The following is a 55155-nucleotide window of genomic DNA, read 5'->3' as shown; positions in this document are numbered from 1 at the left end:
CCCGAACCAGATCGCCGCGGCGGCGCGCGGGCAATATGGCAATGCGCAGATCACCATGCCGCGCCGCGCGGTGCTGAGCGCGCAGGAAGAGGGCGGGTGGAGCCTCGCGCCGACCCAGATCGGCTTCGGCGGCGGCTTTGCGATTGCTGAAGGGCGCTTCGGCGGCGGCACGACCGGGCTAAACCTCCAGCTATCGAAGATGCCGCTGCGCCTGCTCGACCTGGCGGGCGCGGACCTCGGCCTCGGCGGACGGCTCACCGGCATCATCGACTATAGCCAGACGGGCCGCGAAGCGCCTACGGCGCGCGCGCGCGGGCGGATCGAGCGCTTCAGCCGGGCGGGGCTGGTGCTCTCGTCAAAGCCCGTCAATGTGCTCGCCGTGGTCGACCTTCGCGCCGACCGCTTGACCGCCGCCGCACGCATGTTCGAGGGCGAGGAGCGGCGCGGCGACGTCTCGCTCGCGGTGCTCGGCCTTGCCCCGGACGGCGCGCTGGCCGACCGCGTGATGCGCGGGCGATTGGGCGCACGGCTCGCCTTCGACGGCGCGGCCGAGACGCTGTGGCGCCTCGCCGCGATCGAGGCCTTCGATCTTGCGGGGCCCGTGCGGATCGATGCCCGCGCCACCGGCACGCTCGCCGACCCGCGCATTATCGGCACCGTCGCGAGCGACGACATGACCGTGCAGAGCGCGCTCACCGGCACCCGCATCACCGCCGTCAAGGCGCGCGGGCGGTTCGCCGGATCGCGGCTCGAACTGGCGAGCTTTGCCGGGCAGACGGCCGGCGGCGGCACGGTCACCGGCAGCGGCACGGTCGATCTTGCGCAAATGAGCCGGGTGCGCGGGCCCGTGCTTGATCTGCGCGCGGCGGTGAAGAACGCCCGGCTGCTCGATGCCAACGGGCTCGAGGCGACCATCACCGGGCCGCTGCGCATCGTCTCGAACGGCGTCGGCGGCACCATCGCGGGCCGCGTGAGCGTCGACCGTGCGCGCTGGGCGCTCGGCAACGCCGCAGAGGACCGCGCGCTGCCACGCATCGCCACGCGCGAGATCAACGGCGAGGACGGGCGCGCGCGGGCGCAGGCCTCGGGCCGCGACGCCGTCTGGCGCTACCTCGTCAATGCCTCCGCGCCCGGCCGCGTGACGGTCGAGGGGCTGGGGCTGGAAAGCGAATGGGGCATCGACATCGCGCTGCGCGGCACGGTCGCCGACCCGCGCATCGGTGGCACCGCGCGGCTGGTGCGCGGCGATTACACCTTCGCCGGCACCCGCTTCGATCTCACCCGGGGGCGGATCCTGTTCGACGTGAACGAGGCGATCAACCCGCGGCTCGATATCCTTGCCGAGACCGCCAAGAACGGCACCAATGTCGACATCGCCATCACCGGCAATGCGCAGGCGCCCTCGATTGCCTTCTCGTCCGATCCCTCGCTGCCCGAGGAGGAGATCCTCGCGCGGCTGCTGTTCGGCGGGTCGGTGACGTCCTTGTCGGCGACCGACGCGGTGCAGCTCGCCGCGGCGCTGGCGGCCTTGCAGGGCGGGGGCGGGGGGCTCGATCCGATCGGGTCATTGCGCCGCACCATCGGGCTCGACCAGCTGCGCATCGTCAGCGCCGACCCGCTGACCGGGCGGCAGACCGGCATCGCGATCGGCAAGAACATCACCCGGCAGATCTATGTCGAGCTGATCACCGACGGGCGCGGCTACAGCGCCACCCAGGTCGAATACCGCATCACCAGCTGGCTGGCGCTGCTCGGCACGGTGTCGACCATCGGGCGCGATTCGGTGCTGGTGCAGGTTTCCCGCGATTATTGAGGAAGTTGTGCGCCGGGCGGCGTGAGTGCGATCAACCTTCGCTCATATACAATTCCGCTTCCGCCGCGCGGCGCCTGACCAGCCCCTGCAACACGCGCCCGCCCGCGCGGGTCCAGCGCGAGAATTCGTGCGTCGCCCCGGCATAGTCGCCCGCGATATGCCGCTTGGTCAGCGTCGCCGTGCGGATTGCGCCGGTGTTGTAGTGGAAGCTGACCAGCGCATCGAACTGGCTCTGGGTGGTGAGCGCGCTGCCGATCGCGGCGGCGACTTCGGCGGCGTAGCGGGCGAGATCCTCGGCAAGGCGGGCATCACACTGGGCCTGGGTCCAGCAGGTGCCTTTCCCGATACTGCCGCCGCCGAAGCGGTCTTCGCCGGTGGCGCCCCAGCCGATCGTCCAGGGCTCGGCGCCGGTGCCGGGGTCGGGATAGGCCTCGATCAACCCGTCGCGCCGCTGGCGCGCGCAGCCCTCGAAGCGTTTCACGAGGGCGATACCGGCCGCGCTGATCTGGCGGGGAGCGGCGCTGCCCCCGGGGCGCAGCGCGGCAAGCGAAACGGGCTCGCGCGCTACCGGAGGAAGGCTGGCAAGCCGCCGCATCAAGGCGAGCAGCGGGGTCGAGAGCTGGTAGGGCATGGGGGCCTCCTGTCAGGCGTGAGGCCCCGCGATTCAGCACGTTTTGCGCGAGTAGGAAAACGGTTTCGTGCGACCCGCCGCATGGGGTGACAAGAGCTCTTGACTGACAAGAGCTCTTGTCTGTAAAGAGCTCTTGTCAGGCAGCGGGGTGATTCGCGATAAGCGAAACTCCGGAGCCGGGCAGTCCATCAACCAAATGCTGTCGGAAGCTAACGTGGAAAACCGTTTGAAGCACTACCGCGACGTCAATGGCTGGAGCCAGGGCGAACTCGCCCGCAGGCTCGGCGTTTCGCGGCAGACGATCAACGCCGTCGAGACCGACAAGTATGATCCCTCGCTCCCGCTGGCGCTGCGCATGGCGCGCCTGTTCGGGGTGGCGGTGCCGGATCTGTTCATCGATCACTGGGAGCCCGAAAATGATGATTGAAGACAAGTCGCCCGGCGCCACGAGGGGGCTGCGCAGCATTCTGTTTCGCATGGCCATCGGGGGCGTGGTTGGGTACTGCGCCGCCTTCGGGATGTTGCACTTGATCCAGGGACCGCTGGGTGGCCTCGGAGAATCCGCGACGGCCGCTGCGCTCGTGGGCGTGCTCTACCTTGTCATCGGCCTCGGCGTTGGGCTGGGCACGGCGAGCCCGCAGGTCGGCGCGCGTTTCCTCAATGTCGAGGACGCGGACGAGCTGCGCGAACAGAAGAAGGTCCTGACCTTGTCGGGCGCGGCGATGGTGCTGTGGGGCGGGGCGCTGATCGCGCTTGCCCTGGCCGCCCCCGATGGTCCGCTGCCGCAGGCCGCCGCACTAGCGCTGGGTGCGGGCGGGCTGGTGATCGGCACACTGATCTCCATCCCCGCCTATCGCCTGAGCGACGAGTTGATGGTCGCGGTCAACCTCGAAGCCGGTGCGATCAGCTACGGGCTCATGCTTCTGTTCGCAGGCGGCTGGGCGATGCTTGCGCATCTCGGCTATGCCGCCGCCCCGGCGCCGCTCGATCTGCTGACGATGTTCTATGTGGTTGTGCTGCTGGCGAGCTTCATTGCGATCGGCCGCCGCGGGATGCTGACGCCGCGCTGATCGCGGCGCGTCCTTTGGGGCGCACAAGCAAAAGGGGCGCCCGCCGGCTGGCGAGCGCCCCTTTTTCAATGCCCGTGACCGGGTGTCAGAACCGCCAGGTCAGGTTGCCCCGGACGACCTGGGTGTCGGCATCGCTGCGCGCGATGGTCGTGTCGAAGGCGATGCCGGCCTGCACCGGACCGCTGCCGAAGGTCGCGCTGACCCCGGCCTCACCCCAGGTCCGGTCAGCCGTGCCGATCGCGAACGCCGCATTCGGACCGGTGCCGTTGACGAAGTTCGCACCCAGCAGACGCGAGCCCTGCTCGAGCTCGCGCACGACCTGGGCGGTGGCGTTGAGCTGGACGTTCTTGCCCTGCTTCTGCCAGTCGAACCCGCCGCGCAGCTGCGTGCTCTTGTAGGTGTCGCGATCGATGCTCAGCGCCAGCGCACCGCCGGTTTCCTGCACGCGGCCGAAGTCGATGCTGGCATAGCGCGCCTCGATCCCCGGCGAGATCGTGCCGACCGAAGTCTTGAGGTCGTAGGAGACCCCGAGCGCACCCGAGAACAGCAGGTTGTCCGTGCTCGATTCGAGCGTCTGGAAGGCGTTCAGGAAGGTCACCCGCCGGGTCGTATCGAAGCCGGTGCTGCCCAGAGTGACCTGGCCATCGACCACCACGCCGCTGTCGAAGCGCTGACGCATGTAGAGCGAGGCGGCGTAGGTCGTGTTACGGACTTCCTGCGCCAGCGGCACATCTGCATCGATGTCGCTGTAGTGGCCCGAAAGCCCGATCATCGTGTTGTCACCCGGGTAGAACTCGATCCCGCCGGCCAGATACCAGCCCGCGTAATCCATCGGATCGAGCTGGTACTGGAAGAAGGGCTGCGTGCCGGGCTCGTAGCCGGGAAGCGAAGCGCCTTCGCCGACGACGAAGCCGCCCGCGAGGAAGATGCCGACGTTGTCCGGCAGGTTCGCCTCGCGCATTTCGGTCTCGCCTGCGCCTTCCTGCGCGCCCATCACCGCGCCGCCGAGCGGCTGCATGGCCGGCGAGAGGCTCATCTGCGCAAGATCGAGCGGGCGCCCGGTGATCGCTACCTTGCCCCCGGCGCGATCCTTGTCCGCTTCGCGCAGGCGCGCATCGTTGAAGTTCTGCAGCAGGTTGATCGTTTGCGCCGAGAGCGAGCGGACCGCCTGCTCGTTGACCGGCGCGAGCCGCGTGAAGGTGTCGCGGATCGTGTCGGTCGAGGCGAAGTCGAGCGCGTAGATCGAGCTCAGTGCGCCGTTGGCACGGTTCTGGTCGAACAGGCGGGCATAGGCCACTTGCACCGGATCAGCCGAATTGATCACCGTGTTGTAGCTTGCTGCGGTCACCTGCACCTGCACGGCGTTCTGCTGGTAGGTGAACGACTGGCGCAGGATCGGCGAGAGCGTGAGCGCCGAGAAGGCGCCCGTCACGCCGCCCGTGGCCGAGACGATGGTGAACTGGCGGCCGAGCCCGTTGACCTGCCCGGTGAGGCCGTTGAGCATGACGGTGCCGCCCAGGTTGGCCGCACCGGTGACCGCGATCCGGTCGGAATTGGCGCCGGCCACGTCGATCACCGTCACCGTGCCCGAAGCGAGCACGAGGTTGCCGGTGAAGTTCAGCGTGCCCACCGTGCCCATGGTGCCGGGCGAGATCGTGCCGGCGACGCTGGTGGTGAAGGGCGCGATGATCGTCCCGGTGCCCTGCAGCATCCCTGCGAGCAGCGCGAAATCGCCGACCGAGGAGAGCGTGCCGTTGACGTTGACCGTGCCGCCCGCCTGGGTGACGTCGATCAGCGAGTTGAGGCGCGCGCCGGTGTTGATCGTCAGGCCAGCGGTGTTGCGCACCGTCAGGCGGTCGATCGTCACGGTGCTGCCGAGCGTGGTGGTGCCCGCATTGCTGAGCGTCACGTCGAAGTAGCGCGGCAGCACGCCGTTGAGGCGGTTGCCGGGCGTGTTGTTCGGCACGAAGTTCGTCGCACCGGGCAGGCCGTTGGCGATAGTCGGCGCCGGCAGCGGCTGCGCGGCAGCCTGCGCCTCGGGCTGGGCCAGCTCGCGGTCGATCTGCATCGTCGCCGGCTGGTTGGTCGCCGTGCCGTCGGGCGAGATGTTGGCGCTGCCCATGTTGTTGTTGGAGCCGCCCACGACTTCGCTGCCCTCGGTGCCGATGCCGCCGGGGGTGTTGATCAGATTGCCGGTCGCAACGTCACGGCACACGTTGTTGCCGATTGCGCCGATGGTGTTGCCCTGAATGCAGACCTGGCCGAACTTGCCGGCGGTGCCCGTGTTCTGCTCACCCGTCATGGTCGGCACGCCGTTGATCGGCTGGCCGTTGGGTCCGAGGATGAAGTAGTTGGGATCGGTCAGCGAGACCCAGCGGGTAGGGTCTTCCCAATTGCCGTTGCCGGCATTGGCGCCGACATAGCGGTAGGGATTGTTGGCCGCGATCCAGTCCCAGTAGAGATAGAGCGGCTGGTAGAAACTGACGGTTCCATAGCCGTTGGCAGGCTGGTCGGCAAAGAAGCGGGTGTAGCCGCCCGAAAGCACGCCGATGACCAGCTGGCGGGTGAAGGCCTGGCTGAGGATCAGCGGACCGCCCGAATCGCCGCCGGCCGTGGTGCCCTCGTTGGGCAGCGCATTGTCGCGGAAGGCGTTGAAATCACGCCGTGCGGCAGCCGGCGTCCCGCGAGCGGGATCGTCGAAGTCGATGAAATAGAGGTTCTGGATGAGGTTGGCGCTCGATCCGGCGCCGAACACGGCACCTTCGAAATCGGCGAGCGAGGCGAGCGCGCCCAGCCAGTTTTCAGCGACGCGGCGGCGGAAGTCGATGGCGAAGGTGCCGCTGGTGCCGGTGCCGTTGCCGCCGTAGCCCGCGAGCGCGACACGGTAGCCGGTGCCGGTCGCAGCGGTGATCGTCCCGGGGGCCGGGAGCGGCGAAAGCAGGATCGACCAGGTCGGGATGCCCACTGCAGGCGTGTCGAGCGCAGCGATCGCGACATCGCCATACAGGAACCGGCGCGCGTCCGGTTCGAGCGAGAGCGGATTATAGGCGACCGAGTCGACGGTGTAGAACGCCTGCGCCGTGTTGGTCTGGTAGCGACCGGTCGCATCCGGACCGGACCCGAAGATCCAGCGCACCAGTTCGTCGACCTGACCGGGGCCGTTGGCGCGAAGGTTGGTCTCGAACCCGAAGCCGATCGGAACGCCGCCCGAGTTCGAGCCATAGGCGGTCGCGGCGCGGCTGTTGATGCAGTGCGCGGCGAACAGCACGGTGCGCGGATTGATCAGGGAGCCGGTGCACAGGCCCAGCGAGCCGGTGCCGGGAACGCCGTTTTCGACGATCATCTGGCCAACGCCGGTGATGTTGACCGGATCGCGCGCGGTGGTCGGCGAGCCGGGAAGGGCGATCAGGATGTTGGGATCGATCTCGGCCTCGTCGGGGCGAAGGATCGTCTGCTGTTGATAGGTGAACGCGTTCTGGCGCAGCGCCGCGGCCTCGGCGGCGTCGGCAAGCAGGCGAGCGGTCTGATCGCTGTCGCCCGAGTGCGCTTCCGGCGCGACAGGGGTGAGGACCGCGGTTTCGGCAACGGCGAGCTCTTCAGCCTGTGCGCCGCTCGCACCCGCGACCAGACCCAGCATGGCCACACCCGTCAACAGCGCCGGGCGACCCCGGCGATCATGCTTGCTCATGATTTCTCTACCCTGTTCAAAAATGGAAAATTTCTGACGCGAGAATCCGCGATGTGCGACACTCTAACGCGAGATTTTTGCGACACAATCGCGACTTAACATTTCGTTGAGGCGTGGCTTTCTTACATCACGGCAGGGTGCCGCCCAGCCGCGAGCGCAATTGTTTGTGCCGCGTATGTTCAAATCTTCGCGAATACTTTGATGTGATCCGCCGGCGCGAGGTCCAGGAATTCGGCGACCAGCCGGTTGAAGTCTTCGGGCTGCTCGAAATAGGGCGAATGCCCGGCATCGGGGATGATCTCCATGCGCCCGTCGGCGAAATGCGGCAGGATCCCGGCGATTGCGGCTGGCGGCCAGATCGGATCGCGCTCCCCGGCAATCATCAGCACCGGAGCGGTAATCCTGCCGAGCGCGGCGGGTGGGACCAGGATTTCGGGCGTGAACAGCCGTGCGGCCACCGCCGGGTCGGCGGGCGGATTGAAGGCGCCCAGTTGCCGATAGATCGATGCCTTCAGCGGGTTTGCCCTGATGAAATCGCTGGTGAGCCCCAGCGCCGCCGGGCCGCGCGTCCCCATCTGCTTGCGGGCTTCGGCGAAAGAGGAAAGGCCCGGGAGGTGGGCGATCCCGCCGAGCGTGCAACACAGCACCAGCCGTTCGACCAGATCGGGCCGCACGAGCGCGAGCCGTACCCCCGTCCACCCGCCGAGCGACTGGCACACCACTTTCGCGCGGGTTGCACCGGCCGCGGCCAGCACACCGACTGCGGCGTCCACCGCCTGCGCGATCAGCCGCTCCGGGTCCGAAGCATCGGATTCGCCGAAGCCGGGCAGGTCATAGGCAATCACGTGATGAGCGGTGCCAAAGGCAGCGAATTGCTGCCACCAGGCCGCCCGGTTGGCGCCCGCGCCATGGATGAACAGCAGGCTCGCCTCGCCGTCTTTCGGCTGCCCCTGCGCCGACCAGCGAACACCGCCCGCAATCCCTTCCATGACACCCTCTCCCCTCGCGCCGCCGACCCGGACAAAGCCAAAATGCGTAGCAATTGCTACACGATTCTTCGCGCGCGGCAAGCCCATGCGAAAGGGGCGGAAGGATCGCTCCTCCCGCCCCCGCAATTACCGACAAAACTGCCGTGCTGTTACATCGAGTAGTACATGTCGAATTCGACCGGGCACGGGGTGGTTTCGGTGCGGATCACCTCTTCCCACTTCAATTCCATGTAGGCCTCGATCTGGTCCTTGGTGAACACGTCGCCCTTGAGCAGGAACTCGTGGTCGGCGGCCAGGCTGTCGAGCGCCTCGCGGAGCGAACCGCATACGGTCGGCACTTCGGCGAGCTCGGCCGGGGGCAGATCGTAGAGGTTCTTGTCCATCGCCTCGCCCGGGTGGATCTTGTTCTCGATCCCGTCGAGACCCGCCATCAGCAGCGCCGAATAGGCAAGGTAGGGGTTGGCGAGCGCATCGGGGAAGCGGAACTCGACGCGCTTGGCCTTCTCGCCCGCACCATAGGGGATGCGGCACGAAGCCGAGCGGTTGCGCGCCGAATAGGCGAGCAGCACCGGCGCCTCGAAGCCCGGCACCAGACGCTTGTAGCTGTTGGTGGTCGGGTTGGTGAAGGCATTGAGCGCCTTGGCGTGCTTGATGACGCCGCCGATGTAGTAGAGGCACATTTCCGAAAGGCCCGCATATTCGTTGCCGGCGAACAGCGGCTTGCCGTCCTTCCAGATCGACATGTGGGTGTGCATCCCCGAGCCGTTATCCTGCTTGATCGGCTTGGGCATGAAGGTCGCGGTCTTGCCGTAGGCGTGGGCGACCTGATGCACGACATACTTGTAGATCTGCATGCGGTCGGCGGTCTGCACCAGCGTGCCGAAGGTCAGGCCGAGCTCATGCTGCGCGGCGGCGACTTCGTGGTGGTGCTTGTCGCAGGGCAGGCCCATTTCGAGCATGGTCGATACCATCTCGGCGCGGATGTCCACGGCGCTGTCGACCGGCGCGACCGGGAAGTAGCCGCCCTTCGCGCGCGGACGGTGGGCGAGGTTGCCCGCCTCGTATTCCTTGGCGGTGTTGGTCGGCAGTTCGATATCGTCGATCGAGAAGCCCGAGCCGGCATAGCCGTCCTCAAAGCGCACGTCGTCGAACATGAAGAACTCGGCTTCGGGGCCGACATAGACCGTGTCGCCGAGGCCGGTCGACTTCAGGTAGGCTTCGGCGCGCTTGGCGGTGGTGCGCGGGTCACGGCTGTACCAGTCACCGGTCGAAGGCTCGACGATGTCGCAGTTGATGATCAGCATCGGGGTGGCGCTGAAGGGATCGACCCAGGTCTCGGTGAGATCGGGCTTCAGGATCATGTCGGATTCGTTGATCGCCTTCCAGCCCGCGATCGACGAGCCGTCGAACATCAGCCCGTCCTCAAGCTCGTCCTCGCCCATCACGCCCGCGACCATAGTGAGGTGCTGCCACTTGCCCTTGGGATCGGTGAAGCGCAGATCGACCCACTCGATTTCCTCGTCCTTGATCTTCTTCAGGACGTCTTTTGCCTTTGACATTTTGGTATTGCCTCCAAGTATTTGGTGCCGGCCCGCCCCCGTGGCAGGCTGGAGAGGAAAGGGATCAGATCGCGTCGTCGTTGGTCTCGCCGGTGCGGATGCGCAGCGCGCTTTCGATCGCGGTGACGAAGATCTTGCCGTCGCCGATGCGGCCGGTCTGGGCAGCGCTGGCGATGGCCTCGACCACGCGTTCGGCCTGATCGTCCGCGACGACCACTTCGAGCTTCACCTTGGGCAGGAAGTCGACGACATATTCGGCGCCGCGGTAGAGTTCGGTATGGCCCTTCTGGCGGCCGAAACCCTTGGCTTCGGTGACGGTGATGCCGGACACGCCGATTTCGTGCAGCGCCTCCTTCACCTCGTCGAGCTTGAAGGGTTTGATGATCGCTTCGATCTTTTTCACGTAGTCCCCGTCCGGTTGGGCCCATCAGCGCCTGGCCGATTGCTGACCGATTCTTAACAAGAACCGTGCCAAGCTGTAAGGTGGTGGCTGCGAACATTCCTTGCCGCTTGAAGACTCAAGGAAGCGGATGTCTTTCACCGTTGACGGGCGGTTAGCAACATAATGGTGCAACGCGCAATGGTGCACAGCATCTGATCGCGCCGTGCCTAAATTTTAAGCAAAACCTGGCGGGGTTACAGACGAAGTCCCGTAGTCTCGGGCAGGCCGCACATGATGTTGAGGTTCTGGATCGCGGCCCCCGAAGCGCCCTTGCCGAGGTTGTCGAGACGGGCGATGAGACGGGCCTGGGTGTAATCCTCGTCACAATAGATCGAAAGCTCGATCCCGTCCCATGCGGGCGCATCCTTGCGGATCAGAAACTCGCTCTCAAAGCCCCGGCGCCATGTCATGAGTTGCGATTGCCCGGTGACCTTCGCGAGCTCCTCCTCGAAGTCGGCAGCCCCGGCGACACCCATCGCCTTGAAAGGGATCGGCACATCCACGATCATGCCCCGAAACGCGGGAACGACCGCGGGCGAGAACACCGGTGCGTGCGCGAGGCCCGCATATTTCTGCATTTCGGGCAGGTGCTTGTGACCCATTTGCAGGCCGTAGGCGCGGAAGGCGATGTCAGTATCCTGCTCGAACCGATCGATCAGCGCATTGCCCCCGCCCGAATAGCCGCTCACCGCGTTGACCGTGTAGGGCCAGTCGACGGGCAGCAGCCCGGCGCGCACCAGCGGGGCGACAAGCGCGAGGAAGCCGGTGGGGTAGCACCCCGGATTGCTCACCAGCCGCGCATTGGCGATGGTCTCCTGCCCGATCAGCTCGGGGAAACCATAGGTCCACCCTTCCGCCACGCGGTGCGCGCTCGAGGCGTCGATGATGCGGGTGCCCGATCCTTCCGCCAGCTTCACCGCCTCTTTCGCCGCCTCGTCCGGCAGGCACAGGATCGCGATGTCGGCGGCGTGGAGCGCGTCGCGGCGGGCGGCCTCGTCCTTGCGCTGGGCATCGTCCAGCACCAGCAGGTCGAACTCGCCGCGCCCCTGCAAACGCTCGCGGATTTCGAGGCCCGTCGTTCCGGCTGCGCCGTCGATGAACAGGCGGATCGCCACCGGCTCAGCCTTCCGCCGGAGCGAGTTCGCTCGTCCGGCACCAGCCGGATGGGCCCTGCGGTCCGGGGCAGCCCCAGGCCCATTCGCCCGCGACGTCGAGCAGCTCGAAGCGGCTGCCGGGAGCGAGCGTCGCGAAGACCTCGGCATCGGCGCGCGGGGTGAGCCTGAGGCCGGCGCCCGCGCTGCCCACCGCATGGACGTGGGGGATGACATAGTGCGCGGCAAGGTGCGTGCCCGCCAGCGCCATGTGCGCCAGATCGCCGCGCAGCGGCAGGCTGCCGGGCGCGGGCTTCTCGACCGGGCCGTTCAGACCCAGCACGCCGGCCGGCACTGCATAATCACTGTCCTTGCGCGTCGCGCCGCTCATCTGCGTTCCGTTGCCCGATTATCGTTATGCTGCGGCCTCTCCCCAAGCCTGAGCAGCGTGGCAGGGCCGTTAGCGGCAAGCGGCCCCCGGGGCAAGCTTAGGCGGCGTAACGGTTGCGGATGGCGTGCCACGCGGCGCGCAGCCCGAGCCCCCGCCCGCCGCGCGCGCGGCCGGGCTTGGGGGCGGGGGTCCAGGCGAAGGTGTCGAAGTGCACCCAGTCCAGCCCCTCGCCCACGAAGCGGTCGAGGAACAGCCCCGCCACGCTCGCCCCGGCAAAGGGATTGGGTGCCGAGTTCGCCATGTCGGCCACGTCCGAGGCGAGGTATTCGCGGTAGGCATCATGCAAGGGCAGGCGCCAGGCCGGATCGTCATGCGCCTTGCCGGCGGCGAGGAAGGCCTCGGCCGTCTCGTCGCGGCGGGCGAAGAGCGCAGGCAGGTCCGGTCCCAGCGCCACCCGCGCCGCGCCGGTCAGCGTGGCGAAATCGACGATCAGGTCGGGGTTCTCCTCCGAAGCGCGGGTCAGCGCATCGCCGAGGATCAGGCGCCCCTCGGCATCGGTGTTGTCGATTTCCACCGTCAGGCCCTTGCGCGTTTTGAGGATGTCGCCCGGGCGGAAGGCATTGCCCGAAATGGCGTTCTCGACCGCGGGGATCAGCAGGTGCAGCCGCACCTTCAGCCGCGCGCCCATGACGAGCCCCGCCAGCGCCAGCGCATGCGCCGCGCCGCCCATGTCCTTTTTCATTAGCCGCATGCCCGCAGGCGGCTTGATGTCGAGCCCGCCGCTGTCGAAGCACACCCCCTTGCCGACCACCGCGAGCACCGGATGCGCCGGGTCGCCCCAGACGAGGTGCATCAGCCGCGGCGCATGATGCCGCGCCGCCGCGCGCCCGACGGCGTGGACCATCGGATAGTCCTGCTCGAGGCTCTCGCCGCGCACCACCGTCAACTCGGCCTTGTGCGCCTTGGCGAGCCTTTCGCACTCGGCCTCGAGTGCGGCTGGTCCCATGTCCTCAGGGGGCGCGTTGACTAGGTCGCGCAGCAAGATTTCCGTCTCTGCTTCAGATACATAGCCGTCAATCTGCCCAACCTGCCCGGTCAGCAGCACGCGTGGGCCCTGGCTCTTGTCCTCGCTCTTGTAGCGACCGAAGCGATATTGCCCGGTGATCCAGCCGAACATCGCCGCCCCGGCTTCGGCATTGGCGAGGCGATAGGTGCCCTCGGGCAGTTCCTCGGCGAGTTTGGCGAGGCACCATGCGCTCAGGCTCTCGGGATTGGCGACGCCGCCCACCGCGAGCCAACCGTCGCCATCGGGCAAAATCGCGGTCTGATAGCCGCCGCCCTCGAACTTCTGCGCGGCAAGGCTGGCGCGCTGGACGGGGGAAAGCGCCTTGGCGAAGGCCTCGAAGCCGTCCTTGTTCACGAGGTGAATGGCAATTGCGGGCTCGGCGCGGTCGGGACGGATCAGGGCTTTGGCTTCGCTCATGGAGCGTCCATAATCGCAAGGCTAGCAATGTCACCAGCGGATTCGCGCAGCGGGGGAGGGATAGGCTGAATGAATGTTCCCGATATGTTTCACGTGAAACACTGGTCAGGCGGCACGGCCGTGGCGGCGTTTTCGCTGGCTGCGCTGGCGGCATGCTCCTCGCCCGACGAGATCGTCGCCAAGACCGGGACCGCCACCGCCGAGGCACCCCCCACGCTCCCGACACCGCCTGCCCCCGCGCCCGGCAAGGTCGCCTTCGAGGACAACGCCAAGAAGGGCGAGGCCACCCGCGACTTCGCCTATAGCTGGCCCGCCGAGGTCAGCGCGATCCCCGAACTCGCCGCGCGCCTCACCGCCGAGCGCGACAGGTTGCTCGCCGAGCAGAAGGCCGACTGGGAGGAATCCCTGCGCGAATTCGCCGACAGCGACTGCGCCGGCTGCGTCAACCGCGACTACGCGATGCAATGGGACGTGGTTGCCAATCTGCCGCGCTTCCTTTCGCTCTCGGGCGCGTGGAACGTCTACAGCGGCGGGGCGCACGGGAGTTATGCGTGGGAGGCGCTGGTGTGGGACCGCGAGACGAACAAGGCCTTCGATCCCAAGACGATGTTCACCTCGCCCGCCGCCTTGCAGGGCGCGCTCGGGGACGCATGGTGCAAGGCGCTCAAGGTCGAGCGGGTCAAGAAGGGCATGGCGCCCGAGGACGACGACGGCATTTTCCCCTGCCCGCCGATCGCCGATCTCACCGTGCTTGTAGGATCCTCCGACCGCAAATCCTTCAACCGCATCGGGCTGATCGCCGCGCCTTACGTGGCGGGCTCCTATGCCGAGGGGGAATACGAGGTGACGCTGCCGGTGACGCCCAAGGTGCTGGCTGCGGTCAAACCCGCATACCGGGCGGCATTCGCGCTCGGGAAGTAGTATTTCGGGGCAGGGCGCGCTATGTAGGGGCCATGCACGATTATCAACTCGTTGACGGCGATACGACCGTCTACCGCGATGGCTCCATCAAGCTCCACACGGCCGCAGGGTTCGAGGGGATGCGCAAGGCCGGGCGCCTCGCCGCCGAGATCCTCGACGCCTGCGTGGAGCTGGTGAAGCCGGGCGTCACCACCGGCAGCATCGACGATGCGATCCGCGGCATGATGCTCGATGCGGGCGCGGTGCCTGCGACCTTGGGCTACCGCGGCTATGCGCATTCGAGCTGCATCTCGATCAACCACGTGATCTGCCACGGGATTCCGGGCGACAAGCTGCTGAAGGATGGCGATATCCTCAACATCGATGTCACACCCCTGGTCGACTGCTGGCACGGCGATACCAGCCGCATGTTCTACGCCGGTGAGCCGTCTCTGAAGGCGAGGAAGCTGGTCGAGGTGACCTATGAATGCATGATGCTCGGCATCGCGGCGGCCAAGCCCGGCGCGCGGCTCGGCGATATCGGCGCGGCGATCGAGGCTCACGCCAACCAGTTCCGCTACGGCGTGGTGCGCGAGTTCTGCGGCCATGGCTTGGGGCGCCTGTTCCACGACGCCCCCGAGGTGGTCCACGCCGCCCGTGCGGGGACGGGGCCGGAATTGAAGCCGGGGATGTTCTTCACCATCGAGCCGATGATCAACCTCGGCAAGCCATGGGCCAAGGTGCTCGGCGACGGCTGGACCGCGGTGACGCGCGACAAATCGCTCTCGGCACAGTTCGAACATTCGATCGCGATCACCGAGACGGGCAACGAGATCTTCACGAAGAGCCCGACCGGGCGGGATTGCCCGCCTTACGTGTGATGGCTGCTTCGCAGTCGCATCTGGCAAGTCGGATGGCCGAACAGTTCGGCCTCGATCTGATCCGGTTCCCTCATGCAGATTGCGTGCGCCTTGGCGAAGGCGAGATCCTCAAGCTGCTCATCCCCCGCTCCAAGCGTGTGATGATGGGGCAGCCGCAGGACAGGATCATCATCGGTACCTTGATGTTCATTCCCCGCCGCAAGCTGGTCCCGCTGCGAGCGCCTTCGAAGAAATTTGATTGGCCCGAGCATTGTGCCGCTTGTGACATCGCCAATTTCCCTTGGCTGGTTCCGTTTGGCCGACTCTCGGACAAGCCAATCGATGGCCGCTTCCTTGGCGGGCTCCAGTCATTGATCGCGACACTTCCGAACGACGAACGTGGCTGGCAGGAGCGGTTTGGCGAAGATGTCTTCGAGACACCGGGTCTTGAAACGGTCCGCCCGCTCGTTGAGTTCCTGCGAAAAGCTGTTACGCCTCCCCGGGCTTGACCCGGGGCCCCGCTTCTTCTTTCCTCAGGGCATGGATCGCGAACAAAAGGGCGGCTGGGTCTACATCATGGCCGACCGTTACCGTGGCACCATGTATGTTGGATCAACCGCCGATATTGCGGCCCGCGTCTTCCAGCACCGCGAAGGACAAGGCTCGACGTTCTGCGCTGAATATGGCCTCACACGATTGGTCTGGACTGAGCTTTTCCCGACCATGCAGGAGGCCATGGATCAGGAAAAGCGAATCAAGCGCTGGCGGCGGGAATGGAAGTTTGCGCTGATCGAGAAGGCCAATCCGGATTGGCGTGATCTCTTCAACGAAATCTTGGCATGAAGAAGCGAGCCCCCGGCTCAAGGCCGGGGAGACGGTAAGGTCAAAGGAACAGCACCGCCAGCACCGCACTCATCACCACCACCAGCCCGACTGAAAACCCCAGCATCGCCAGCACTGGCCGTGTCACCCGCCCGTGCAGCACCCAGTCGTAGCCCGCCGAGACCAGCACCGTGATCGGCACCTGCACCGCGATCGCGACCGGATCGGGCAGTCCGATGACCTGCACCACGCGGGCATAGGCGGGGGTCATCAGCGCCAGCGTTGCGTTCAGCATCGCTTGCCGGTGCGCGGCGATGTCGCGGGCCTGCGCATACCGCAGCGCGAGGAAGTAGAGCGGCACGAAGGTCGCGAAGGCGGCGAGGTTGACCACCGTCACCTCGGGGCGGCCGAGCTCCAGCCCGATCCGCCACGAGATCACCCCGCCGCTCACCAGCATCGCCGCGACGAGCGCCAACGAGGCGCGCCCGGTCGCGCGGTGGGCCGAGAGGCGGTATTTGGCCGCAAGGAAGCTCTGGCTCGCGAGCAGGATCAGCCAGGCGATCATGCTCCCGGCGTGGAACACCACGATCGGGGTATAGCGCGCCTGCACCTGCGGATGCGCCACGGCTTTCAAAGCGAAGGCGAACAGCGTGAAGGCCAGCAGCCCGAGCGCGATCCGTCCCATCAGCAGGTTGGCGCGGGTGTGGCTCTCGGGTGCTCTCACTACTGCTCCCTCGCGGCGCGGATCGCGGCCCCGGCGGCGAAGGGCGCGATCGCGACCAGCCCGAGGCTTATCGCTCCAACGAAGCCGAGGCTGACGGGATCCAGCCGCGCGAGCGCACCCGCGCCGAAAATCAGGATCGGCAGCGCGAGCGGGATCAGCAGCAGCCCCGAAAGCGCCGCGCCTGCCCTCAACGAGGCGGTCAGCGCGGCGATCATCAACCCGATGGCCGCGAGCCCCGGCGTGCCCGCCAGCAGGCCTAGCAGCAGGATCGAAAAGCTCTCGCCCTCGATCTTGAGCAGCGCCGCCGCGGGAAAGGTCGCCAGCAGCAGCGGCGGGCCGAAGCTCAGCCAGTGGGCGAGCAGGCGCACCGCCATCATCGCCTCCTCCGCCAGCCCGCGCAGCTTCAGCTGGTCGAAGACGCCGAGCGTAATGTCCCGCGCCACCAGCTTCTCCAATGGCAGGATCGCCGCCAGCAGCGCCGCGATCCACACCACCCCGCCACCGGTCCGCGCGAGCAGGTTCACGTCCGGCCCGACCGCGAACGGAAACAGCATGGCGACCGCGACGAAGAACACCACGGGAAGCGCCGCCCCGCTGCCGGCGAACGGAAAGAACTGCGCCAGATCGCGGCGGAGCAGATTGAGGATCATGCGTAATCCTCCGTCTCGGCCGGGGCGTAATCCTCGATCGCGAAGCTCGTCATCCCCGGCACATTGAGCGGCTGGTGCGAGGCGATCAGCGCGATCCCGCCGCCGCCGACATGCAGCTGGATCAGCGCGACCACCTTGGCAATCGTGTCGGCGTCGAGCCCGGACAACGGCTCGTCGAGCAGCCAGATCGGCACGGCGCGATTGAGCAAGGCCGCCAGCGCCGCGCGCTTCTTCTGCCCGGTCGAAAGGAACCGCACCGGCACCTCGAGCAGCGGCGCGAGCCCGAGGATCGTGATGGCGCCGTCGGGGCTGGTGCAGCCGTCGACGCTTTCCCAGAACGCCAGCGCGCGGCCCAGCGGCAGGTCGGGATCGAGGCCCGTGCGCTCGTCGAGCAAGCCCAGCGCGCCCTCGCGCGTCACGCTCCCGGCATAGGGCGTCGTCAGCCCGGCGAGCGCGCGGATCAGCGTCGTCTTGCCCGCCCCGTTGGCCCCCGTCACATGGCACGCCGCCCCCGCCTCGAGCCGGAACGACAGCTTGCGGAACAGCAGCCGCTCGCCCCGCCTACAGGCGAGGTTTTCGGCCGCGAGGAAGGGGGAGAGCGCTTGCATTGCGCGGCAGCGTTAGGGAAAAGGCACGGGCCAAACAAGCGATCCCTCATGCCGGAGTGCCTCATGTCCGTCCCCGAACTCACCCCCGACGAAGCCGCCGCGCTGCTGGCGGCCCACCCCGAATGGGCGAGCGCGCGCGAGGGCAAGGCGATCGCGCGGAGCTTCCGCTTCCGGGACTTCTCCGAGGCCTGGGGCTTCATGAACCGCGTCGCCCTGCTGGCCGAGGCGCAGGATCACCACCCCGAATGGTTCAACGTCTACAACCGTGTCGAGGTGACGCTGACGACCCATGACGCGGGGACAAGCGGCGGCCTTTCGGCACGCGATGCGCGGATGGCGGCGGCGATCGATGCCTTACTGGCCTAGGGGGCGCAGGCTGTTTTTCAGCTGCTTCCTCACCCGTCCCGGCATCCAGCGCTTGGCGAAGGCCATGCGCTTGGCGGTCGCGCCGATGTAGTAATCGAGCTTGTCGCCGTGCACCGCGTCCCAGATCGCCTGCGCGACGTGCTCCACGGGGGTGATCTCCAGCCCCGCCGCCTGCACCCGCGCGCGGATCGGCTCGTTCGACTTGCGGTTGCCGGTGCCGTTCAGGAGCGGGGTCTCGATAAAGCCCGGGCAGACCGAGGCGACCGTGATCCCGTCCGCCACCCACTCGGCATCGAGGCTTTCGCTCACCGCGCGCACGCCGAACTTGGTCGCACAATAGACGCTCATCCCCGCGCTGCCGACGATCCCGGCGGCGCTGGCGATGTTGATGCAGGCCGAACCCGGGCCGCTCTTCTGCAGGTAGGGATAGGCCGCCTGCGCGCCGTAGAGCACGCCCTTCAAGTTGATGTCGAGGCAGCGGTCGATCTCCTCGGGGTCGAGCTCGCTCAGCGATCCGCCGGTGCCGATCCCGGCATTGTTGACCAGCACATCGATCCGGCCTCCCGCCGCGGCGGCGAATTCCGCCAGCGCCTCGTCCCAGCGCGCCCGGTCGCGCACGTCGAGGCGGCCCGCCCACTTGGCGTCTCCGGCGATGAGGGCGAGGGTCTCGGCCATCCCGGTCTCGGAGATGTCGGCGACGCCCACGAACCAGCCCCGCGCGGCGAAATGCAGCGCGGTGGCGCGACCGATGCCGGAGCCGCCGCCAGTGATGAAGATGCTGCGCCGCGAACTGCCTGCCGTCATTGAGATCCCCTCAGATTGCTGTTTGAAACCTGTCTAGTGCGGACTGACACGCTTGTCAGCAGGCAGAGTGCGCGGGAGGCGCAGGGGCAGGGCGGAGTTGATCCGCTTCGCCTTGTTTTCCTTGACTTTCGGCCCGATCATGCCATCAACCAATCTGGTTCTGTACAAGGCTTGTGCTGCCAATCAGCGTGTCGCAGGCCCCGAGCAGGATCGACTGGCACACGCTGCAATGTACCGATCTGTGGCTGCAAAGGGAGGACGAGAATGACGAAGACCGAGATGAGCAAACCGTCGGCCCGCCCCTACACCGCACCCCGGCTGATCCGCCCCGATGGCATGGGGCTGTCGCCTGAAGCAAAGGCAGATTTCGCCTCGCTTGAACTTTTGGCGGATTACGGTCCATCCTGACCAGCTTTGCGCGGTCCATCGTCAGCGCTGCGCAGGGCCTCTTGCCAGGGGGCAAGACCGGGATTCTCCCGATCGAATCCACCGGTCCCACAGACACCTCTTACGGACCATACTGATGGTGCCGGAACACAACGCCGGGCTCTGACAGAATCTCCAAGGCTTCCGGCGGCTTATGCGCTCCGCTTTGGTCCATTCTGGTTTTGAATGCGCCTTGTTCGGGCGTCAGGAATGATGCAGCGATCAGGCTCGGATCACCCAAGCGCGTCGCAAGGGGGTGATCGGCGTCTGGTGGAGAACGAGCAATGACGAAATCCCGGTTGCCTGCACTTTCGGGTCGCCCCTACACGCCGCCCAGGCTGATCCGCCCTGACGCGGAAGAACTGTCGCCACAAGGGAAGTCGGCTATCTCGGCTGTTGAGAGCGGTAGCCTCGTCGGGCCATCCTGATCGGGCTGATGCGCGGCACCGGGTTCTGACCCGATGTCCGGCGGCCCGCCTGCACGAGAAAAGCGCCCGCAAGCACTCCGGCTTTGAACGGGCCCCGGCTCGGCACTTTGCGTCATGCCTCCGCTTCGGCTATGTCTATCATGTACGCCCGATCGTGATGATTGGCGCCAACGGAAGAGCGGATATGACGACAGCCCGATTGCCTGAGGCACCGAAGCGCCCCTACACCGTGCCCCGCCTGATCCGCCCCGCTGCGCAGGGATTGTGTCCCGAAGGCAAGCTGGTTCGCGCCTATAGCGAGCACCCCGGGTCGCCCCCTGACTATTCCACCGCACCATCCTGATGGGATTGTCGATCCGCATCTGGATCTGACCCCTTCCCCGGTGCTCCGTCTTCGCGGCGAAAGTGCGGGCCGGCATTCCGCGTCGTCTCGGCACGTGGAGTCATGCGCCCGTTGTGGCTATGTATGCCTGACCCGCCATAGCCTGAGTCGGATGGACATGACGCAAGCCCCGTTGCCCGAACTGTCGGCCCGCCACTATACCCCGCCCCGCCTGATCCGCCCCCAAGCCGAAAGGCTCTCACCGGAAGGAAAAGCAGGGATGTATCCCGCTGAGGCAATCTATACCCAGGAATATGGCCCCTCCTGATCCTCGTTATCGGCTGGCGCATTTGCGATGGCGATGATAGCCGAGGCACAGTGAACTGTCGCACGGCACGTGCAGACGATGACTATGGGGGCAACCATATGACTGAAGCGGCAAAGCGCTCTTACACCACTCCCCGGCTGATCCGCCCTGGAGCGGAAAGATTGTGTCCTGAGGGCAAGAAAAATGTCGCTGCCACCGAATTCTATTCGGCTTCGCCTTATCCAACCACCGGCCCGTCCTGATCTTGCTACTTCCCATCGACCGGGCCTCGTTCCGGTGCTGTCGTCCCATTCGTGCAGGCTCGTCCATCAACCGGAGGTGACGTAAATGACCAAGGTTCAGATACCCGAGCGGGCGACCCGCCCCTACACTGCACCCCGGCTGATCCGCCCGGAGGCCGAACGGCTTTCGCCCGAGGGAAAGAGTAATAATTCCAGAGAGACGACAAGCGTTGGTGTTGATTACGGGCCGTCCTGACCGTTGCGCAACACGCTAACGCTGCCATCGCCGCAGCGCCGCTGCGGCAGTGAAGCGGGCGCGCAGGATGATATCAAGCCCCGCAAGATTGCGGTAATGCGCCGCCACCGACCAGTTCCAGTTCGGCTCCACCAGCACCGGCCCCATGCCGCGCCCCTCCTGATCCCCGCTGCCGGCTGGCGCAGTTGCGATGGCAAAGCTACGTTCGCACGCGTTGAGCTTCCGCCAGACTTTCGCGGGCCATGAACACGGAGCAAGCCCATATGCATGAAATGTCAAAGCGCCCCTACACCGCGCCCCGGCTGATCCGCCCCGACGCCGAGGGGCTTTCGCCAGAGGGGAAGAAGGCGATCTCCATCTTCGAGGACTCGACGTCGAGCTTCGGGCCGTCCTGATCGCTGCGCACCTTGCGCCCGCTGCGATCAGCGGCGCGCGGCTGCGGCGGCAAAGCGCGGACTGAGGCTGAGGTCGAGCCCGGCAAGATTGCGGTAATGCGCCGCCACCGACCAGTTCCAGTTGGGCTCCACCAGCACCGGCCCTTCCTCGGCCAGAGCCACGTCCCAGCCGATCATCGGCGGTAGCGGCTCGGGCGCAGCGGCGATGATCCGGCGGTGCGCCTCGCAGGCCAGTTCGGCCAGCGCGGCGGCCTGCGGCACTACCCGTCCGGCAAGCCCCGCCGCACGGTCCCGGGGCGCCGGGGGCAGGGCGGACAGCGCGGCATCATCGAGCGGGGCCAGCTGGCCGGTCCGCGGATCGACGGCGATGATGCACCAGCCCTTGGGGAGCGGCCGCTCCTCCCCGCAGGGAATTTCCGCCAGCATCGACAGCACCTGCACCGCGCCATCTTGCCCTCGCGCCGTGATGGTGCGGAAGGTCGCCAGCGTCGCGCCTGCCCATGCGGCAAGCTCCGGGTGGTTCGCGAGCAGCGGTTGCATCACCAACGCGCCCGCCTTGCGATGACCGCGAATGACGGCGGCAAGCTTCCCTTCGTGGACCCCCGCAGCATCGGTCAGCCGCCAGGCCTGCGCCCCGGTGCGCTCCAACAGCGCGCTGCCCTTGCCGCCGCTGCCGGTGGCGGGCTTGACGAAGGCGCAGTCACCCGCGCTCGCCGCAAAGGCGCGCTCCCATTCGGCAGCATCCGCCGCGCTCACTCTGACGGTCGGAATGGCGGCGAGGCCCGCGTCGCGGCAGAACACGGCGAAGGCGGCCTTGTCGGCCAGTCCCGCCCGGGCCAGCGCTTGCGCATAAGGCGCAAGGGCGCATTGGTGCTCGAACTGGAGATAGAGCCGGGATCGCTCGGCCCGCACGCGGGGCAGATCGGCTTTCAGCAGCCGCGCTTCATGAGGCCACAGGCGGTCGCGCAGCAAGGCGGAGGCATGGGCGACCAACAGCCGCCCGCCGCGCACCGGATGCCCTCGCAGGCAAGCGCGCAGGGCAGGGCGCACAGCCATTCGGAGCAGCAGGCTGAACAGGACGCGCGCGCGGACGGCTCGCATCAAGGGACTCAGCCGCGCGGATCGAGGTAGGACGCGAAAACGTTATAGCGCGACGCCTGCGGGAAGCCCGTCACTCTGGCCTCGCCCGCGACGAGCCAGGCGTGGGTCCCCACCGCGCTCATCGGCTTGCCTTGCTCGACCCCGAAGAACATCACGCTGGGCAGGCCGCGGTTGCGCAGCATCCGCCGCCCGACCAGCGCCTGCGGCAGGCACACCACGTCGAACGGCAACAGCGCCTCCGCGCGCACGATCGCCTTGCCGATCCGCCGCGCCATGCGCTCCTGCTCCGGGCCAAGATCAAAGGCGGCGTTGGCGGCAGCCCCCACCTCCGGCCGGTTGGCCCGCCCGTAGAGCCGCGGCTGGCGCTCGGCGCCATAGGCCAGCAGGAACAGTTTCAACCCGGTCAGCCGGATCAGCGCTTCGGCGACCAGCATCCACCAGGCGATCCGGCGCCGCCAAGACCCGCTGCGGTCCAGGGCCGGGCGCGGCGGCATGTCAGCCGTCCACGGCACAAATGATGCCTTCTTGCGCCATGTCCGCCAGCCAGGCCTCGGTGTCTCCAAGCGCCTGCGCCTCGGTGACGGCGAACTCGGCCGCGAGACTGGCGGCAAGGTCGGGCGCGGCGCGGGGATGATCGAGCTGCTGCCACAGAAACGCCCCCGTCTCGTTGAGCGACCGGAACGCGCCGGTCTCCGAGCACATCAGCAGCATTTCGTCCTGCACGGCGGCATCGAGCCAGTTTTCGCTTTTCCGGTACTTCACGCGTCCTCCTCTATCCGTTGCTGGCCGCGACCGGCTGTAGCGATGCCGCAGCATAGCCAAGCCGTGCCATCATGTCTGCGTGGTCGCTTTCGATGCGCGCGACCTGATCTGCGCTGAGCTCGCTCTGCCAGCCCCCGGCCTTGCCCTGGCGGAAGAAGGTGCGGCCCGGCGGGGCCTCGCGAAACCCCGCTTCGGCTTCCATCGCCTGCAGACGGTCGAACCGCGCCAGATCGACCGCCCGTTCGAGCGCCTCGCGCGACGCAGGCCGTCCCGCGAAGGCGAGCGCAGCGCCGATCGTCGCCACGGGATCGGCCTGCATGTCCTCGTAACGGACGAGATGCACCGGAATATCCCTCTGATCGAGCCAGCTGGCGTGCCAGGCGCTCCAGCTCTGGAGCTGCTGGCGCAGCTGGTTGGGCTGGGCATTGGGGCCCGCGCAGAAGGCGAAGCCGGGGTTTGCCATGTCGGCAATCGCCCGGTCGATGTCGCGTGCCGAATGGTTGGCGAGCGAGGGGGCGACATCGCGCGGATCGCGCACGATCACGATCGCGCCGCCTGCCGCCGCGGCCCCGCCCATCACCGGCTCCCCCCTGTCGGTCAGGGTGTAGCTGTCATGGACCTTGACCAGCCCGACCTTCGCGTCGAGGCGGTCCTCCTCTTCGCGGGCCTGCAGCGGGTCGGCGAAGTCGCTGTCGTCCTCCTGCGCCATGAAACGGTGCAGCATCGGGCGCATGCGATCGACCTCGTCATGGGTCAGCAGGCCGGATTCCACCAGCAGGATGTTGTCGAACGGCTGCCGGGCGCTGGCGATCCCGCCGCGTTCGGGCAGGTTGTTGATGTCTGCCGGGGTGTCCTGCGGGCCGTGGAGGTTGGCCACCACCAGGCGAAACCAGGTGTTGCCCGATTTGGGATAGGAGGCGAGCCAGAAGGGGCGCGGCATCAGGTGTCGCCTTCCCCGACCGCCCAGTCGCTCTCGAGCAGGTCGAGGCCGTGGTCGAGGCTGGCGAAATCGAACGGCCGGCGAAAGCGGGCAATGCGCGCCTGCGCGTAAAGCTGCGCCGCCACGCGGAAGTAATCGGTCTTCTGTTCGAGCTGCCACATCATGCGCGGCCGGAAGGCGTTCTGCCGCACCGTGATCGCCGCATCGGCGAGCGCCAGCGGCTCGATCCCCGGCGCCTGGCCGTTGCGCTGCTCGACCAGCTGGTAAAGCCGGGCGACCGGCGCCGCGTCCGCGTGGATGGCCTGCGGGCTGACGTAGAACTTGTTGATCTGGTGGCGCACGCCGGCACCCTTACGCTCCTCGAGATCGAGGCTGCGCACCGAACGTTCCCACAGCTTGTGCTGGCGGCCATCGCTTTCGACCCACAGGCGTCCGTCGGGACGCGGCGCGAGCACGCACAGGTCATCGCTCAGCATCGGGTAACCGCGCTTGCCGAGCGCGGCGCTCAGGGTCGACTTGCCGGCACCCGACGCGCCGCAGAACAGCACCGCCTGTTCGCCGACCAGCACGGCGCTGGCATGGAGCACGACCGATTGCCGTAGGTGCAACAGGATCCCAAGCACGCTGCCGGTGAGAAAGGCGGTCAGGTCGTCCGCCGCGATGCCCTCGTCCGGTTGGTAGGTGATCGCATCGCGGCCGTTGATCAGGAACCGGGCAAGCCCCGGGATCGTGAGCAGGAAGGCATCTGCACCGCGCTGCCAGTTCGGGCCGGCCTTGAGGATCGGCGCGTCGAGGTTGGCGGAAACTGCGCCGCGCGTGATGCTGACGGGCGCGTCATCGGTGCCGGGCGCGGCGGGACGAAGGCCGGGCAGGGCAATGTCGCTGCGGATGGCAAGGCCGCAGGCCCTGTAGGTGTAGCCGGTCGAAGCCGGCGTGGTGCGTTCGTCTGTCGTGACGCTTGTCATTGCGGGACGCCCTTCATGGTTTGCTTGCCAGCCATTGGTTCACTTCCCCCAGCGCACGCAACGATTGGCGCGTCCCAGCGCCAGGCGCCGAGACGTTCCGGACGAGGTTGTCCATCTTCTCGCGGTCGACAAGGTCCTGCACCATCGGCTCGAGGCCGGTCCAGTCCGGCAAACTGCCTGCCCGTTCGCTGTGCGCCTCAACCGCCGGTCGATGCAGGGGCTCGACAATGGTGCCGAGATATTTGCTTGGGGCGAGGCGGCGTTCGTCCGGGACGATGCCGGCCACCGCGCGCCGGTGGAGGGCGCGCCCCATGCCATCGCGGAAAAAGCTGGTCGGCGGGGCCCTGAGAAAGCAGGCCAGCAGCCGCCGATCGAGCAGCGGCCAGGCATATTCGACCCCGTTGTTCGCCGCGATCAGCGAACAGCTTTCGGTGCGCGTCGAGACGAAGGGGCGCGACAGCATGTGGGCGCTGAAGGCCTTCACCGTCGCAAAAGGCGCATCGTATTGCGCGTCGCTCTGGATCCGATCGTCGATCGCAAGCCGCGCGATGGCGTCACGGGTAAGGGGCAGTAGCGCGACGCGCTGGCGGGCGGCTTCGCTCAATCTGCGCGAATAGAAACTGCCCGAGCCCCGCCGCAGCACCGCGCGCACGAACTTCGCGGTGCGCAGCACGGGATTGGCGGCGAGCGCCTTCCACAGCGTGAGATAAGCCTGCCGGTCCAGCATCTCGCGGGGGAAATTGGGCGCGTAATTGGTGACCCCTTCATCGCCGCCAAAGCCCGAAAGCAAGCCTGTCACGCCAAGCTGCTGTGCCAATGTGTAGATCGGCCAGTGGTGGGTGGCCGATCCATGCTCTGCCGGATGGCCGAGGATCGACCACACGCGGTCGCGCGGGATCGGGTCCGTCTCGGCCGCAAGCAGGTGATTATGCGCAAGACCCAGCCGCTGGCTGACGCCGATCACCGCTGGCCCCTCCAGATCGTGCCGCGTCCAGCCGAAGCCGTGGATCCGCCGTCCCGCGCTTTCCTGATGGCGCAGGGCCAGAGCAAGAACAGTCGAGGAATCGAGCCCGCCGCTGATCTCGATCCCGAGGCCGCCGTGCCCTGCCATGCGTGCCGATACCGCCTTGTCGAGCAGATCGCGATAGCGTTCGAGCAAAGCCGCCTCACTCTCGGTGGGCTCTCCGATCTCATCGGCGAGGTCGTGGTAGCGCGAAAGGCGCGCGCCGTCGGCAGTGAGGCGCAGGCTGTGCCCGCGCGGCACCTTGGAGATTCCGGGAAAGGGGGTCGCCTCGCACGACATCGATGCGCCGGCGATGAACCGGGCGACCCAGTCCGGATCGATGCCGTGCAATCGGCCCGCTGCCTGTCGCAGGGCGGGGATCGAAGTGGCGCAGGCCCCGGCCGCGCCCGACTGGCCCTCTATCCAGTAGAGCGGCCGGATCCCCAGGGCGTCGCGCGCGGCGAAGATTGTACCGGTCGCGGGATCATGGATGGCGAAGGCAAAATCGCCCTCGAGGTGGCGCGGCGCCTCCTCGCCCCACTTCCTGTAGGCGGCGATGATGAGGCGCGGCGCTTCTGCGGCGAGCGCGAATGATTCATCGCCGAGCGCGCGGGCAAGATCGCGGGCGTTGTCGATCCGGGCCCAGGCGCAGGCCACCAGGCCATCCTCCTCGCATACCTGCATTTCGCGGCGTGCCGCCCCCCAAGCTGTGGGTGTGACCGAGACGGCATGGCACCCGTGGCCGGTGTGGGTTTCGATGCGTCCTTCGGCATGGGGCAGCAAAGCCTCGGCGATGCCGCGCGCGCTAGGCTCGCGGCCCACGCCTATGCCAAGGTAGAACATTGACATCTCATGTCTGGCGACGCCCCGGCCCGGTAATCGGACAAAAAACCTTCTGCGCCCTTATCGAATGCAGGGCCTAGCAGGCTGAATAACGGGGGTTTCCGCCCCCGTCCAGCGGCCTGTCGAAGGGGCAGGATTACAGCGCCGGATTGGCGTAGTAGTGCCAGGTGAAGATCGCCATGCTCCCTCGCTGGGGGGACCACGGCGCGGCGATGGCCCGGGTGGCTTTTTCAGCCGGGCGTTCTTCGAGGCCGAGCAGCCGCTTCACCCCCTCCTGCACCGCAAGGTCGCCCGCGGGCCAGATATCGGGGCGCCCTTCGGCGAACAGCAGGTAGATCTCCGCCGACCAGCGGCCGATGCCCTTGATCCGGGTCAGGAGCGCGATCGCTTCCTCGTCGTCCGCCGGAAGCCCCCCGAAATCGAGCTCGCCTGCCTCCACCAGCTCGCACAGCGAGCGCGCATAGCCCTGCTTCTGGCGCGAGAGCCCGCAGGCACGCAGCGTGTCGAAATCGCGCTTCAGGAGGCAGCCGGGCGTGAAGCCTTCGCCCAGTTCGCCCTCGAGCTTTCTCCACATCGAAGCCGCCGCCGCGACCGAGACCTGCTGGCCGACGATGGTGCGCAGCATCGTCACGAAGCCGCGGTCGCGCAGGCGCGGCTCGGGATAGCCGATGCGCTGCAATTCTGCCGCCAGCCGCGGCTCGCGCGCCGCCAAGGCATCGAGGTCTTCACGCAATTTTTCGGCTGACAGGCCCACTCGCACTTTCCTTAACTTGCACTGGTCGCCAGACTATCTTAGCAGCGCGGGCGAACCTCTCACAGCGCGCTTTCTTGCGCCCGATCTTCGAAAAGGAACTCAGGTCCATGCCCAGACTGGTCGTCACCAACCGCGAAGGCGCCACCAGCGAGATCGAGGTCGCCGATGGCCTCACCGTGATGGAAGCGATCCGCGACAACGGGTTCGACGAGCTGCTGGCGCTGTGCGGCGGGTGCTGTTCCTGCGCGACCTGCCACGTGGTGGTTGATCCGGCTTTCGCCGACAAGCTGCCCAAGATCAGCGAAGACGAGGACGACCTGCTCGAATCCTCTGATCACCGCGCGCCGACCTCGCGCCTGTCGTGCCAGATCCCGTTCACGGCAGAACTGGACGGGCTCCACGTCACCATCGCTCCGGAAGATTGATCGCGCGAGGCGAGGCGGTGGACGCTGACCTCGCCCGTTTCCTGCGCGACGAATTGGGCGTCGTGCCGGAGGGCTCCGGTGCCGGGCCCTGGGCCGTTAGCGGGGGCGTGTGGCTGTGGCAGGGTGCGGACGGCGCACCCGCCAAGGGCTCGTGGTATTTCCTCGTGATCGACGGCGAGACGGCGGGTGCGATCCGGGCGTCTGCCAGCAAGGCCGACGCCTGGGGCTCGGTGCGGATCGAGGCCACGATCGGCGGCACCACATGGCGCACCTCGTTGTTCCCTTCCAAGGCCCACGGCGGCTGGCTGCTGCCGCTCAAGGCCGCGGTGCGCAAGGCCGAGAAGATCGCCGAGGGCACGGTGGTCGAGGCGGTGCTGACGCTCGCCTGATCGCCTTCGCCGTTGCGGCGGCCGCTGCGAACGCCTAACTCATATCCCATGAACATCACCCGCCCCTTCGGCGACACGCTCGCCCTGATCGGCAATACTCCCCTCGTCCGCCTCGCCGGGCCCAGCGCGGCGGCTGGCTGCGACATTTACGGCAAGTGCGAATTCGCCAACCCCGGCTCCTCGGTGAAGGACCGCGCGGCCTTGTGGATGATCCGCGATGCGGAGAGCCGCGGCGAGCTCAAGCCCGGCGGCACGGTGATCGAGGGGACGGCAGGCAACACCGGCATCGGTATTGCGCTGGTCGCCAATGCGCTGGGCTACAAGACGATCATCGTCATGCCCGACAACCAGTCCAAGGAGAAGATGGACACCTTGCGCGCGCTGGGTGCGCAGTTGGTGCTGGTGCCGCCTACCAAATATTCCGATCCCGGCCACTTCCAGCACGTCTCGCGCCGGATGGCCGAGGAGACGCCGGGCGCGGTCTGGGCCGGGCAGTTCGACAATGTCGCCAACCGCAAGGCGCATATCGAGGGCACCTCGCAGGAGATCTGGGAGCAGACCGAAGGCCGCGTCGACGGCTTCACCTGCGCGGCGGGCACCGGCGGGACCATCGCCGGGGTCGGCATGGGGCTGAAGGAGAAGAACCCCGATATCCGCATCGCGCTCACCGACCCGCACGGCGCGGCGCTCTACAACTACTACGCCAAGGGCGAATTGCTGGCCGAGGGGTCCTCGGTCGCCGAGGGGATCGGGCAGGGGCGGATCACCGCCAACCTCGAAGGCGCGCCGATCGACACGCAATACCGCATCTCCGACGAGGAGGGCCTCCAATGGGTCGCGCGGCTGCTGCGCGAGGAGGGCCTGTGCCTTGGCCTTTCCTCGGGCATCAATGTCGCGGGCGCGGTGGCGCTGGGCCGCGAGCTGGTCGCCGAGGGACGCGCAAACCCGCAGATCGTCACCATCCTGTGCGACACCGGCTTCCGCTATCTCTCGACGCTCTACAACCCCGAATGGCTGGCCTCCAAGGGGCTGCCGGCGTTCGACTGGCTCAAGCAGGGAGCCGCAGCATGAGCGGGCTTTCGTGGCGCGAACGGATGCGGCGGATGAACCAGCGCAGCCTGTTCCGCCCCTCCGCCGCGCCGAGCGAGGTGCCCGGCACGCCCGACGATCTCCCGCCGCCCGCCACCGTCCGCGCCGAGGCGATGCAGCGGCTGCAGGTCGGGGTGTTCGGGATCGGGTCGATGGTGCTGCTGGTGGGACTTGCCAGCATCATCGGCGGCCAGGCCGAGCGCAACGACAAGCTCGCCCCGCCCGAGGCCGCGCCCACAACCGAACCGAGCGCGGCGCCCGCACAGGCCAATCCGCTGGCGGACGCGGGCGTGGTGCCCGATATCGCCGCCGAGCCGAGTCCTTCGCCGAGCGTCAAGCCGCTCGACCTGCCGCCCCCGCCGGGCCAGCGCGCTCCGGGCAATGCCGCGCCGTCGCAATAGCGCGCTCGCCGCGGCGCTGCTCGCGCTGCTGGCGAGCGGGTGTGATCGAGCGCCCGCCGCGCCTGCTGCGCCGGAAAGTCCCGCCCCGCGCGAAAGGCTCGGGCTGATGACCAGCCTGCCGCTCTACTGGCCGCTCGGCGCCGGCGTGGAGGAGATCGCCGCGGGCCGCGCCCCGCCGCCGTGGCAGCGCGTGGCGCTGGAGGCGGCCTATGCAATCGAGCCGCTCGACAGCCTCGCGCCCGTCCCCGGCCTCACGCCCGATGCCCCGGCGACCGACCCGCTTGCCGGGCTGACCCGGCTGGCGGTGATCCAGCCGCGCGGGCTTTCGCCGGCCGACAATGTCGCACTCGACAATTGGGTGCGGGGCGGGGGGCATGTGCTGCTGGTGCTCGATCCCTTCCTCACCGGGGAGTACGATCTGCCGCTCGGCGATCCGCGCCGCCCCGCCGATACGGCGCTGATCCCGCCGGTGGTGGCGCGCTGGGGGATGGAGATCAGCTACGGCGCCCACGAGACCGAGGAAGCCTACTACGGCACCCGCGATCTACCGGGCGGGATCGTGCTGCCCTTCGCGCACCCCGGCCTCGTCAGAATCCTGCCTGATGGCGCGAAGCAATGCGCGCTGGCAGGCGGTAGCAGCATCATGGCGACCTGCCGGATCGGCAAGGGCAAGGTCACGCTGCTCGCCGATGCCGCGATCTTCGAACATGAAGAACAGGCAGGCGAGGGCGGGGCAGGCTTGCGCGCACTGGTCGCCGGGGTGCTGGGATGAGCGGCTTGGGGAATATGCGGGAAGAATCCACTCGGAGTCGCGGGCGGGAACGGGAAAGCACGGGAAAACCACGGGAAGGACATGGTTTGTTCCGCGAAAATCAGGTGTTTGGCGGCAGGTGCGCTTATGTCGAATGACCTAGGGGTGAAGTTGAAAAGTATATAATTCAAAGATTTAACTAGTTTTCCCGTAAAATCCCCGAAAAATCCCTTCCATCCCCATGCCTTCCCCGATATGACCGGGGTCCATCAGACATGCCTGTATGTCTCGCGTCCGCCCGGTGGGGGCCGGACGACCCGCTCGCGTGCGCGCGGTCGGGGACGGGAGAGGCGTGTCCGGGGGAATTTGAGCGCGTCATTGGCGCGGGCGGGCCGCAAGGCCGCGTCCGCTTGGGGTGAGAGGGGAACGCAGGCCCGTGTCTGCTTTTTTGGGATATAGTGGCCAAGCCTGGTCGCCTGCGGGCGACAAGGGCCGCTTTGTCCTGCCTCCGGCCTTCCGCAAGGCGGTCAAGGAAAGCTCGGGCGGGGCGAAGACCCTCTGCCTTGCCGCCCATGCCAGATATGACTGCCTGATGGGCTTTGGCCTGTCGCGCATCGAGGAACTCCACCGCGAGCTTGACGAGGAAGCCGCCGCCGCGCGCGACCTGAAGAACACCGAATTCGACCGCGACGTCCGCGCCGCGCAGCTGTTCGGCTTCGAGCAGCTGCCCTTCGACGAGAGCGGCCGCTTCGTCATGCCTGAATATCTGCGCGATCTCGGTAAGGTCGAAAGCGGGCTCTACTTCCAGGGCTCAGGCAAGTTCTTCTTCGTCTGGGCGCCCGAGCAGCTCCGCCAGATGGGCCCCGAGTGGAAGAGCGCGCAGGCGGCCTGCGCGCGCCTGATGGCAGCTGCAAAGAAGGGGGGCGGCGAATGAGCGCGCCTGCGCCCCACATCCCCGTGCTGCTCGACGAGGTCGTCGCGGCCATCCAGCCGCGCCCGGGCATGACTATCGTCGATGCGACCTTCGGTGCGGGCGGCTACACCACCGCCCTGCTCGATGCGGGCGCGAGCGTCCACGCCTTCGACCGCGATCCCGATGCCATCGCCGCCGGGCAGGCGCTCGTCGCCCGTTACGAGGGCCGCCTCGCGCTGCACCCCGCGCGCTTCTCCGCGATGCGCGCCGAACTTGCTGCCATCGGCATTGCCCGGGTCGATGCGGTGGTGATGGACATCGGCGTCTCCTCGATGCAGCTCGACCAGGGCGAGCGCGGGTTCGCCTTCATGCACGACGGCCCGCTCGACATGCGCATGAGCCAGGACGGGGAAAGCGCCGCAGATTTCCTCAACACGGCGGACGAGGAAGCGATCGCGGACGTGCTCTACCAATATGGCGAGGAGCGCCAGTCGCGCCGCGTCGCCCGCGCGATCGTCGCCGCACGCCCGCTCGCGACCACCGGCGAGCTTGCCCGCGTGGTGCGCCGCGCGCTGGGCCACAAGCCGCATGACAAGACGGACCCCGCCACCCGCACCTTCCAGGCGGTGCGCATCCATGTGAACGACGAGCTCGGCGAGCTCGAGGCCGGCCTTGCCGCCGCCGAGGCGCTGCTCGCCGAGGGCGGGATCCTCGCCGTGGTCAGCTTCCACAGCCTCGAGGACCGCATCGTCAAGCAGTTCCTCAAGGCGGCGAGCGGCGCGGGCCGTGCGGTTTCGCGCCACCTGCCCGGGGAAATCCCGGGGCCGCCGCCCACCTTCGCGCAGCTTTCCAAGGCTATCCGTCCTTCAGAGGTCGAGATCGCCCGCAACCCGCGCGCCCGTTCGTCCACCCTGCGCCATGCCACCCGCACCGGCGCGCCGCCGAGGAGTCTCGCCGCATGATGACCAGCACTCAGGCCCGTTCGCTCGGCTGGGCCGCCGTCCTTGCGATCTGCTTCGCGGCTGTGGTGGTGCTGAGCTTCAAGGTGCACGCGGTCCGCAGCGAGGTGCTGCTCGCCGAACGCCAACTGATCGCCTTGCAGCGCGAGACCGTGCTGCTCGAAACCGAGTTCGAGACCCGCGCCAGCCAGCGCCAGCTGGCGGAGTGGAACGCGGTCGAATTCGGCTACGAGGCCCCACGCGCCGGGCAGTTCCTCGAGGGCGAGCGCCAGCTGGCGAGCCTAGGCGAAGTGCGCGGGCCCGATGCGCCCTCGCCGATCCGTCTGGCCAGCGCCGATGCGGCCGATGTTGCCGCCGCCGACGCCCCGATGCGCTCGCCGGTCTCGGGCGAGAAGGTGACGCTCGCTTCGGCAGCTGCCGAGAAGGATGCCGGCGCGGTGTTCGCCGATGCCTTCGGGGATTTCCTGATCGAGGCCTCGCCGATCCGCCCTGCGCGCGCCGAAACCCCGCCGCGCGGCGGCAAGCCTGCCGCGGCTGCCAAGGGGGTCGGCGAATGAACGCGCTGACGGCCCGCATGGCCGTCTCGCTCGGCACCGTCCACGCCGCGACCCCGGTCATTCCCGCCGGCCGCCTGCCGAGCGCGGGCCTGCGCGCGCAGATGCTGTGGTCGGCGCGGCTGCGCGTGTTGTGGCTGCTCGGCGGGTTCGGCGCGATTGCCCTCATCGCGCTGCTGCGGATCGCCACGCTCGGGCTCGGCGGGCAGGCCCCGCAGCGCACCAGTCTGGAAGAGGCGCTGCTCCCCCCGCGCGGCGAGATCACCGATCGCAACGGCGCCCCGCTGGCGCGTGCCTTTCCCGCCTATTCCTTGTGGTTCGATCCCGAGGCAATGGGTGACAAGGGCTCGCCGCTGGTGCGCTCGCCGCAGGAAGTCGCGCGCGCGCTCAAGGAAATCTTCCCCGATATCGACGAGGCCCGCATGGCCAAGCGCCTCGCCTCGGGCAAGCCCGGCTACCTGCGACGCCGCCTGCTGCCCGAAGAGGCCAACCGCGTCTTCGCGCTGGGCGAAATCGCGCTCGAGATCCCGCGCGAGACCGATCGCTACTACCCGCAAGGCACGCTCGCCGCGCATATCCTCGGCTATGTGGTCGAGGGCAAGGGCGGGCAGACCGGGATGGAGCAGGTGCTCGACAAGCAGCTCAGCAACCCCGATCTGCGCAACGCACCGGTGGCGCTGTCGATCGACGTGCGGGTGCAGGGCGCGCTCGAGGACGAGCTGCGCCGCGGGATGCTGGCGACCAATGCGCTGGGCGCAGCGGGGCTGGTGCTCGATGTCGACACCGGCGAGGTCATGGCGATGGCGTCCTTGCCCGAATTCGATCCCAACACCGCAGGCGCGAGCGGCGCGGTCAATGTCTTCAACCGCGCCACCAACGGGGTTTACGAGCTCGGCTCGACCTTCAAGCCGCTGACCGTGGCCGCCGCGATCGATGCGGGCGTGGTGCGCGATCTGGCGCGCCCGTGGAATGCGGCGCCCGTGCCGGTGGGCAGCCGCACGATCAAGGATTCGCACGACATGGGCGCAAGCCTCAACGTGCCGCAGGCGCTGGTTCATTCCTCCAACACCGTCACCGCGCGGGTCGCCGATGAAATGGGCGCGGAACGCCTGCGCCGTTCCATGATTGATCTGGGCATGGACCGCCGTCCGTTCATCGAACTGCCCGCCCGGGGCATGCCGCTCTGGCGCAAGGGCAACTGGGACCGCGCGACGACCATGACGGTCGGCTTCGGTCATGGCCTTGCGGTGACCCCGCTGCATCTGGCGAGCGCCTATGCGGCGATGGTCAATGGCGGGATCTGGCGCCCGGCGACGCTGATGAAGCTCGCGCCGGCCGATGTGCCGCGCGGGCGGCGGGTGTTCAAGGAATCGACCTCCTCGCGCATGCGCCAGCTGCTGCGGATGATCTCGCTCTACGGCACCGGCAAGAGCGCCGATGCGCCCGGTTACCGCGTGGGCGGCAAGACCGGCTCGGCCGAGAAGGCTGGCGTGGGCGGATACAACAAGACCGCGCTGGTCTCATCTTTTGCCGCCGCCTTCCCTATGGAAGCGCCGCGCTATGTCGTGGTGGTCGTCGTCGACGAGCCCAAGGGCACCATGGCCTCGAGCTTCCAGCGCACCGCTGCCTTCACCTCGGCGCCGATCGTCGGCAAGCTGGTGCCGCGCATCGGCCCGATGCTGGGCGTCCAGCCCGACGACAGCCGCGATGTCGACATCTCGGACCTGCGCTACCTGGTGGGAGGCGAGACGCAATGAGGCTCGGCGATCTGCTGGCGCAGGCGGGGCTTGCGGGGGACGGCGATCAGGCCGTCACCGGCTTTGCCATCGACCACCGCAAGGTCGCCCCCGGAACCATCTTCGGTGCCTTCGAAGGCGCCACCGTCAATGGCGAGGATTTCATCCCCGCCGCAATTCGTGCGGGCGCGATTGCCGTCGTTGCCCGTCCGCAAGCCCGCGTCGAGGGAGCGCTCCACCTTACCGACGTCAACCCCCGACGTGCCTTCGCGCGCCTCGCCGCGGGCTTTTTTTCTCCTTATCCGAGCGTCATCGTCGCGGTGACGGGGACCAACGGCAAGACCTCGAGTGTCGAAATGACCCGCCAGATCTGGCGCATGGCGGGCGAGCGCGCGGCGAGCATCGGGACGCTCGGCGTCACCACCCCTGACGGGAGCGTGTCGACCGGACTCACCACGCCCGACATCGTCACCTTCCTCGCCAACATGGCCGGGCTCGCGCGCGAGGGCGTGAGCCACGTCGCTTACGAGGCTTCCAGCCACGGCCTCGACCAGTACCGGGGCGAGGGGCCGACGGTCTCGGCCGCCGCCTTCACCAATTTCAGCCGCGACCATCTCGATTATCACGGCACGATGGAGGCCTATTTCGCGGCCAAGATGCGGCTGTTCACCGAGGTCGTCGCGCCGGGCTCGCCCGTGGTGATCCATGATGCGGGCGACGAGTCGGAGTGGACCGCCAAGGCGATCGCGCAAGGCCAGGCGCGGGGCCTCAAGGTGCTGACCGTGGGCGAGGGCGGGGACTTCCTGCGCCTCGCCGCGCGCGAGCCCGGGCAGTTGGGGCAGCTTCTTCACATCGAACATCAAGGCGAGACGCGGAAGGTCAATCTGCCGCTGATCGGGGCCTATCAGGCGGCGAACGCGCTCGTTGCGGCGGGGCTCGCGCTCGCGACGGGCGTGCCGGCCTCCGCGACCTTCGATGCGCTGACCCGGCTCCAGCCGGTGCGCGGGCGGCTGGAGCGCGCCGCACTCAATGCGCAAGGGGCGCCCGCCTATGTCGACTACGCTCACACCCCCGATGCGCTCGAGGCCGCCATTGCCGCGCTGCGCCCGCATGTCGCTCCGGGCGGCCGCCTGATCGTGGTGTTCGGCGCGGGCGGGGATCGTGACGCGGGCAAGCGCCCGCAAATGGGCGAAGTCGCCGCGCGCGCCGCCGACCTCGCCATCGTCACCGATGACAACCCGCGCTCCGAAGACCCCGCAGCCATCCGCGCAGAGATTCTGGCGGGTGCAGGGAGCAACACTCGCGAAATCGGTGACCGCCGCGCTGCCATCGCCGCCGCGATTGGGGAAGCCGGGGCAAGCGACATTGTGCTCATCGCCGGGAAAGGCCACGAGCAGGGACAAATATTCGGGTCTGGAGAAAACATGCGGATCGAGGCTTTCGACGATGTCGAAGTGGCGCGCGAATGCGCCGGGGGAGCTTGCTGAATGAACATGCCGCTCGCTCACCCGATGCTGCACCAGTGGCCCGTCACGGCGCGCGATGCGCTGCCGATGGCGCTGTGGACCGCCCCCGAAATCGCCGCGGCTACAGGCGGCACCGCCAGCGCCGATTTCCAGGCGAGCGGCGTCGAGATGGATTCGCGCGACGTGAAGCCCGGCGATGTCTTCGTGGCGCTGAAGGGCGAGGCGATGGACGGCCATCGCTTCATCGAGGCCGCTTTTGCCAAGGGCGCTGTTGCGGCCATCGTCGACCGTCCGGTGGATTTCCCCCACGTGCTGGTCGCCGACACCACGCAGGCGCTCCACGATCTCGCCCGCGCCGCGCGCGACCGTGCTGTGGAGGCCGTGCGGATCGGAATCACCGGATCGGTCGGCAAGACCGGGATGAAAGAGGCGATCTTCGCCTGTCTCGACCGCGCCAGCCGGGGCGCCGCGCATCGCAGCGTGCGCAGCTACAACAACCATGTCGGCGTGCCGCTCAGCCTCGCGCGGCTGCCCGCCCGAGCGAAGTTCGGCGTGTTCGAGATGGGTATGAACCACGCGGGCGAAATCGCGCCGCTCGCCGCCCATGCCCGCCCCCATGTCGCGCTCATCACCACCATCGCGCCCGCGCATATCGAAAACCTCGGCAGTCTCGAGGCCATCGCCGACGAGAAGTCGCAGATCTTCACCGGCCTGGTCGAAGGGGGCGTCGCGATCATCCCTGCCGACAGCGAATGGGCCGAGCGGATGATCAGTCACGCGCTCGCCTGCGGGGCCAAGGTCGTGACCTTCGGCCGCGCCAAGACCGCCGACGTGCGGCTGCTCGATGCGATCCCGGCGGCGGGCGGCGGGTCGCTGGTGACCGCCGACCTGGGCGACCGGCGCATCTGCTACACCATCGCCGAGCCGGGCGAGCACTGGATCGTCAACTCGCTGGGCGTCATGGCGGCAGTCCGCGCGGCAGGCGGCGACCTTGCCAGCGCCGGCCTTGCGCTCGCCGAGATGGGCGGCCTCAAGGGGCGCGGCGCGCGGCACACCATTGCAGCCCGGGGCGGACCTGCGCTGCTGATCGACGAGAGCTACAATGCCAACCCCGCCTCGATGCGCGCGACGCTAAAGGCGCTGGCTGCCACGCCCGCCACGCGGCGGCTCGCGGTGCTGGGCAGCATGAAGGAACTGGGCGACTTTTCCGACGCCTTCCACCGCCAGCTCGCCGAACCCATTGCCGAGGCGGGCGTCACCCATGCGATCCTCGTCGGCGCCGAGATGCGCGCGCTGGCCGAGGAACTGGGGAAATTCGCCGGGACGCCGCTTGGCAAGGCCCCGAGCTTCGCCCATTGCGAGGGGCCTGCCGAGGCGATTGCGCTGCTCGGGCAGTTCGGCCTCGCTCATGGGGATGCGGTGCTGGTCAAGGGGTCCAATTCGGTGGGGCTCGGCAGGCTGGTGTCACATTTTATCGAGAATGCCCGCGCGTAAGGCGCATCCGGAGGCTCAGGCCCGGCCACAGGCACCAAAGGACGACTGAATGCTATACCTGCTTGCCGAGTGGCTTGGCTTCGAAGGCATCCTCAATCTGGTGCGATACCAGAGCTTCCGTGCGGGCGCGACGCTGATGACAGCGCTGGTCATCGGCCTTTTGATCGGCCCGCGCTTCATCAACCTGTTGCGCGTGCGTCAGGGCAAGGGCCAGCCGATCCGGCTCGACGGCCCGCAATCGCACCTCGCCAAGCGCGGCACGCCGACGATGGGCGGGCTGATGATCCTTGTGGCACTGTCGCTTTCGCTGCTGATCTGGATGGACCTCAGCAGCCCCTTCGTCTGGGCCTGCCTTGCGGTGACGATCGGCTTCGGGGTGATCGGCTTTCTCGACGATTACGACAAGGTCGCCAAGAACAGCCATGCGGGCGTCCCCGCACGTGTGCGGCTGCTAGGCGAATTCGTGGTCGCGGGGGTGGCGAGCTGGCTGATCGTCAGCCAGATCAACACCAACCTCTACCTGCCCTTCCTCACCGGGGTCTCGATCCCGCTCGGGCCGGCCTATTACGTTTTCGCCGCCTTCGTGATCGTGGGCGCGGGCAATGCGGTGAACCTCACCGACGGGCTCGATGGCCTCGCCATCATGCCCGTCATCATCGCCGCCGGCACCTTCGCGATCATCGCCTATCTGGCGGGGCGGGCGGACTTCTCGGCCTATCTCGGCATCCCGCACGTTCCCGGCGCGGGCGAGCTGGCGATCTTCTGCGCGGCGATCATGGGAGCGGGGCTCGCCTTCCTTTGGTTCAACGCGCCGCCCGCGGCGGTGTTCATGGGCGACACCGGCTCGCTGGCCCTTGGCGGCGCGCTGGGCGCGATTGCGGTCGCCTCGCACCATGAAGTCGTGCTCGCCATCGTCGGCGGGCTGTTCGTGCTCGAGGCGGTGAGCGTCATCGTGCAGGTCTTCTGGTTCAAGCGCACCGGCCGCCGGGTCTTCAAGATGGCGCCGATCCACCACCACTTCGAACAGCTTGGCTGGAGCGAGAGCAAGGTCGTGATCCGGTTCTGGATCATCGCCATCGTGCTCGCGCTGATCGGGCTGTCGACGCTGAAGCTGCGGTAGGTGCACGCCCGGTGATCACCTCCCCCGCCTTCAAGGGTAAGCGCTACGCGGTGCTCGGCCTCGCCCGCTCGGGCGCGGCGGCGGCCGAGGCGCTGATCGCGAGCGGGGCGGAGGTGATCGCCTGGGACCGCCAGCCCCATGCGCGCGAGCCGTTCGAGGGCCGCTGCCGGCTGATCGACCCGCTCGAGCTCGACCTCACCGGCTTTGCGGGCGTGGTGGTCTCGCCCGGGGTGCCGCTGAACTCGCATCCCATCGGGCCGCACACCTGGCAATATGGCCTGCCGGTGATCGGCGATATCGAGCTGTTCGCGCAGGCGCGCGCCAGCCTGCCGCCGCACAAGGTGGTCGGCATCACCGGCACCAACGGCAAGTCGACCACCACCGCGCTGGTCCACCACATTCTCAAGCAGGCAGGCGTGCCCACGGTGATGGGCGGAAACATCGGCGACCCGATCCTCGGCGAGGATCCGCTCCCCGCAGGCGGGGTCTATGTTCTGGAACTGTCCAGCTTCCAGATCGACCTCACCTTCACGCTCGATTGCGACGTCGCGGCGATCACCAACATTACCCCCGATCATCTGGATCGCTACGCCGATTTCGCCGCCTATGCCGCCGCCAAGGAACGCCTGTTCCAGATGCAGGCGAGCGGCACCGCGATCATCTGCGACGAGGACGCGCCGACCACCGCCATCGCCGAGCGGCTGGCAGCAAGCGGCCGCGCGCCGGTGCGGGTCAAGACTGCCGATCTTGACGCGGCGGGGCTTGCCGAGGGGCGCTCGCCCTCGCTGGCGGGCCCTCACAATGCCCAGAACGCTGCGGTCGCGGTGGCGATCTGCCGCCAGCTCGGCCTTGCCGATGCGCAGATCGCGCAGGGTCTCGCCTCCTACCGCGGCCTCCCCCACCGCATGGAGCGCGTCTGCGAGGTCAAGGGTGTCGTCTACATCAACGACAGCAAGGCGACCAACGCCGCCTCCGCCGCCCCTGCGCTCGCTGCCTTTCCGCCCGATCCCGCGATCAACGCAGGCGCCCCGCGCATCCACTGGATCGTCGGCGGCCTGCCCAAGGAGGACGGGCTCGGCTCCTGCGCCGACCATCTCGCCAACATCGCCGCCGCCTACACCGTGGGCGAGGCCGGGCCGATGTTTGCGGGCCTCCTCGAAGGTCAGGTCAAGGTCGAGCGCTGCGAGCTCATCAGCGAGGCGGTGCGCCGCGCCGAAGAGTCTGCGCGTCCGGGCGAGGTGGTGCTGCTGAGCCCCGCCTGCGCCTCCTACGACCAGTTCCGCGATTACGAGAAGCGCGGCCACCACTTCCGCCAGATGGTCGGCGCGATCACCGGCTGCGAGACCTGCGGCGAAACGGGCGGCCCGGGCACGGACGGGAGCAACCCGGCATGAGCGCGCCCGTCTTCTCCGCCTCCCCCGCGCGCGGGCCGGGCGCCTATCTGCCCCCCGTGCCAGTCCGCCGCCAATGGCGCGATGGCTTGCGCATCTGGTGGCGCGAGATCGACAAGCTGCTGCTGCTGCTGATCTGCCTGCTGATGGCGGTCGGCATCGTCGCGGTCGCCGCCGCCTCGCCCGCCAGCGCCGATATGCTCTCGACCGCCAAGACGCGGGTGCCGGATTTCATGTTCTTCCAGCGCCACATCGTGTTCCAGGCGCTGGGTCTGGCGCTGATGATCGGCCTCAGTTTCCTCGACCGCGACCAGGCGCGCAGGCTCGGCATCCTCGTGGGTGCGGTGATGCTGGCGCTGCTCTTCGTGGTACCCTTCATCGGCGAGGAGAAGAACGGCGCGCGGCGCTGGATCAATATCGGCATGAGCCTGCAGCCGTCGGAGTTCCTCAAGCCCGGCTTCGCGATCATCTGCGCGTGGATCCTGAGCTGGCGGCTGCGCGATCCGGGCCTGCCGGTGATTGCCTTCGTCACCGGTTTCTTCGCGCTGATCGCCGCGCTGCTGATGCTTCAGCCCAACCTTGGCGATGCGATCCTGTTCGGCGGGATCTGGCTGGTGATGGTGCTGCTCGCGGGGCTTCCCTGGCAGCGCATCGCCGGGCTCGGCGGGATTGGGGTGGTGGGGCTGACGCTGGCCTACTTCTTCTATGACAACGCCCGCCACCGGATCGACTCCTTCCTTGGCGACGGCACCGCTTTCGACCAGGTCGATCTCGCCCAGCGCACCATCACCGCCGGGGGATGGACCGGCACCGGCCTGTGGCTCGGCATCCGCAAGATGAACCTGCCCGAAGCGCACACCGACTACATCTTCTCGGTGATCGGCGAGGAATTCGGCCTTGTGATGTGCGGAGTGATCGTGCTGCTCTACTGCGCGCTAGTGATGCGCGCGCTGATCCGGCTGACGGGCGAGGACAATCTCTTCGCGCTGTTTGCCGCGGCGGGCCTCGTCACCCAGTTCGGCGGGCAGGCCTTCATCAACATCCTCGTCAACCTCAAGCTGTTCCCCTCCAAAGGCATGACCCTGCCGCTGATTTCCTACGGCGGTTCATCGACACTGGCGGTGTGCTTCACGCTTGGGCTATTGCTGGCGATCACGCGGCGCAACCCGTTCCTCGCGCGCGAGGGATGGAGCTTGCGCGACCTGATCGAACGCAAGGACCAGAGCGCATGACCCATCAGACGCCCAGCGGCGCCACCCGCCACTTCGTGCTTGCCGCAGGCGGCACCGGGGGCCACCTCATCCCCGCCTTCGCGCTGGCGACCGAGTTGCACCAGCGGGGCCACCACGTCGCCCTGATCACCGACGAGCGCGGGGCGAATATCCCGGGCAAGCCCGATTTCCTCACCGCCCATGTTCTGCCCGCAGGCCGCTTCGGCAAGAACCCGCTCGGCTGGCCCGCGGGCATCCGCGCGGTGCTCGAAGGGCGGGCGATGGCGCTCCGACTGTTCGACCACTTCCAGCCCTCGGCGATCGTCGGCTTCGGCGGCTATCCCGCGCTGCCTGCGCTGCTCGCCGCCACGGCGGTGAAGCTGCCGAGCATCGTCCACGAACAGAACGCCGTTCTCGGCCGCGTCAACCGGCTGCTCGCGGGGCGGGTCAATGCAATCGCGACTTCCTACGAGAAGGTCGACCGCCTGAACCCGAAGCATGCGCACAAGGTCCACCTCGTCGGCAATCCGGTGCGCGCCGAGGTGCTTGCCCTTCGCGAGCAGGACTTCCCTGCCTTCACCGAAGAAAGCCTGCTGCGCATCCTCGTCACCGGCGGCAGCCAAGGCGCGAGCATCCTGTCGCAGGTCGTGCCCGATGGCCTCGCCATGCTGCCCCCGGCGCTGCGCCAGCGCCTGCAGGTGACGCAGCAGTGCCGCGCCGAAGACCTCGAGGCGGTGCGCCGGCGCTATGCCGAGCATGACATCCCGGCCGAACTCGGCACCTATTTCGAGGACATGCACGAGCGGCTGGCGGGTGCGCACCTGTTCATCGGCCGTGCGGGCGCCTCGACGATTGCCGAACTCACCGCGGTGGGACGTCCGGCAATCCTGATCCCGCTGCCCATCGCGACCGACGATCACCAGGCGGCGAACACCCGCGAGATCGTCAAAGCGGGCGGCGCGCGGATGGTGCGGCAGGACGCCTTCCAGCCCAAGGAGCTCGCCAAGCAGATCCAGGCCATGGCGATGCACCCGCAGAGCCTCGCCAACGCCGCGCATTGCGCGTTCAACTGCGGGCGGCCCGATGCGGCGAAGGACTTGGCCGACCTCGTCGAAAGCATGAGCGGGATCGACCTGATGGACGTGATCCGCGTGGGCGAGGCCGCCCCGCGCGCCGCGCAGGCCGCAGCCCGTCCCCAGCCTTCCACCAGCAAGGCCGCCAAGGACAAGGTTGAGCAATGAAGGGCGTCGGCACCGATATCGGCATCATCCACTTCGTCGGCATCGGCGGGATCGGCATGTCGGGCATCGCCGAGGTGATGCACAACCTCGGCTACAGCGTGCAGGGCTCGGACATCGCGGAAGGCGCGAGCGTCGAGCGACTGCGCGCGCGCGGGATCACCGTGCATGTCGGGCACCGGGCCGAGAACGTCGAGGGCGTGGCGGTGGTCGTCACCTCCACCGCCGTGCGCCGCACCAACCCCGAAGTCGCCGCCGCCCTGGAGGCCCGCGTCCCCGTGGTGCGCCGCGCGGAGATGCTTGCCGAGCTGATGCGCCTCAAGTCCACCGTCGCGGTGGCGGGCACCCACGGCAAGACCACCACCACCTCGATGATCGCGACCCTTCTTGATGCGGGCGGGATCGACCCCACCGTCATCAACGGCGGGATCATCGAGCAATATGGCTCCAACGCCCGCCTCGGTGACAGCGACTGGATGGTGGTCGAGGCCGACGAAAGCGATGGCTCTTTCCTGCGCCTCGACGGCACCATCGCGGTGGTCACCAATATCGACCCCGAGCACCTCGACCACTACGGCGATTTTGAAGGCGTGAAGCGGGCCTTCGTCGAGTTCATTCACAACGTCCCCTTCTACGGCGCGGCGGTGCTGTGCGTCGATCATCCCGTGGTGCAGGCGGTGATCGGCGAAGTGCGCGACCGCAAGGTCGTGACCTATGGCTTCTCGCTTCAGGCCGACATCTGCGGGGTCAACATCGCCTCGGAGGACGGGGGCAACCGCTTCGACGTGATCGTGCGCCAGCGCGGCGAGCATGATCGCCGGATCGAGGGCGTGCACCTGCCCATGCCGGGCCGCCACAACGTCCAGAACGCGCTCGCCGCCATCGCGGTGGCGATCGAGATGGGCTGCTCGGACGAAGTGATCCGCACCGGCTTTGCCCGCTTCGGCGGAGTGCGGCGGCGGTTCACCAAGGTCGGCACGGTCGATCTGGCGGGCGGCGCTGTCACCGTGATTGACGATTACGCCCACCACCCGGTCGAAATCCGCGCCGTGCTGTCCGCAGCGCGCGAGGCGGTGAGCGCGGGAGGCCGCGTGATCGCGGTCGCCCAGCCGCACCGCTACACCCGCCTCAAGGACCTGATGAACGACTTCCAGTCGTGCTTCGACGATGCCGACATCGCCTATGTCGCCCCGGTCTATCCGGCGGGCGAGGAACCGATCGAGGGGGTCGACCACGCCGCGCTCGTCGCGGGGATGAAGGCGCGCGGGCACCGCGCCGCGCGCGAGATCGCGGGGGCCGAGGCTCTGGCCGAGACGCTCGCGGGCGAAGTCCAGCCGGGCGACCTCGTGGTCTGCCTCGGTGCGGGCGATATCACCAAGTGGGCCGCAGGGCTGGCTCCGGCGATCACGGCGAAGCGGGGCGTTCCTGCATGAACCAGCCGGGCGACACCTATCATTCCGACGACGGCAGCGCGCCCACCTGCGCGGTCGAGGGTGCCGTCGCCGCGCCCGTGCCGCTCGACGGCATCCGCGGCAAGCTCACCTGCAAGGCCCCGCTCGCGCCCTATACCTGGTTCAAGACAGGCGGCCCTGCCGACTGGCTGTTCGAGCCTGCCGACATGGACGACCTCAAGACCTTCCTCGAACGGCTCGATGGCGAGATCCCGGTGATGGCCTTGGGCCTCGGCTCGAACATGATCGTGCGCGATGGCGGGGTGCCCGGCGTGGTGGTGCGGCTCGGCAAGGCCTTTGCAGGCGTTGCGCACACCGACGAAATGGAACTCACCTGCGGCGGCGGGGCTAGCGGCATTCTGGTGGCTTCCACCGCGCGCGACCTTGGGATTGCGGGGCTCGAATTCCTGCGCGGCATCCCCGGCACGGTCGGCGGCTTCGTGCGCATGAACGGCGGCGCCTATGGCCGCGAGGTCGCCGACGTGCTGCTCGACTGCGCGGTGATCCTGCATGACGGCAGCTTCATCACGCTGACGGGCGAGGAGCTCGACTATTCCTACCGCCACTCGGCCTTGCCCGAGGGCGCGATCGTCGTCTCGGCCCGCTTCCGCGGCCACCCGGGCGAGCCTGCCGCGATCGGCGCGGAAATGGACCGCATCGCCGCCGCGCGCGAGGCCTCGCAGCCGCTGCGCACCAAGACCGGCGGATCGACCTTCAAGAACCCCGAGGGCCACAAGGCCTGGGAGTTGGTCGACCGCGCCGGTTGCCGCGGCCTCACCTTGGGCGGCGCGCAGGTCAGCGAGAAGCACACCAACTTCCTCATCAACACCGGCACCGCCACCAGCGCCGACATCGAAGGCCTCGGCGAAATGGTGCGCGACAAGGTCTACGCGCAGACGGGCGTGAGCCTCGAGTGGGAAATTCAGCGGGTGGGGCGGCCATGAGCGGGCTCACCGAGTTCGAACGGGAGATCATCTCCAACGTCGAGAAGCATGGCTGTCACATCATGGGTGTCTTCGACCCTGAAGGTGCCGAACCGAACTTTGCCTATTCGGTCGGCTTTACCCGCACCCTCGAGAAAGTTGGCAAGCCAGACTGCCCGGAAGTGATCTTGTTTGGCTTGCCCCGCGCTGTCGTCGGACCTGCGATCAATTCGCTGCTGGCGATGTGCGCTGCCGGACAGGCGCTGAGGGATGGCGAGCGGCTTGATTCGTTCTTCGAGGCGTACGACGCGGTCGTCCGCATGGTTCACGAAACGCGGATCGAGGAGAAGTATCTCAACTCGGCCATGTGGTATCATCGGACGCAGATGGGTCGGTCCTTGAGCAAGGTGGCCATGATCGTCTGGCCTGACCAAAACAGTGTCTTCCCGTGGGAAGAAGGATGCGAGGAGTGGGTCAGGCGTGACCAGCCCGCGCTTTATGAGCCGAGGCTAATGCAATGACATCTTCTCCCCTCCACGTCGCCGTCCTGATGGGCGGCTGGGCGAACGAGCGGCAGGTCTCGCTCACCAGCGGCGCGGGCGTTGCCGAGGCGCTCGAGAGCAAGGGGCACCGCGTCACCCGCATCGACATGGGGCGCGACGTTGCCCTGCGTCTGCACGAGGCAAAGCCCGATGTCGTCTTCAACGCGCTCCACGGCGTGCCGGGGGAGGACGGGACGGTGCAGGGGATGCTCGACCTGATGGGCCTGCCCTATACGCACTCCGGCCTCGCGACCTCGGTGATCGCGATCGACAAGCAGCTGACCAAGCAGGCGCTGGTGCCGCATGGCATCCCCATGCCCGGCGGGCGGATCGTGACGCGCGAGGAACTTTACGCGCGCGACCCGCTGCCGCGGCCCTATGTGCTGAAGCCGGTCAACGAAGGCTCGTCCGTGGGCGTCGCGATCATCACCGACAACAGCAATGTCGGCAACCCGATCAGCCCGGACGCACGCGGGCCCTGGCAGGAATTCGCCGAACTCCTCGCCGAGCCCTTCATCAAGGGCCGCGAACTCACCGCCGCCGTGCTCGACGGCCCGGATGGCCCGCGCGCGCTGGGCGTCACCGAACTTGTCGTCGCGAGCGGCTTTTACGATTACGAAAACAAGTACACTGCCGGCCGCACCGAGCACATCTTCCCGGCAAAGCTCCCGCCCGAAATCACGGCGCTGTGCGAGGCTTATGCCGTCAAGGCGCATCAGGTGCTCGGCTGCCACGGCACCAGCCGCACCGATTTTCGCTGGGACGAGGAGGCGGGCGAGGACGGGCTGTTCGTGCTCGAGACCAACACCCAGCCGGGCATGACGCCGCTCAGCCTCGTCCCCGAACAGGCGGCGGGCTGCGGGATCAGCTATGCCGACCTCGTCGAGATGCTCTGCGCCGAGGCGCTTCGGGTTCACGCTCTGAAACAGGGAGGCGCGCATGGCGCAGCAGATCAGGCGTAACGGCACCTCGGGCGTGAGGCGCGCCGCCAAGGCGCAGAGCCGCGCGGTCGCCGCGCGCAAGGCGCACCGGGGCGCGAGCGGGGTGATCGACCGAATCATGGGCGTGCTCCCCTTCACCGAGGAACAATGGAGCCGCATCTGGCTCGCCATGATCATCGGCGGCGGGGTGGGGATCGCCTTCGTGATCGCCAGCCTTGCCGGCGTCCCCGCGCTGGCGCAGGCGCAGGTCGCCGCGATTGCGGCCGACGCAGGCTTCGAGGTGCGCCACGTGCGCGTCACCGGCACCAGCCGGATGGACGAGCAGCAGGTCTATGCCCGCGCGCTCGCCCAGCGCAACCGCGCCATGCCCGATGTCGATGTCGCCAAGCTGCGCGAGGAACTGCGCGCCCTGCCGTGGGTCAAGGACGCGCGGGTCTCGATCCAGCTGCCGCACACCCTCGCCATCGACATTGTCGAGCGCAGCCCCCATGCCGTGCTCGAGCGGCCCGACCGCCTGATGCTGATCGATGCCAGCGGGGTCGAGCTTGAGCCGGTCGCGCCGGAGAAGACCAAGGGCATGCTGCGGCTCGCCGGGCCGGGCGCGGGCAAGCAGGCGAAAGCGCTTGAAGCGTTGCTCGCCGCTGCGCCCGCGTTGGCGCCCAAGGTCGAGGCGGCCGAATGGGTCGGCAACCGGCGCTGGAACCTGACCTTCACCACCGGCCAGCTGCTCGCGCTCCCCGAAGGCGAGGTCGAGGCGGCGACCGCGCTCGTCAAGTTCGCGCGGCTCGATGGCAAGAACCGCCTGCTTGGCGGCAAGGTGCTGGCCTTCGACATGCGCACCCCGCCGCGGCTCTACATGCGCCTGCCTGAAGCTGTCGGCCGGCCCAAGGTGGTCGCCGGGCCCGGGGAGAAGCCCGCCGAAACGCCCAAGGCCGAGGCCGAGCCCGAGGAGGTGACCACCTGATGGCCGCCAATTCCTCCGGCCGCGCCGCGCCCCGATCGACCGCCGCCCAGCGCCGCCTCGCGCGCACCTATGCCGCGGTCAATATCGGCTCGTTCCGCATCAGCGCCATGATCATGGGCGAGACCGAAAGCGGCGACCTGCAGGTGCTGGGATCGGGCCACCGTGCGAGCGCCGGGATCAAGCGCGGCTATGTGACCGATATGGCGGCCGCCGCCCATGCGATCCGCGACGCGGTCGAGCGCGCCGAGAAGAGCGCGGGCACTCCAGTCCGGAGCGTCTGGATCGCCTGCGCCGGGGCCGGGCTCGCCAGCCACGTGGTCGCGGTCGATATCGAGATCGGCGGGCGGCGGATCGAGGACGAGGATGTCGAGGCGCTGCTGGTCGAGGCGCAGGACATGATCCAGCCCGATGGCCGCAAGGTGCTCCACGCCCAGCCGGCGCATTACACCCTCGATGGCGCCCACGGCGTCGCCAACCCGCGGGGCTTGCATGCCGAGCGGCTCGGGGTCGACATCCACGTGATGCTGGCCGACGGCGCGCCGGTCAGGAACCTCACCGAAGCCGTGCAGAACGCCCATCTCGAGGTCGAGGGCGTGGTCGCCGCGCCGCTGGCTGCCGGGCACGCCTGCCTCACGCCGGAAGAGCGCGAGCTGGGCGTGGCGCTGGTCGAAATCGGGGCGGACATCACCAATGTCGCGGTGTTTGCGGGCGGGATGCTGCTGGGCCTCCACGCGGTGCCGATGGGTTCAGGGTCGATCACCGATGCGATCGCCTCGAGCTTCGGCATCCGCCGCAGCCAGGCCGAGCGGCTGAAATGCGTCGCCGGCTCGGCCATCGCCAGCCCTGCCGATCACCGCGAGCTGATCCCGGTCAATGGGCCGGGCGAGGGCGGGGAGGGCGGGGCACCCGTCGGCCCGCTCGCGCGCGGGGCGGACGACAAGAACCGCATCGTGCGCGCCGAGCTGATCGCGGTCGTCACCCAGCAACTGGGCGTGCTCACCGGCGAGATCGGCAAGGCGCTCAAGACCATGGGCTTTGCGGGTCCGCGCGCGGGCCAGGTGGTGCTCACCGGCGGGGGAGCCGAGCTTGCCGGGATGGCCGATTTCATGCAGGGTGCGCTCGGGCAGCCGGTGCGGCTGGGCCGCCCGCCGCAGCTTACCGGCATGCCCGAGGCGCACCACGCGCCCGGGTTTGCGACACTGGCGGGCCTGTGCCTCTACGCTGCCGACGATCCGGTCGATATCCGCGCCGTGGGCGCGAAGCGCGCCGGGGTGTATCGCGCCTTTTCGCGCGAAAGCGGCTTCCTGGCGCTGCTCTCGCGATTGTTCCGGGCGCTGAAGGAGTATTTCTGACCGTGCCCTTGCCCGCTTTACGCAGGGGCGTGCGATGCTTTCGGTAGCCTGATGCTGTGGATAAGGGTTCTGCCGCTATAAAATGTACGCCATGATTATGTCACAGACGATGAATGCGCGTGGGAGAGTGAATAAAAGCCGCCCCCGCGCCTGGAGGACCAGCTGATGAGCATCAATATCGGACCCGCAGCGAGCGACGATCTGCGCCCCCGCATCACCGTGATCGGGATCGGCGGGGCCGGCGGCAACGCGATCGCGAACATGATCGCGGCCGAGATCGAGGGCGTCGAATTCATCGTCGCCAACACCGACGCGCAGGCCCTGAGCACCTCGCCGGCTGAACGGCGCATCCAGCTGGGTCCCGATATCACCGGCGGCCTCGGCGCGGGCGCGCGGCCTGAAGTGGGCAAGGCTGCGGCCGAAGAAACCGTCGCCGAGATCGAGAAGGCGCTCGAAGGCGTCAACATGTGCTTCATCGCCGCCGGCATGGGCGGCGGCACCGGCACCGGCGCCGCGCCCGTCATCGCGGAAGCCGCGCGCCGCATGGGCGTGCTGACTGTGGGTGTCGTCACCAAGCCGTTCCTGTTCGAGGGCACCCGCCGCATGCGCGCCGCCGAGGCGGGCATCGAGGAACTGCAGAACCACGTCGACACCCTGATCGTCATCCCCAACCAGAACCTGTTCCTGGTCGCCAAGGCGGAGACCACCTTCAAGGAAGCCTTCCAGCTCGCTGACGAGGTGCTCCAGCAGGGCGTGCGCTCGATCACCGATCTGATGGTCATGCCCGGCCTCATCAACCTCGACTTCGCCGACGTGCGTTCGGTCATGAGCGAGATGGGCAAGGCGATGATGGGCACCGGCGAGGGCGAGGGCGAGAACCGCGCGCTCGATGCGGCCGAGCAGGCGATCGCCAACCCGCTGCTCGACGGCGTCAGCATGGCCGGCGCCAAGGGCGTCATCATCTCGATCATCGGCGGCGAGGACATGCGCCTGCTCGAAGTCGACGAGGCCGCCAATCACATCCGCGAACTGGTGGACGAGGACGCGAACATCATCTGGGGTTCGGCCTTTAACCCCGACCTCAAGGGCAAGATCCGCGTCTCGGTGGTCGCCACCGGGATCGAGCAGAGCGCCATCGGCCAGTCCGAGCGCAGCCAGAGCATCTCGCTCGGCGGCGCGCGCGCGCCCAAGCGGCCGGTGCTCGAGCTGTCGGACGATGACGGCTACGGCGCTGCTGCGATTGCTCCCGAACCGGCACCCGCCCCGACCTTCGATCTCGACGGTCCTGCGGCGAGCGCGGCAGGAGGGCACGATGAGGATATGCTCGATCTCGGCGAGGTCGAGGCGGATGAGGCCGATTATCCCTCAGCCGCGCCCTTCGAGCTGACCGGCATGCAGGCCGGTGACGGCTATGGCGACGAGTACGAGGACGATGTCGACGGCATCGTCGATCCCCTCGCGGGCCTGCGCGGCGCTGAAGAATCGGCAAGCTATGGCTACGGTGCGGGGACTCCTGCCGCGGACGACGAGGACGATGGCGAAGCGCTCGAACTCGACGATGGCTACGCGGCCTACGGCGACGCCGGGGGCGATGGGCCCGCGCAGGACGATCTCCTCGCCAGCGCGGACCGGCTGGCGGCAGAAGACCGTCAGGTCGAAGCCCGGCTCGGCGGCGGACGGCGCCGCGCGCTGCTCGGCGGCGCAGCGGGCGATGGCAGCGGCGGTGGCGGCGGAGCCGGTGCCGGCAGCACGCTGTTCGAACGCATGGCCAACCTGTCGCGCAGTTCGTCGCGCGACGACGAGGAGGATGACGAGGGCGACGATGGTCCGGCGCTCAGCATCCCGCGCTTCCTCGGCCGCCAGAACAACCAGTAATCGCGCGCATCTCGCGCCGCGTCGCAACGCCGCTTTCCTGCGGCGCAAGGCTTGATAGAGCACGCAAGATGGTGTCGCGCTTCTCCGTTGCCTGCACGCTCGCGCTTGGCGCCGCGCTGTTCCCTCAGGGCATGCTGGCAGCGCAGGACGTCGTCTCGCAGCCGGTCGTCCAGGCGCTGCCCGCCCCCGAGGTCCAGCGGCTGAACCGCGCGCTGGTCGCGCTCGCCAAGGCCCCGCGCGACCGTGCCGCCCTGATCGAGGCAGGACAGGCCGCTTTGGGCGTCGATGATCTCGAGGCCGCGATCGGCTTTTTCGGGCGCGCTGCCGATGTCGATCCCGGCCATCCCGATGTCGCGCTGGGGCTCGGCTCGGTCTATCTGCGCGCAGGGCGGGCGGGCGAGGCGCTGCTGCAATTCGACCGCGCGCTCGCTGCCGGAGCGGACGAACGTGCCGTGCTCACCGATCGCGCGCTGAGCCTTGATCTGGTCGGGGAGGGCACGGCGGCGCAGGCCGCGTATACCCGCGCGCTCGAGCTCGATCCCGCCAATGACGAAGCCCGGCGGCGGCTGGCGCTGAGCTATGCCATCGCCGGCAACACCGCGCGGTTCGAGGATACCTTGCGCCCGCTGCTCGACCGCCGCGATCTGGCCGCGCAGCGCGCCCGCGCCTTCGGCCTCGCGATCATGGGCGAGAATGTGCGCGCGACCGCGATTGTCGAGCAGGTCATGCCGCGCGACATCGCCACCCGGCTGGTGCCCTATCTCGGCTACATGCCGCGCCTGACGAAGCAGCAGCAGGCGGCCGCGGCCAATCTCGGGATCTTCCCGCGTTCGGCCGATATCGGGCGGGACGATCCGCGCCTCGCCCGCTTTGCCGCCGAGGAGCGTGCCGACAGCCGTCTCGCGCCCGCCGGCGCGCCGCTTGGCACGCGGCCTCAGCAGGTCACCGCAGCCGTGCCCACGCCGCCGCCTTCGACCACGGCCTACACAACGCCGGTTCCGGCGTCCGCGATCGGCAGTCAGCCCGCGCCTGCTGCCAATCCCGCGCGGGTGGCCACCGTCACCCCGGTCGCGGTCACGACCGCGCCGCCTCCTGTGCCTGCGCCCGCGCCGCGCCCGGCCGAGCGGGTGGCCGATGTCTTCGCCGATCTCGGCGCGCCCTCGGCTGATGCGCGGGTGTCGGGCGATGCAGTCGACCTGTCGCGAATCGAGGTCAAGCGCGAGGCTCCGCCGCCCCCGCCCGCACCGGTCGCCAAGCCCGCCGAGAAACCGAAGCCCAAGCCCAAGGAGCCGCCCAAGCCGGTTCACCCCAGCCGCGTCTGGGTGCAGGTGGCGACGGGCAAGAAGATCGACGCGCTCGCCTTCGACTGGAAGCGCATAGCCAAGGAGGGCGGCAAATCGCTTGCCCCCTACAAGCCCCACACCGCGCGCTGGGGGGCGACCAATCGCCTCGTGATCGGGCCGGTCGCCAGCCGCGACAAGGCCGAGGCAATGGTGCGCGAGCTGAAGAAGAAGGGCATGGATGTGTTCCTCTGGCTCAGCGACGAAGGCGAGGCTGTTCAGCCACTTAAGTAGGTTCTACGGGTTTCTGTGCACAGGCTTTGCACAGGTCTGTCCGGTTCTCCCCAGCCGCCCTGATGCAGGTGATTGCCAATCGCCCCCCTTCGCGTCCATCCATCCTCGCGATGGTGACACAGCCCCCTTCCGCCGCGAACGCCCGCCCATGAGAGCCGCTGACATGGACTATTCCGCCGAGGACGATGCCGCCCCCGTCGACATGCTCGCCAGCCTCTTCGCGGCGCGCGGGTGGCCGTTCGAGATGGTCTCCGAAGACGAGATGACCGGCGAGGTGCAGGGCAGCTGGGCCAATTACCAGCTGCGCGCGATCTGGCGCGCGGAGGACAGCGTGCTCCAGTTCCTGTGCCTTCCCGACATCCGCGTCACCGACGACAAGCGCGCGGCGGCCTATGAATTGCTCTGCCTCGTCAACGAGCAGGTGTGGCTGGGGCATTTCGACATCTGGTCGAACGGCGACGTGCTGCTGTACCGCCACGGCGCACTGCTCGGCGATCACGGCCGCCTCAGCCTCGACATGGCGCAGGCGCTGGTCGAGAGCGCGATCGACGAATGCGACCGCTTCTACCCTGCCTTCCAGTTCGTTTTGTGGGGCGGCAAGACCCCGCGCGCCGCGCTCGAGGCGGCGATGGTCGACGCGGCGGGCGAGGCCTGAGCGACTGCGACCACCACCCCGTTCGGGCTGAGCTTGTCGAAGCCCCGCATTTTCTTCTAGCAATGTCTGCGAAAAGAAGGACGGCCCTTCGACAGGCTCAGGGCGAACGGGTTTGGGAACATGATCAACCTCCTCCTCATCATCGGCTGCGGCAACATGGGCGGAGCGATGCTGGCCGGATGGCTGGCGGCGGGCGAGGATCCGGCGCGCTTTGCCGTGCTAGACCCGGCGCTGGTCGAGGCGCCCGAGGGCGTGGCGCTCTACCGCAATGCGGCCGAGGTGCCTGGGGTGCATGACGCGGTGCTGCTCGGTTTCAAGCCGCAGCAATTGGGTGCGCTCGGGCCGGGCTTGCTGGGGTTGACCGAAGGCCGGACGGCCTTTTCGCTTCTGGCCGGGATCACGCTCGATCAGCTCGCGGCAGCCTTTCCGGATGCGGATGGGCACGTCCGGGTGATGCCCAACCTCGCAGCGCGGATCAACAAATCGCCGGTCATCCTCGCCGAACGCGGCCTCGGCGCCGACAGCCGCGATGCCACGTTCGCCCTGTTCGACCGCCTCGGCAGCGCGGTGTGGCTCGGGGACGAAGCGCAGTTCGATCTCGTCACCGCGCTCGCCGGATCGGGGCCGGGCTTCGTCTACCGCTTCATCGATGCGCTGGCGGGCGCGGCAATCGATCTGGGGCTCGACGAGCCCACCGCCGCCGCTCTCGCGCTCGCCACGGTCGAGGGTGCCGCCGCGCTCGCCGCGGCCTCCGATGCCAGCCCCGCGACCCTCGCCGACCGCGTCGCCAGCCCGGGCGGCATGACCCGCGAGGGCCTCAACGTGCTCGACGACAAGGCGGCACTGCGCGGCCTGCTGACCGCCACCCTCGCCGCCACGCGCGACAAGGGCGCGGCGCTGTCGCGCACCAGTTAATATTAACATCGGTTAATCTGAACGGATTGCGCGCTTTGCAAGCCGGTTTCGCTTGAAAAGCGCACGTGAACCCACGATATTGCGTCGCATGGAGAGCACGGGGCTGTTCCCGCGCTCCATGATGAAAGGCTAAGGGTTTCACAATGGCTGACTGGAATGACCCCTCGCGCAATGCGCAGCGCTTCGGCTCCGTGCCGCGCGCCGGAGGCGATGTCTCGGGCCGCGTGAGCTTTGACGAGGGCCTGCGCAAGCACATGCTCTCGATCTACAATTACATGACCTCGGGCATCCTGCTGACCGGGATCGTCGCGCTGCTGGCCTTCACCAGCGGCATGGCGGAAACGATCCACTTCAGCGCCCTGCGCTGGGTGGTCGGCCTGTCGCCGCTCGCCATCGTGTTCGCGATGAGCTTCGGCGCCAACCGTTTCAGCACCGGCACGCTCCAGCTGCTGTTCTGGGGCTTCGCGGTTCTGATGGGCCTGTCGCTCTCGTCGATCTTCCTGGTCTACACCGGCGGTTCGATCGCTACGACCTTCTTCGCCACCGCGGCGGCCTTTGCCGGCCTGTCGCTGTTTGGCTACACCACCAAGAAGAGCCTGTCGGGCATCGGCAGCTTCCTGATCATGGGCCTGGTCGGCCTGATCGTGGCGATGGTCATCAACCTGTTCCTGCAGAGCCCCGCGTTCCACTACGCGATCAGCTTCATCGGCGTGCTGATCTTCGCGGGCCTCACCGCCTATGACACGCAGTGCCTGAAGAACGAGTACCAGTACCTGCGCGGCACCGAATTCGCCGGCAAGGCCGTGGTGCTGGGCGCGCTGAGCCTCTACCTGGACTTCATCAACATGTTCCAGTTCCTGCTCAGCTTCCTCGGCAACCGGGAATAATCGGCGCGCATAACCGCGCCGCCCGGCCGGGCTGCGGCCCGCCGCAAGAGTGTTGAAATCTCGAATGCCCGGGGCCTTTCCATAGGTCCCGGGCATTTGCATTGTTAGCCGGGGCAGCTATCGCAGGGGCCTTCAGGCTGGAGCAATCCGCAGACCCCCATTCTGGCGGGCCGCGCGGCAACCACAGACCGCATCACGAGAAAGAGATCCCTGATGAGCGCTGCAGAGCACTCGCTTCGCGACACGTCCCGCACCACCACGCGCACTCCTTTTGGGTTGGCGATCACCACGCTCGCCGTGGGCG

56 protein-coding genes (1 of these 56 only partly in view) are annotated in these 55155 nt (G+C 68.1%); 36 read left to right on the top strand and 20 right to left on the bottom strand.

Annotation, left to right across the window (positions count from 1 at the left end; all coding sequences use genetic code 11):
- Nucleotides 1-1813, top strand: partial view of a translocation/assembly module TamB domain-containing protein gene (locus AX708_RS14135; protein ID WP_066526010.1) — the 3' end only. The gene continues 2414 nt to the left of window position 1, outside the view; the window shows 1813 of its 4227 coding nt (coding positions 2415-4227); its start codon lies beyond the left edge, outside the window; it ends in the stop codon at nt 1811-1813.
- A gap of 31 nt (nt 1814-1844) precedes the next feature.
- Here the strand turns inward: AX708_RS14135 and AX708_RS14130 are convergent, their stop codons facing one another.
- The gene (locus AX708_RS14130) at nt 1845-2444 is read right to left on the bottom strand and encodes a lysozyme (RefSeq protein ID WP_066526011.1); all 600 of its coding nucleotides are present in this window, start codon (nt 2442-2444) and stop codon (nt 1845-1847) included.
- 214 nt (nt 2445-2658) lie between these two features.
- Between AX708_RS14130 and AX708_RS14125 the strand changes: the two genes are divergently transcribed.
- Entirely contained in the window at nt 2659-2871 is a 213-nt protein-coding gene (locus AX708_RS14125) for a helix-turn-helix transcriptional regulator (RefSeq protein WP_066526015.1), read from the top strand.
- Nucleotides 2861-3514 carry a hypothetical protein gene (locus tag AX708_RS14120; protein WP_066526018.1) on the top strand — a complete coding sequence of 218 codons (654 nt, stop codon included), beginning with the start codon at nt 2861-2863 and terminating at the stop codon, nt 3512-3514. Before AX708_RS14125 ends, AX708_RS14120 begins: the two co-directional genes overlap by 11 nt.
- Before the next feature lie 85 nt (nt 3515-3599).
- Here AX708_RS14120 and AX708_RS14115 read toward each other — a convergent pair whose 3' ends face one another.
- From AX708_RS14115 to AX708_RS14085, 7 genes are all read right to left on the bottom strand, one after another.
- Nucleotides 3600-7202 carry an autotransporter outer membrane beta-barrel domain-containing protein gene (locus tag AX708_RS14115; protein ID WP_066526020.1) on the bottom strand — a complete coding sequence of 1201 codons (3603 nt, stop codon included), beginning with the start codon at nt 7200-7202 and terminating at the stop codon, nt 3600-3602.
- Nucleotides 7203-7381: 179 nt separating this feature from the next.
- On the bottom strand, nt 7382-8191 hold the full coding sequence (locus AX708_RS14110) for an alpha/beta fold hydrolase (protein ID WP_066526023.1): 810 nt from the start codon (nt 8189-8191) through the stop codon (nt 7382-7384).
- A 149-nt stretch (nt 8192-8340) separates the two neighbouring features.
- Nucleotides 8341-9750, bottom strand: coding sequence for a type I glutamate--ammonia ligase (glnA, locus tag AX708_RS14105; RefSeq protein ID WP_066526025.1), 1410 nt, complete (start codon nt 9748-9750; stop codon nt 8341-8343).
- 64 nt (nt 9751-9814) lie between these two features.
- Nucleotides 9815-10153 (bottom strand): P-II family nitrogen regulator, encoded by a 339-nt coding sequence (locus AX708_RS14100; protein ID WP_066526030.1) that lies wholly within the window; start codon nt 10151-10153, stop codon nt 9815-9817.
- A gap of 233 nt (nt 10154-10386) precedes the next feature.
- Nucleotides 10387-11307 carry an N-acetyl-gamma-glutamyl-phosphate reductase gene (gene argC / locus AX708_RS14095; RefSeq protein WP_066526032.1) on the bottom strand — a complete coding sequence of 307 codons (921 nt, stop codon included), beginning with the start codon at nt 11305-11307 and terminating at the stop codon, nt 10387-10389.
- Nucleotides 11308-11311: 4 nt separating this feature from the next.
- On the bottom strand, nt 11312-11674 hold the full coding sequence (locus tag AX708_RS14090; RefSeq protein ID WP_066526034.1) for a hypothetical protein: 363 nt from the start codon (nt 11672-11674) through the stop codon (nt 11312-11314).
- A 97-nt stretch (nt 11675-11771) separates the two neighbouring features.
- The gene (locus tag AX708_RS14085; RefSeq protein ID WP_066526037.1) at nt 11772-13157 is read right to left on the bottom strand and encodes a M17 family metallopeptidase; all 1386 of its coding nucleotides are present in this window, start codon (nt 13155-13157) and stop codon (nt 11772-11774) included.
- Nucleotides 13158-13226: 69 nt separating this feature from the next.
- Between AX708_RS14085 and AX708_RS14080 the strand changes: the two genes are divergently transcribed.
- Genes AX708_RS14080 through AX708_RS14065 form a run of 4 tightly spaced genes read left to right on the top strand, consistent with a single transcriptional unit; the run spans nt 13227 to nt 15760 of the window.
- The gene (locus AX708_RS14080) at nt 13227-14078 is read left to right on the top strand and encodes a hypothetical protein (RefSeq protein WP_197425889.1); all 852 of its coding nucleotides are present in this window, start codon (nt 13227-13229) and stop codon (nt 14076-14078) included.
- A 32-nt stretch (nt 14079-14110) separates the two neighbouring features.
- Nucleotides 14111-14938, top strand: a complete 828-nt coding sequence (gene map / locus AX708_RS14075; protein WP_066526045.1) for a type I methionyl aminopeptidase — start codon at nt 14111-14113, stop codon at nt 14936-14938.
- A 32-nt stretch (nt 14939-14970) separates the two neighbouring features.
- The gene (locus AX708_RS14070) at nt 14971-15426 is read left to right on the top strand and encodes a hypothetical protein (protein ID WP_156443277.1); all 456 of its coding nucleotides are present in this window, start codon (nt 14971-14973) and stop codon (nt 15424-15426) included.
- A gap of 31 nt (nt 15427-15457) precedes the next feature.
- Nucleotides 15458-15760 carry a GIY-YIG nuclease family protein gene (locus AX708_RS14065; RefSeq protein WP_066526047.1) on the top strand — a complete coding sequence of 101 codons (303 nt, stop codon included), beginning with the start codon at nt 15458-15460 and terminating at the stop codon, nt 15758-15760.
- A 40-nt stretch (nt 15761-15800) separates the two neighbouring features.
- Here the strand turns inward: AX708_RS14065 and AX708_RS14060 are convergent, their stop codons facing one another.
- From AX708_RS14060 to ccmA, 3 genes are read right to left on the bottom strand one after another with little or no spacing between them, the layout of a single operon-like run.
- The gene (locus AX708_RS14060; protein ID WP_197425890.1) at nt 15801-16463 is read right to left on the bottom strand and encodes a hypothetical protein; all 663 of its coding nucleotides are present in this window, start codon (nt 16461-16463) and stop codon (nt 15801-15803) included.
- Entirely contained in the window at nt 16463-17113 is a 651-nt protein-coding gene (locus tag AX708_RS14055) for a heme exporter protein CcmB (protein ID WP_066526054.1), read from the bottom strand. The genes AX708_RS14060 and AX708_RS14055 overlap by 1 nt, the downstream gene beginning before the upstream one ends.
- Nucleotides 17110-17721, bottom strand: a complete 612-nt coding sequence (gene ccmA / locus AX708_RS14050) for a heme ABC exporter ATP-binding protein CcmA (RefSeq protein ID WP_066526056.1) — start codon at nt 17719-17721, stop codon at nt 17110-17112. The genes AX708_RS14055 and ccmA overlap by 4 nt, the downstream gene beginning before the upstream one ends.
- Nucleotides 17722-17784: 63 nt before the next feature.
- Here ccmA and AX708_RS14045 point away from each other — a divergent pair, with 63 nt between their 5' ends.
- On the top strand, nt 17785-18087 hold the full coding sequence (locus AX708_RS14045) for a 4a-hydroxytetrahydrobiopterin dehydratase (RefSeq protein ID WP_066526057.1): 303 nt from the start codon (nt 17785-17787) through the stop codon (nt 18085-18087).
- Here the strand turns inward: AX708_RS14045 and AX708_RS14040 are convergent.
- Nucleotides 18076-18891: an SDR family oxidoreductase gene (locus AX708_RS14040; RefSeq protein ID WP_067490278.1), complete on the bottom strand. Its 816-nt coding sequence runs from the start codon at nt 18889-18891 to the stop codon at nt 18076-18078. The genes AX708_RS14045 and AX708_RS14040 overlap by 12 nt on opposite strands.
- A 264-nt stretch (nt 18892-19155) precedes the next feature.
- On the opposite strand from AX708_RS14040, the gene AX708_RS20555 reads away from it, so the two are divergent.
- Entirely contained in the window at nt 19156-19299 is a 144-nt protein-coding gene (locus AX708_RS20555; protein WP_156443299.1) for a hypothetical protein, read from the top strand.
- 1588 nt (nt 19300-20887) lie between these two features.
- Here the strand turns inward: AX708_RS20555 and AX708_RS21295 are convergent.
- A complete protein-coding gene (locus tag AX708_RS21295) occupies nt 20888-21019 on the bottom strand; it encodes a hypothetical protein (protein ID WP_255358008.1) in 132 nt (43 codons plus the stop codon).
- Between the two features lie 116 nt (nt 21020-21135).
- Between AX708_RS21295 and AX708_RS21290 the strand changes: the two genes are divergently transcribed.
- Nucleotides 21136-21267 (top strand): hypothetical protein, encoded by a 132-nt coding sequence (locus AX708_RS21290; protein ID WP_255358007.1) that lies wholly within the window; start codon nt 21136-21138, stop codon nt 21265-21267.
- Nucleotides 21268-21294: 27 nt separating this feature from the next.
- Here the strand turns inward: AX708_RS21290 and AX708_RS14035 are convergent, their stop codons facing one another.
- The 7 genes from AX708_RS14035 to AX708_RS14005 form a co-directional block, all read right to left on the bottom strand.
- Nucleotides 21295-22368, bottom strand: coding sequence for a sugar-transfer associated ATP-grasp domain-containing protein (locus AX708_RS14035; protein ID WP_066526854.1), 1074 nt, complete (start codon nt 22366-22368; stop codon nt 21295-21297).
- 8 nt (nt 22369-22376) lie between these two features.
- Complete coding sequence (locus tag AX708_RS14030; RefSeq protein ID WP_156443300.1) at nt 22377-22880, bottom strand: lasso peptide biosynthesis B2 protein; 504 nt, start codon at nt 22878-22880, stop codon at nt 22377-22379.
- Entirely contained in the window at nt 22864-23130 is a 267-nt protein-coding gene (locus AX708_RS14025) for a PqqD family protein (protein ID WP_066526858.1), read from the bottom strand. Before AX708_RS14025 ends, AX708_RS14030 begins: the two co-directional genes overlap by 17 nt.
- Nucleotides 23131-23140: 10 nt before the next feature.
- Nucleotides 23141-24070: a sulfotransferase domain-containing protein gene (locus AX708_RS14020; RefSeq protein ID WP_066526859.1), complete on the bottom strand. Its 930-nt coding sequence runs from the start codon at nt 24068-24070 to the stop codon at nt 23141-23143.
- Nucleotides 24070-25035: an HPr kinase/phosphorylase gene (locus AX708_RS14015; RefSeq protein WP_066526863.1), complete on the bottom strand. Its 966-nt coding sequence runs from the start codon at nt 25033-25035 to the stop codon at nt 24070-24072. The genes AX708_RS14020 and AX708_RS14015 overlap by 1 nt, the downstream gene beginning before the upstream one ends.
- Nucleotides 25036-25048: 13 nt before the next feature.
- Entirely contained in the window at nt 25049-26881 is a 1833-nt protein-coding gene (locus tag AX708_RS14010) for an asparagine synthase-related protein (protein ID WP_067490271.1), read from the bottom strand.
- A 136-nt stretch (nt 26882-27017) separates the two neighbouring features.
- On the bottom strand, nt 27018-27635 hold the full coding sequence (locus AX708_RS14005) for a DNA-3-methyladenine glycosylase (protein WP_066526868.1): 618 nt from the start codon (nt 27633-27635) through the stop codon (nt 27018-27020).
- A 107-nt stretch (nt 27636-27742) separates the two neighbouring features.
- Here AX708_RS14005 and AX708_RS14000 point away from each other — a divergent pair, with 107 nt between their 5' ends.
- The 26 genes from AX708_RS14000 to AX708_RS13875 all read left to right on the top strand — a co-directional run bounded on the left by AX708_RS14000 (nt 27743) and on the right by AX708_RS13875 (nt 54851).
- Nucleotides 27743-28060, top strand: coding sequence for a 2Fe-2S iron-sulfur cluster-binding protein (locus AX708_RS14000; RefSeq protein WP_066526870.1), 318 nt, complete (start codon nt 27743-27745; stop codon nt 28058-28060).
- Between the two features lie 17 nt (nt 28061-28077).
- Nucleotides 28078-28449 carry a DUF1905 domain-containing protein gene (locus AX708_RS13995; protein ID WP_082745459.1) on the top strand — a complete coding sequence of 124 codons (372 nt, stop codon included), beginning with the start codon at nt 28078-28080 and terminating at the stop codon, nt 28447-28449.
- A 48-nt stretch (nt 28450-28497) separates the two neighbouring features.
- Nucleotides 28498-29520, top strand: a complete 1023-nt coding sequence (locus tag AX708_RS13990) for a cysteine synthase A (protein WP_066526872.1) — start codon at nt 28498-28500, stop codon at nt 29518-29520.
- A complete protein-coding gene (locus AX708_RS13985) occupies nt 29517-29939 on the top strand; it encodes a hypothetical protein (RefSeq protein ID WP_066526874.1) in 423 nt (140 codons plus the stop codon). The genes AX708_RS13990 and AX708_RS13985 overlap by 4 nt, the downstream gene beginning before the upstream one ends.
- On the top strand, nt 29920-30711 hold the full coding sequence (locus tag AX708_RS13980; RefSeq protein ID WP_066526876.1) for a hypothetical protein: 792 nt from the start codon (nt 29920-29922) through the stop codon (nt 30709-30711). The genes AX708_RS13985 and AX708_RS13980 overlap by 20 nt, the downstream gene beginning before the upstream one ends.
- 415 nt (nt 30712-31126) lie before the next feature.
- Nucleotides 31127-31624: a division/cell wall cluster transcriptional repressor MraZ gene (locus AX708_RS13975; RefSeq protein ID WP_197425935.1), complete on the top strand. Its 498-nt coding sequence runs from the start codon at nt 31127-31129 to the stop codon at nt 31622-31624.
- Entirely contained in the window at nt 31621-32565 is a 945-nt protein-coding gene (rsmH, locus tag AX708_RS13970) for a 16S rRNA (cytosine(1402)-N(4))-methyltransferase RsmH (RefSeq protein ID WP_066526891.1), read from the top strand. The genes AX708_RS13975 and rsmH overlap by 4 nt, the downstream gene beginning before the upstream one ends.
- Nucleotides 32562-33119, top strand: coding sequence for a hypothetical protein (locus tag AX708_RS13965; RefSeq protein ID WP_066526894.1), 558 nt, complete (start codon nt 32562-32564; stop codon nt 33117-33119). The genes rsmH and AX708_RS13965 overlap by 4 nt, the downstream gene beginning before the upstream one ends.
- Nucleotides 33116-34873, top strand: coding sequence for a penicillin-binding protein 2 (locus AX708_RS13960; protein WP_082745457.1), 1758 nt, complete (start codon nt 33116-33118; stop codon nt 34871-34873). The genes AX708_RS13965 and AX708_RS13960 overlap by 4 nt, the downstream gene beginning before the upstream one ends.
- The gene (locus AX708_RS13955; protein WP_066526896.1) at nt 34870-36339 is read left to right on the top strand and encodes a UDP-N-acetylmuramoyl-L-alanyl-D-glutamate--2,6-diaminopimelate ligase; all 1470 of its coding nucleotides are present in this window, start codon (nt 34870-34872) and stop codon (nt 36337-36339) included. Before AX708_RS13960 ends, AX708_RS13955 begins: the two co-directional genes overlap by 4 nt.
- Complete coding sequence (gene murF / locus AX708_RS13950) at nt 36340-37812, top strand: UDP-N-acetylmuramoyl-tripeptide--D-alanyl-D-alanine ligase (RefSeq protein WP_066526899.1); 1473 nt, start codon at nt 36340-36342, stop codon at nt 37810-37812.
- A 49-nt stretch (nt 37813-37861) separates the two neighbouring features.
- Nucleotides 37862-38932, top strand: coding sequence for a phospho-N-acetylmuramoyl-pentapeptide-transferase (gene mraY, locus AX708_RS13945; protein WP_066526904.1), 1071 nt, complete (start codon nt 37862-37864; stop codon nt 38930-38932).
- A gap of 11 nt (nt 38933-38943) precedes the next feature.
- Nucleotides 38944-40326: a UDP-N-acetylmuramoyl-L-alanine--D-glutamate ligase gene (gene murD, locus AX708_RS13940; RefSeq protein WP_066526907.1), complete on the top strand. Its 1383-nt coding sequence runs from the start codon at nt 38944-38946 to the stop codon at nt 40324-40326.
- Nucleotides 40323-41555: an FtsW/RodA/SpoVE family cell cycle protein gene (locus AX708_RS13935; protein ID WP_066526909.1), complete on the top strand. Its 1233-nt coding sequence runs from the start codon at nt 40323-40325 to the stop codon at nt 41553-41555. The genes murD and AX708_RS13935 overlap by 4 nt, the downstream gene beginning before the upstream one ends.
- Nucleotides 41552-42775 (top strand): undecaprenyldiphospho-muramoylpentapeptide beta-N-acetylglucosaminyltransferase, encoded by a 1224-nt coding sequence (murG, locus tag AX708_RS13930; protein WP_066526910.1) that lies wholly within the window; start codon nt 41552-41554, stop codon nt 42773-42775. Before AX708_RS13935 ends, murG begins: the two co-directional genes overlap by 4 nt.
- Nucleotides 42772-44205, top strand: a complete 1434-nt coding sequence (gene murC, locus AX708_RS13925; RefSeq protein ID WP_066526912.1) for a UDP-N-acetylmuramate--L-alanine ligase — start codon at nt 42772-42774, stop codon at nt 44203-44205. Before murG ends, murC begins: the two co-directional genes overlap by 4 nt.
- Entirely contained in the window at nt 44202-45167 is a 966-nt protein-coding gene (gene murB, locus AX708_RS13920) for a UDP-N-acetylmuramate dehydrogenase (protein ID WP_197425936.1), read from the top strand. Before murC ends, murB begins: the two co-directional genes overlap by 4 nt.
- A complete protein-coding gene (locus AX708_RS13915) occupies nt 45164-45667 on the top strand; it encodes a DUF4262 domain-containing protein (RefSeq protein ID WP_066526919.1) in 504 nt (167 codons plus the stop codon). Before murB ends, AX708_RS13915 begins: the two co-directional genes overlap by 4 nt.
- The gene (locus tag AX708_RS13910; protein WP_066526928.1) at nt 45664-46650 is read left to right on the top strand and encodes a D-alanine--D-alanine ligase; all 987 of its coding nucleotides are present in this window, start codon (nt 45664-45666) and stop codon (nt 46648-46650) included. Before AX708_RS13915 ends, AX708_RS13910 begins: the two co-directional genes overlap by 4 nt.
- A complete protein-coding gene (locus AX708_RS13905; protein ID WP_066526930.1) occupies nt 46628-47593 on the top strand; it encodes a cell division protein FtsQ/DivIB in 966 nt (321 codons plus the stop codon). The genes AX708_RS13910 and AX708_RS13905 overlap by 23 nt, the downstream gene beginning before the upstream one ends.
- Nucleotides 47593-48945, top strand: a complete 1353-nt coding sequence (gene ftsA, locus AX708_RS13900; protein WP_067490268.1) for a cell division protein FtsA — start codon at nt 47593-47595, stop codon at nt 48943-48945. Before AX708_RS13905 ends, ftsA begins: the two co-directional genes overlap by 1 nt.
- A gap of 165 nt (nt 48946-49110) precedes the next feature.
- Nucleotides 49111-50820, top strand: coding sequence for a cell division protein FtsZ (ftsZ, locus tag AX708_RS13895; RefSeq protein WP_067490265.1), 1710 nt, complete (start codon nt 49111-49113; stop codon nt 50818-50820).
- Nucleotides 50821-50888: 68 nt separating this feature from the next.
- A complete protein-coding gene (locus AX708_RS13890) occupies nt 50889-52394 on the top strand; it encodes a tetratricopeptide repeat protein (protein WP_066530648.1) in 1506 nt (501 codons plus the stop codon).
- A gap of 148 nt (nt 52395-52542) precedes the next feature.
- Nucleotides 52543-53049 carry a YbjN domain-containing protein gene (locus AX708_RS13885; RefSeq protein WP_066530645.1) on the top strand — a complete coding sequence of 169 codons (507 nt, stop codon included), beginning with the start codon at nt 52543-52545 and terminating at the stop codon, nt 53047-53049.
- Between the two features lie 120 nt (nt 53050-53169).
- Complete coding sequence (locus AX708_RS13880) at nt 53170-53964, top strand: pyrroline-5-carboxylate reductase (protein ID WP_066530639.1); 795 nt, start codon at nt 53170-53172, stop codon at nt 53962-53964.
- A 143-nt stretch (nt 53965-54107) separates the two neighbouring features.
- Nucleotides 54108-54851 (top strand): Bax inhibitor-1/YccA family protein, encoded by a 744-nt coding sequence (locus tag AX708_RS13875; protein WP_066530636.1) that lies wholly within the window; start codon nt 54108-54110, stop codon nt 54849-54851.
- The last annotated feature ends 304 nt before the right edge of the window (nt 54852-55155 follow it).

The sequence above is a fragment of the Erythrobacter sp. CCH5-A1 genome (assembly GCF_001557115.1).
Taxonomy (GTDB): Bacteria; Pseudomonadota; Alphaproteobacteria; order Sphingomonadales; family Sphingomonadaceae; genus Erythrobacter.
Note: the sequence above shows the minus strand (reverse complement) of the source record. Positions and strands in the feature narration are given on the sequence as shown.

What these genes read in the sequence shown, in the direction of transcription:
- AX708_RS13990 (WP_066526872.1), top strand. Translation starts at nt 28,498, where the DNA reads ATGAACATCACCCGCCCCTTCGGCGACACGCTCGCCCTGATCGGCAAT.
- murB (WP_197425936.1), top strand. Translation starts at nt 44,202, where the DNA reads ATGAACCAGCCGGGCGACACCTATCATTCCGACGACGGCAGCGCGCCC.
- AX708_RS14115 (WP_066526020.1), bottom strand. Translation starts at nt 7,202, where the DNA reads ATGAGCAAGCATGATCGCCGGGGTCGCCCGGCGCTGTTGACGGGTGTG.
- murC (WP_066526912.1), top strand. Translation starts at nt 42,772, where the DNA reads ATGAAGGGCGTCGGCACCGATATCGGCATCATCCACTTCGTCGGCATC.
- AX708_RS13905 (WP_066526930.1), top strand. Translation starts at nt 46,628, where the DNA reads ATGGCGCAGCAGATCAGGCGTAACGGCACCTCGGGCGTGAGGCGCGCC.
- AX708_RS13885 (WP_066530645.1), top strand. Translation starts at nt 52,543, where the DNA reads ATGAGAGCCGCTGACATGGACTATTCCGCCGAGGACGATGCCGCCCCC.
- AX708_RS14090 (WP_066526034.1), bottom strand. Translation starts at nt 11,674, where the DNA reads ATGAGCGGCGCGACGCGCAAGGACAGTGATTATGCAGTGCCGGCCGGC.
- AX708_RS14020 (WP_066526859.1), bottom strand. Translation starts at nt 24,070, where the DNA reads ATGCCGCGCCCCTTCTGGCTCGCCTCCTATCCCAAATCGGGCAACACC.
- map (WP_066526045.1), top strand. Translation starts at nt 14,111, where the DNA reads ATGCACGATTATCAACTCGTTGACGGCGATACGACCGTCTACCGCGAT.
- AX708_RS13915 (WP_066526919.1), top strand. Translation starts at nt 45,164, where the DNA reads ATGAGCGGGCTCACCGAGTTCGAACGGGAGATCATCTCCAACGTCGAG.
- AX708_RS13960 (WP_082745457.1), top strand. Translation starts at nt 33,116, where the DNA reads ATGAACGCGCTGACGGCCCGCATGGCCGTCTCGCTCGGCACCGTCCAC.
- AX708_RS13955 (WP_066526896.1), top strand. Translation starts at nt 34,870, where the DNA reads ATGAGGCTCGGCGATCTGCTGGCGCAGGCGGGGCTTGCGGGGGACGGC.
- AX708_RS13910 (WP_066526928.1), top strand. Translation starts at nt 45,664, where the DNA reads ATGACATCTTCTCCCCTCCACGTCGCCGTCCTGATGGGCGGCTGGGCG.
- AX708_RS14130 (WP_066526011.1), bottom strand. Translation starts at nt 2,444, where the DNA reads ATGCCCTACCAGCTCTCGACCCCGCTGCTCGCCTTGATGCGGCGGCTT.
- AX708_RS14085 (WP_066526037.1), bottom strand. Translation starts at nt 13,157, where the DNA reads ATGAGCGAAGCCAAAGCCCTGATCCGTCCCGACCGCGCCGAGCCCGCA.
- AX708_RS13875 (WP_066530636.1), top strand. Translation starts at nt 54,108, where the DNA reads ATGGCTGACTGGAATGACCCCTCGCGCAATGCGCAGCGCTTCGGCTCC.
- murG (WP_066526910.1), top strand. Translation starts at nt 41,552, where the DNA reads ATGACCCATCAGACGCCCAGCGGCGCCACCCGCCACTTCGTGCTTGCC.
- AX708_RS14070 (WP_156443277.1), top strand. Translation starts at nt 14,971, where the DNA reads ATGGCCGAACAGTTCGGCCTCGATCTGATCCGGTTCCCTCATGCAGAT.
- AX708_RS14035 (WP_066526854.1), bottom strand. Translation starts at nt 22,368, where the DNA reads ATGCGAGCCGTCCGCGCGCGCGTCCTGTTCAGCCTGCTGCTCCGAATG.
- AX708_RS14045 (WP_066526057.1), top strand. Translation starts at nt 17,785, where the DNA reads ATGTCCGTCCCCGAACTCACCCCCGACGAAGCCGCCGCGCTGCTGGCG.
- AX708_RS14080 (WP_197425889.1), top strand. Translation starts at nt 13,227, where the DNA reads ATGAATGTTCCCGATATGTTTCACGTGAAACACTGGTCAGGCGGCACG.
- AX708_RS13980 (WP_066526876.1), top strand. Translation starts at nt 29,920, where the DNA reads ATGCCGCGCCGTCGCAATAGCGCGCTCGCCGCGGCGCTGCTCGCGCTG.
- glnA (WP_066526025.1), bottom strand. Translation starts at nt 9,750, where the DNA reads ATGTCAAAGGCAAAAGACGTCCTGAAGAAGATCAAGGACGAGGAAATC.
- mraY (WP_066526904.1), top strand. Translation starts at nt 37,862, where the DNA reads ATGCTATACCTGCTTGCCGAGTGGCTTGGCTTCGAAGGCATCCTCAAT.
- AX708_RS21290 (WP_255358007.1), top strand. Translation starts at nt 21,136, where the DNA reads ATGCATGAAATGTCAAAGCGCCCCTACACCGCGCCCCGGCTGATCCGC.
- AX708_RS13935 (WP_066526909.1), top strand. Translation starts at nt 40,323, where the DNA reads ATGAGCGCGCCCGTCTTCTCCGCCTCCCCCGCGCGCGGGCCGGGCGCC.
- ftsA (WP_067490268.1), top strand. Translation starts at nt 47,593, where the DNA reads ATGGCCGCCAATTCCTCCGGCCGCGCCGCGCCCCGATCGACCGCCGCC.
- AX708_RS21295 (WP_255358008.1), bottom strand. Translation starts at nt 21,019, where the DNA reads ATGGGGCCGGTGCTGGTGGAGCCGAACTGGAACTGGTCGGTGGCGGCG.
- AX708_RS14120 (WP_066526018.1), top strand. Translation starts at nt 2,861, where the DNA reads ATGATGATTGAAGACAAGTCGCCCGGCGCCACGAGGGGGCTGCGCAGC.
- ccmA (WP_066526056.1), bottom strand. Translation starts at nt 17,721, where the DNA reads ATGCAAGCGCTCTCCCCCTTCCTCGCGGCCGAAAACCTCGCCTGTAGG.
- AX708_RS14110 (WP_066526023.1), bottom strand. Translation starts at nt 8,191, where the DNA reads ATGGAAGGGATTGCGGGCGGTGTTCGCTGGTCGGCGCAGGGGCAGCCG.
- AX708_RS14010 (WP_067490271.1), bottom strand. Translation starts at nt 26,881, where the DNA reads ATGTTCTACCTTGGCATAGGCGTGGGCCGCGAGCCTAGCGCGCGCGGC.
- rsmH (WP_066526891.1), top strand. Translation starts at nt 31,621, where the DNA reads ATGAGCGCGCCTGCGCCCCACATCCCCGTGCTGCTCGACGAGGTCGTC.
- AX708_RS13880 (WP_066530639.1), top strand. Translation starts at nt 53,170, where the DNA reads ATGATCAACCTCCTCCTCATCATCGGCTGCGGCAACATGGGCGGAGCG.
- AX708_RS13985 (WP_066526874.1), top strand. Translation starts at nt 29,517, where the DNA reads ATGAGCGGGCTTTCGTGGCGCGAACGGATGCGGCGGATGAACCAGCGC.
- AX708_RS20555 (WP_156443299.1), top strand. Translation starts at nt 19,156, where the DNA reads ATGACGAAGACCGAGATGAGCAAACCGTCGGCCCGCCCCTACACCGCA.
- AX708_RS14065 (WP_066526047.1), top strand. Translation starts at nt 15,458, where the DNA reads ATGGATCGCGAACAAAAGGGCGGCTGGGTCTACATCATGGCCGACCGT.
- AX708_RS14055 (WP_066526054.1), bottom strand. Translation starts at nt 17,113, where the DNA reads ATGATCCTCAATCTGCTCCGCCGCGATCTGGCGCAGTTCTTTCCGTTC.
- AX708_RS13965 (WP_066526894.1), top strand. Translation starts at nt 32,562, where the DNA reads ATGATGACCAGCACTCAGGCCCGTTCGCTCGGCTGGGCCGCCGTCCTT.
- AX708_RS13890 (WP_066530648.1), top strand. Translation starts at nt 50,889, where the DNA reads ATGGTGTCGCGCTTCTCCGTTGCCTGCACGCTCGCGCTTGGCGCCGCG.
- AX708_RS14000 (WP_066526870.1), top strand. Translation starts at nt 27,743, where the DNA reads ATGCCCAGACTGGTCGTCACCAACCGCGAAGGCGCCACCAGCGAGATC.
- murF (WP_066526899.1), top strand. Translation starts at nt 36,340, where the DNA reads ATGAACATGCCGCTCGCTCACCCGATGCTGCACCAGTGGCCCGTCACG.
- ftsZ (WP_067490265.1), top strand. Translation starts at nt 49,111, where the DNA reads ATGAGCATCAATATCGGACCCGCAGCGAGCGACGATCTGCGCCCCCGC.
- AX708_RS14040 (WP_067490278.1), bottom strand. Translation starts at nt 18,891, where the DNA reads ATGACGGCAGGCAGTTCGCGGCGCAGCATCTTCATCACTGGCGGCGGC.
- AX708_RS14015 (WP_066526863.1), bottom strand. Translation starts at nt 25,035, where the DNA reads ATGACAAGCGTCACGACAGACGAACGCACCACGCCGGCTTCGACCGGC.